The 40,938-nt window shown below is 69.5% G+C and carries 39 protein-coding genes; 12 read left to right on the top strand and 27 right to left on the bottom strand.

From position 1 onward, the window contains the following. The 4 genes from HUW62_RS17025 to HUW62_RS17010 form a co-directional block, all read left to right on the top strand. A partial coding sequence (locus tag HUW62_RS17025) for an ECF-type sigma factor (protein WP_255203473.1) occupies positions 1-248 on the top strand: 248 nt, incomplete at its 5' end. A 6-nt stretch (positions 249-254) separates the two neighbouring features. After that, positions 255-1,067, top strand: coding sequence for a hypothetical protein (locus HUW62_RS17020; RefSeq protein ID WP_176435045.1), 813 nt, complete (start codon positions 255-257; stop codon positions 1,065-1,067). A gap of 10 nt (positions 1,068-1,077) precedes the next feature. Beyond that, the gene (locus HUW62_RS17015) at positions 1,078-2,724 is read left to right on the top strand and encodes a caspase family protein (protein WP_176435044.1); all 1,647 of its coding nucleotides are present in this window, start codon (positions 1,078-1,080) and stop codon (positions 2,722-2,724) included. After that, a complete protein-coding gene (locus HUW62_RS17010; protein WP_163862417.1) occupies positions 2,724-3,821 on the top strand; it encodes a carboxypeptidase-like regulatory domain-containing protein in 1,098 nt (365 codons plus the stop codon). Before HUW62_RS17015 ends, HUW62_RS17010 begins: the two co-directional genes overlap by 1 nt. A gap of 24 nt (positions 3,822-3,845) precedes the next feature. Here the strand turns inward: HUW62_RS17010 and HUW62_RS17005 are convergent, their stop codons facing one another. The 7 genes from HUW62_RS17005 to HUW62_RS16975 all read right to left on the bottom strand — a co-directional run bounded on the left by HUW62_RS17005 (position 3,846) and on the right by HUW62_RS16975 (position 9,197). After that, entirely contained in the window at positions 3,846-4,577 is a 732-nt protein-coding gene (locus tag HUW62_RS17005; RefSeq protein WP_176435043.1) for a DUF2063 domain-containing protein, read from the bottom strand. Further along, positions 4,574-5,422: a DUF692 domain-containing protein gene (locus tag HUW62_RS17000; protein ID WP_163862788.1), complete on the bottom strand. Its 849-nt coding sequence runs from the start codon at positions 5,420-5,422 to the stop codon at positions 4,574-4,576. Before HUW62_RS17000 ends, HUW62_RS17005 begins: the two co-directional genes overlap by 4 nt. A 118-nt stretch (positions 5,423-5,540) precedes the next feature. Continuing rightward, positions 5,541-5,810, bottom strand: a complete 270-nt coding sequence (locus HUW62_RS16995; protein WP_163862412.1) for a hypothetical protein — start codon at positions 5,808-5,810, stop codon at positions 5,541-5,543. A gap of 36 nt (positions 5,811-5,846) precedes the next feature. Further along, positions 5,847-6,470 carry a YceI family protein gene (locus HUW62_RS16990; RefSeq protein WP_163862409.1) on the bottom strand — a complete coding sequence of 208 codons (624 nt, stop codon included), beginning with the start codon at positions 6,468-6,470 and terminating at the stop codon, positions 5,847-5,849. Positions 6,471-6,560: 90 nt separating this feature from the next. After that, a complete protein-coding gene (locus HUW62_RS16985) occupies positions 6,561-7,985 on the bottom strand; it encodes a hypothetical protein (protein ID WP_176435042.1) in 1,425 nt (474 codons plus the stop codon). Between the two features lie 76 nt (positions 7,986-8,061). Next, a complete protein-coding gene (locus tag HUW62_RS16980) occupies positions 8,062-8,661 on the bottom strand; it encodes a TetR/AcrR family transcriptional regulator (protein WP_176435041.1) in 600 nt (199 codons plus the stop codon). A gap of 11 nt (positions 8,662-8,672) precedes the next feature. Next, entirely contained in the window at positions 8,673-9,197 is a 525-nt protein-coding gene (locus tag HUW62_RS16975; protein ID WP_163862400.1) for a PaaI family thioesterase, read from the bottom strand. 196 nt (positions 9,198-9,393) lie between these two features. On the opposite strand from HUW62_RS16975, the gene fabF reads away from it, so the two are divergent. The 3 genes from fabF to HUW62_RS16960 all read left to right on the top strand — a co-directional run bounded on the left by fabF (position 9,394) and on the right by HUW62_RS16960 (position 13,487). Continuing rightward, complete coding sequence (gene fabF / locus HUW62_RS16970; protein ID WP_176435040.1) at positions 9,394-10,638, top strand: beta-ketoacyl-ACP synthase II; 1,245 nt, start codon at positions 9,394-9,396, stop codon at positions 10,636-10,638. 333 nt (positions 10,639-10,971) lie between these two features. Then, the gene (locus tag HUW62_RS16965) at positions 10,972-12,612 is read left to right on the top strand and encodes a short-chain fatty acyl-CoA regulator family protein (protein ID WP_163862394.1); all 1,641 of its coding nucleotides are present in this window, start codon (positions 10,972-10,974) and stop codon (positions 12,610-12,612) included. Further along, positions 12,609-13,487, top strand: a complete 879-nt coding sequence (locus HUW62_RS16960) for a tetratricopeptide repeat protein (protein WP_163862392.1) — start codon at positions 12,609-12,611, stop codon at positions 13,485-13,487. The genes HUW62_RS16965 and HUW62_RS16960 overlap by 4 nt, the downstream gene beginning before the upstream one ends. Positions 13,488-13,521: 34 nt before the next feature. Here HUW62_RS16960 and HUW62_RS16955 read toward each other — a convergent pair whose 3' ends face one another. The 3 genes from HUW62_RS16955 to HUW62_RS16945 all read right to left on the bottom strand — a co-directional run bounded on the left by HUW62_RS16955 (position 13,522) and on the right by HUW62_RS16945 (position 15,810). Next, positions 13,522-14,013 (bottom strand): hypothetical protein, encoded by a 492-nt coding sequence (locus HUW62_RS16955; RefSeq protein ID WP_368670429.1) that lies wholly within the window; start codon positions 14,011-14,013, stop codon positions 13,522-13,524. Further along, positions 14,010-14,792, bottom strand: coding sequence for a sulfite exporter TauE/SafE family protein (locus HUW62_RS16950; protein ID WP_163862389.1), 783 nt, complete (start codon positions 14,790-14,792; stop codon positions 14,010-14,012). Before HUW62_RS16950 ends, HUW62_RS16955 begins: the two co-directional genes overlap by 4 nt. 124 nt (positions 14,793-14,916) lie before the next feature. Beyond that, positions 14,917-15,810 (bottom strand): zinc dependent phospholipase C family protein, encoded by an 894-nt coding sequence (locus HUW62_RS16945; RefSeq protein ID WP_163862386.1) that lies wholly within the window; start codon positions 15,808-15,810, stop codon positions 14,917-14,919. Positions 15,811-15,944: 134 nt separating this feature from the next. On the opposite strand from HUW62_RS16945, the gene HUW62_RS16940 reads away from it, so the two are divergent. Further along, complete coding sequence (locus HUW62_RS16940; RefSeq protein WP_163862384.1) at positions 15,945-17,537, top strand: leucyl aminopeptidase; 1,593 nt, start codon at positions 15,945-15,947, stop codon at positions 17,535-17,537. Positions 17,538-17,616: 79 nt separating this feature from the next. Here the strand turns inward: HUW62_RS16940 and HUW62_RS16935 are convergent, their stop codons facing one another. The 6 genes from HUW62_RS16935 to ruvB all read right to left on the bottom strand — a co-directional run bounded on the left by HUW62_RS16935 (position 17,617) and on the right by ruvB (position 24,677). Further along, the gene (locus HUW62_RS16935; protein WP_163862381.1) at positions 17,617-18,243 is read right to left on the bottom strand and encodes a hypothetical protein; all 627 of its coding nucleotides are present in this window, start codon (positions 18,241-18,243) and stop codon (positions 17,617-17,619) included. A 57-nt stretch (positions 18,244-18,300) separates the two neighbouring features. Further along, a complete protein-coding gene (locus HUW62_RS16930; protein ID WP_176435039.1) occupies positions 18,301-19,536 on the bottom strand; it encodes a DUF4388 domain-containing protein in 1,236 nt (411 codons plus the stop codon). A 25-nt stretch (positions 19,537-19,561) separates the two neighbouring features. Beyond that, on the bottom strand, positions 19,562-20,653 hold the full coding sequence (locus HUW62_RS16925) for a thioredoxin domain-containing protein (RefSeq protein ID WP_163862376.1): 1,092 nt from the start codon (positions 20,651-20,653) through the stop codon (positions 19,562-19,564). A gap of 54 nt (positions 20,654-20,707) precedes the next feature. Next, positions 20,708-21,652: a UDP-3-O-acyl-N-acetylglucosamine deacetylase gene (gene lpxC, locus HUW62_RS16920; RefSeq protein WP_141643507.1), complete on the bottom strand. Its 945-nt coding sequence runs from the start codon at positions 21,650-21,652 to the stop codon at positions 20,708-20,710. 484 nt (positions 21,653-22,136) lie between these two features. Then, the gene (locus HUW62_RS16915; protein ID WP_176435038.1) at positions 22,137-23,633 is read right to left on the bottom strand and encodes a hypothetical protein; all 1,497 of its coding nucleotides are present in this window, start codon (positions 23,631-23,633) and stop codon (positions 22,137-22,139) included. A gap of 12 nt (positions 23,634-23,645) precedes the next feature. Further along, on the bottom strand, positions 23,646-24,677 hold the full coding sequence (gene ruvB / locus HUW62_RS16910) for a Holliday junction branch migration DNA helicase RuvB (protein ID WP_163862370.1): 1,032 nt from the start codon (positions 24,675-24,677) through the stop codon (positions 23,646-23,648). A gap of 341 nt (positions 24,678-25,018) precedes the next feature. Between ruvB and HUW62_RS16905 the strand changes: the two genes are divergently transcribed. Beyond that, positions 25,019-26,098 carry a hypothetical protein gene (locus tag HUW62_RS16905; RefSeq protein WP_176435037.1) on the top strand — a complete coding sequence of 360 codons (1,080 nt, stop codon included), beginning with the start codon at positions 25,019-25,021 and terminating at the stop codon, positions 26,096-26,098. 2 nt (positions 26,099-26,100) lie between these two features. Here HUW62_RS16905 and HUW62_RS16900 read toward each other — a convergent pair whose 3' ends face one another. From HUW62_RS16900 to HUW62_RS16880, 5 genes are all read right to left on the bottom strand, one after another. Further along, a complete protein-coding gene (locus HUW62_RS16900) occupies positions 26,101-27,591 on the bottom strand; it encodes an ELWxxDGT repeat protein (protein ID WP_176435036.1) in 1,491 nt (496 codons plus the stop codon). A gap of 277 nt (positions 27,592-27,868) precedes the next feature. Continuing rightward, positions 27,869-28,483: a Holliday junction branch migration protein RuvA gene (ruvA, locus tag HUW62_RS16895; protein WP_163862360.1), complete on the bottom strand. Its 615-nt coding sequence runs from the start codon at positions 28,481-28,483 to the stop codon at positions 27,869-27,871. After that, positions 28,480-29,055, bottom strand: coding sequence for a crossover junction endodeoxyribonuclease RuvC (ruvC, locus tag HUW62_RS16890; protein WP_163862357.1), 576 nt, complete (start codon positions 29,053-29,055; stop codon positions 28,480-28,482). The genes ruvA and ruvC overlap by 4 nt, the downstream gene beginning before the upstream one ends. A gap of 23 nt (positions 29,056-29,078) precedes the next feature. Then, positions 29,079-29,828 (bottom strand): YebC/PmpR family DNA-binding transcriptional regulator, encoded by a 750-nt coding sequence (locus HUW62_RS16885; protein WP_163862353.1) that lies wholly within the window; start codon positions 29,826-29,828, stop codon positions 29,079-29,081. Between the two features lie 56 nt (positions 29,829-29,884). Then, positions 29,885-30,997, bottom strand: a complete 1,113-nt coding sequence (locus HUW62_RS16880; RefSeq protein ID WP_217911374.1) for a PleD family two-component system response regulator — start codon at positions 30,995-30,997, stop codon at positions 29,885-29,887. Between the two features lie 105 nt (positions 30,998-31,102). On the opposite strand from HUW62_RS16880, the gene HUW62_RS16875 reads away from it, so the two are divergent. Then, on the top strand, positions 31,103-31,810 hold the full coding sequence (locus tag HUW62_RS16875; RefSeq protein WP_163862347.1) for a hypothetical protein: 708 nt from the start codon (positions 31,103-31,105) through the stop codon (positions 31,808-31,810). 1 nt (position 31,811) lies between these two features. On the opposite strand, the gene HUW62_RS16870 is transcribed toward HUW62_RS16875, so the two are convergent. The 5 genes from HUW62_RS16870 to HUW62_RS16850 all read right to left on the bottom strand — a co-directional run bounded on the left by HUW62_RS16870 (position 31,812) and on the right by HUW62_RS16850 (position 36,704). Next, entirely contained in the window at positions 31,812-33,185 is a 1,374-nt protein-coding gene (locus HUW62_RS16870; protein ID WP_163862345.1) for a sigma-54 dependent transcriptional regulator, read from the bottom strand. Positions 33,186-33,194: 9 nt separating this feature from the next. Then, the gene (locus tag HUW62_RS16865) at positions 33,195-33,437 is read right to left on the bottom strand and encodes a hypothetical protein (protein WP_163862342.1); all 243 of its coding nucleotides are present in this window, start codon (positions 33,435-33,437) and stop codon (positions 33,195-33,197) included. A 101-nt stretch (positions 33,438-33,538) separates the two neighbouring features. Beyond that, positions 33,539-34,237 (bottom strand): Fpg/Nei family DNA glycosylase, encoded by a 699-nt coding sequence (locus HUW62_RS16860; RefSeq protein WP_176435035.1) that lies wholly within the window; start codon positions 34,235-34,237, stop codon positions 33,539-33,541. Between the two features lie 30 nt (positions 34,238-34,267). Further along, positions 34,268-35,284, bottom strand: a complete 1,017-nt coding sequence (gene rtcA, locus HUW62_RS16855; RefSeq protein ID WP_163862339.1) for an RNA 3'-terminal phosphate cyclase — start codon at positions 35,282-35,284, stop codon at positions 34,268-34,270. Between the two features lie 184 nt (positions 35,285-35,468). Then, complete coding sequence (locus HUW62_RS16850) at positions 35,469-36,704, bottom strand: RtcB family protein (protein ID WP_163862336.1); 1,236 nt, start codon at positions 36,702-36,704, stop codon at positions 35,469-35,471. Between the two features lie 144 nt (positions 36,705-36,848). Here HUW62_RS16850 and rtcR point away from each other — a divergent pair, with 144 nt between their 5' ends. Together rtcR and HUW62_RS16840 are read left to right on the top strand one after the other, a co-directional pair. Further along, complete coding sequence (gene rtcR, locus HUW62_RS16845; RefSeq protein ID WP_176435034.1) at positions 36,849-38,495, top strand: RNA repair transcriptional activator RtcR; 1,647 nt, start codon at positions 36,849-36,851, stop codon at positions 38,493-38,495. 128 nt (positions 38,496-38,623) lie between these two features. Further along, positions 38,624-39,526 carry a hypothetical protein gene (locus HUW62_RS16840; RefSeq protein WP_176435033.1) on the top strand — a complete coding sequence of 301 codons (903 nt, stop codon included), beginning with the start codon at positions 38,624-38,626 and terminating at the stop codon, positions 39,524-39,526. A gap of 8 nt (positions 39,527-39,534) precedes the next feature. On the opposite strand, the gene HUW62_RS16835 is transcribed toward HUW62_RS16840, so the two are convergent. After that, positions 39,535-40,938, bottom strand: a 1,404-nt coding sequence (locus HUW62_RS16835) for a M24 family metallopeptidase (protein ID WP_368670427.1), incomplete at its 5' end; no start/stop codon positions are given.

Raw genomic sequence — 40,938 nt, 5'->3', positions numbered from 1 at the left:
GAGATTACTACGCGTCTCGTGGGCTCGGAGATGAGCTGGCGGACCACCTCGATGTCACGCTCGAGCTGCCAGATGGCGAAGAGAAGCGGACAGTCCAACTTTTCTATATCGAAGGAGAGCTCTCCGCGCGGGAGATTGCCGAGCAGTTGGGTGTGGGGAAAAGCGCGGTGACGATGAGACTCGAGCGCTTCCGGGGTCGTATCAAGAGAGAGTTGCTGCGGCGAGTGCTCGCCGGTCGGTGGGAGTGAGTGTTCATGAGACACCTGGATGACGAGGCGCTGAGCGCCCTTGCCCGTCGTGAGCCGGAGGCGGTGAAGTACTTCCGCGAGCACCTGGCCACCGCGTGCGAGGCGTGTGAAGGCTTCCTCGCCACCCACTCCGGCCCCGATGTCCTGGATGGACAAGTGGACGCAGTGCTCCTCGCCCTGGCCCCGCCCCGCATGGACGCCCCGCTGGACGAGGTGGGCTTCGCCCGGGTGCGCCGCGAGCTGCGAAAGCCCCACCTGGACACCCGACGGTGGGGCCTCATCGCCGGAGCGGTGGCCGCGGGCCTGCTCGCTATCATCGTCGTGCCCCGCTTGAGACAGGGCGGCAGCGGCGTGGAGCTGGGACCCGCGTCCCAGGAGTCGGGCGTGAAGGGCCAGGTGGGCCGAATCGCCCTGGAGCTGGCGGTGGTGGCCAAGGGCTCGGATGGCGCCCTGCGCCGGTTGGACCCGGACACCCTGGTGGATTCCGACGACGTGCTGCTCCTGCGCTACCACGCCACCGAGGCGGGCACCGCCCTGCTCTTCCAGCGGCGCGCGGACGAGGAGCCCCAGTTGCTCGGCACCTTCGAGTTGGAGGCGGGGACGCATGACCTGCGAGGCCCCCAGGGGCTCTCCGGGGTCAGCCTGGAGGGCGAGTCGGGCCCGCTGACGCTGTGGCTGGCCGCCTCTCCCGCCGGACTGGAGCCCTCGCCGGACGAGGTGAAGCGCGTGCTGGTGGGTGAAGGTGAGCGGTGGGAACAAGGCACGTTGGCGGTGACGAGGTTCGACGTCCGCGTCCGAAGCGGCCAGAATCCCCGCTAATCAGGCAAGCGTGAGGAACCTTCTTCCCATCCTGCTGGTGGCGCTGACTGCGTGCGCGACTCCTTCGTCCCAGGGGATGGAGAAGGGCGGACTGGTGCCGCTGCGGCTCGACGAGGAGGCACTGTCGAGCGCGTACACGCCCCGGCGCATGGCGCTGCTGGTGGGCATCTCCGAGTTCGACGACCCCCACTGGCGCGGCCTGCGCTACCCCGCCAAGGACGCCACGGACCTGGCGGCGGCGATGTTGGACCCGGCGCGCGGGCGGTTCGACCAGGTGCGCGTGCTCACTCGGACCGAGGACACGACGCGCGCGGCCATCCTCGCGGCGCTGCGGGAGTTGCGGAAGCAGGCCCACCGTCCGGACGACGTCGTCGTCGTCTACTTCTCCGCGCACGGCACCCTGGCCCGGGACGCCACGGGCGAATTGCGCCGCTTCCTGGTGACTCGGGACGCTTCTTATCGCGCCATCGCCCAGACGGCGTTGTCCATGGACATGCTGAAGGCGGAATTCGACGCGCTCTCCAGTCGCCGCAGGCTCCTGGTGCTGGCCTCCTGTCACAGCGGCAACGGCAAGTCGCTGTTGCCCAAGGAGCTGGAGAAGGAGCTGGCGGGCGTCAAGTCGGGCTTCTACGCGCGCCCCCTGGAGGAGTCCTCGCGAGCGTCCATGGTCTTCGCCGCCTGTGACTGGGGCGAGACGGCGCGCGAGGACGAGGGGCTGCGCAACGACATCTACACCCACTTCCTCGTCGAGGGCCTGGGCGGAGGCGCGGACCGCAACACGGACGGCGCCGTCACCGCGACGGAGGCGCATGACTACGCGCGCAGGCGCACCTTCGCCTTCACCGAGGGCCGCCAGCGCCCGTCGGCGGAGATTCTCGAAGTGGGCGCCGACCCGGTGGTGCTGTCGGGCAACATCGCCCGGACGGGCCGGCCGGAGCTGTTCTCCTACAACCCCCGGCTGGACGGCTTCACGCTGAAGGTGGACGGGGAGGCGCGCACGGAGCTGCCAGGAGGCGCGGCGGTGACGCCCGGCAAGCGCACGGTGGAGCTGACCAAGGGCGACGCGGTGCTGCTGCGACGCGACGTGGAGGTCAGCGCCGGAGAGCGGCTGCCGCTGGAGCAGCTCCTGTCGGAGGCCTTCCCCCGGCGCTCGCTGTCGCTGCTCGGGGGCATGTTCACCTTCGCCGATGAGCGCAGCCGCAAGGAGCTGTTGCCGCTGGCGCCGGAGGTCGCCGTGTCGCTGCGGCTGGAGGACCGGCCGCTGCCCGACTTCGGGCTCTTGTTCGACGTGAGCTTCAGCACGGGACGGCGCGCGCTCCAGCTCCAACCCGACGACGAAATCCCTTTCCGCTACACCACGTTTTCGGCGGGCATGGCCCTGCCTTACCTGTGGCGGTGGGAACGATTGACACTGTTCGCCGGTCCTCGTGTGGCCGCCCTGTACCTGGGACGGTCCTTCGAGGTGGACACCCTGGCCAGCGGGCAGAGCTTCTTCACCGTCAGCCCTGGCGTGGTGGGAGGAATGGTGCTGCGAGTGGGTGAACGTCTGGAATTGATGACCCAGGCGCAGCTCATGCTGACGTACGTGGTGGTGGATGGAGAGGGACAGGCCGTGGGATTCACCGGCGGCTGGGCCGGTGTGGGGTATCGATTCTGATGGGTTCGAGACAACACATCGCGTTGGGAGTCGTCCTGCTGCTGGGAGCGGTGGCGTGCGGCAATCTGGAGAACGCGCCGCTGCGAGTGGGGACCATCGAAGGGCAGCTCACGGAGTTCGACCCGGCGGTGGCGCTGGTGTCCCTGGTGGGGGCGCATGACGTGCGCTCCTCGGTGGACGCGGAGGGCCGGTTCAAGCTGGAGGGCGTGCCCACGGGGCCCGCGGAGCTGTTCGTGGTCGCCACGGCGGAGAAGGCGACGCGGGTGTCCGTGAAGGTGTCGGGCGGCCAGTCGGTGAAGCTTTCGCGCGTGGCGCCCCGGGACGCGGGCTTCTTCGAGATGCGGGTGAAGGCCTCGCATGGCGAGCGGGTGGCCGGCGTGGAGGTGTCCGTGCTGGACACGCCCTTCGAGCGGCTCGTCCTGGATGGCGCGGGGCGGCTGCGCGTGGGGCCCCTGCCGGATGGGTGCTACGGGCTGAGCATCGCCGGCGTGGGCTTTCCCAGCGTCCAGGCCGAGGCGTGCGTGGGCTCGGGCGAGAAGAAGGAGCTGCGCGTCGAGCTGGAGCCCAACGCGGAGCTCGTCAACCGCTGCGGCCTGACGGGCTGCGCGGACGGCCTGGTGTGCAACCCGGGCGGCAGCTGCGTCGAGTGCCTGCTGGACGCGCAGTGCGGCGCGGGGATGATCTGCAAGGGCTTCCGCTGCGGAGCGGTGGGCCCGCGCTGCGGCGCGTGTGATGTCAACGGGGGCTGCGCGGAGGGCGCCGCGTGCCAGCTCCTCGCCGAGGGCGGGGCCACCTGCGTGAAGCAGTGCAGCGAGTCCATCAACGAGGAAGACCGCGTGGCGAACCGGTGCGAGGCGGGCTTCACCTGCCAGCAGGGAAGCTGCCTCCCGGACCCGGCGCGCTTCGAGGGCTGCCGCGCCCTGCTCCAGCTCGGCGCTGAGTGCGCGGACGACACGCGCTGCCAGAAGCTCGGCCTGCCGGATGGGGTGTGCCTGGAGAAACAGTGCACGGTGTCCTGCACCCAGGACGTGGAGTGCCCGGGCACGTCGCGCTGCGAGGACTCCGCCGTCGGCCAGGTGTGCTCACTGCGCCACTGAGGCGTCGGGAGCCCTTCGTCCGAATCACGCGAGGGGCGCCAGCACCAGGCCCTCGCGAGACAATCGCGCCACGGAGTCCAGGATGTCGGCCTCGGGCATTCCCGTGGCCGTCGCCACGTCCGACGCGGACAGTCCCTCCACCGCCATCTTCAGCACCAGCAGCGCGGCCGGCGTGGCCTCCTGGTAGTACGTCACCAGGCGCTCCGGATGACGCCAGAGCAGCGCCAGCTCGTCTCCTGCTTCGGGCCCCCGCGCCGCGCCCTGGCCCCGAGCGCGCACCCAGGCGCAGATTCGGAACGGCTGCTCCAGCACCACCAACGTGGGATTCGGCGTCAGGCGCTCCACCGGCGCGGGCGCCTCCGCTTGGGAGACGAACACCGCGAAATCGGACCACTCGAAGCGCGCCAGCGCGGGCGCGTACGGAGTCAGCCCTCGCGACGACACCGCGTCCGCGACGAAGGCCGGGAAGCCCTCGCCCACGCGGTTCACCTCATGGTGCCGCGCGGGCCGCGTCAGCGTGAAGTCCTCCACCAGCGCAAGCCACGCCTCCGCGCCCACCGCGCCTCGCAGCAACGGGAAGAGCTTCTCCAGCGCGGTGCGGACATGGCCTCGCACGAAGTCGCCGTAGATGGACACGCGCGAAGAGGGCGCGCGCCACTCCGGATGCGCGGTGTAGAGCCGCTCCAACGACTCGCCGCCCGGCCGCGCCAGGTAGCTCCCCATGCTGTCGAAGAAGTGTTTCAGCGAAGGCTTCATCGCCCCGCCCCTTCTCGCAGCGCCGCGCGCGCCAGGTCCGCCTCGTCGAGCACCGCCGCCATCGACGGGATGTCCTGGTCCCACTCGATGAGCGTCGACACCGGCCCGGTGCGCGCAAGCACGTAGCGGTACAGCGACCACACGTCGTCGCAGACGCGGTCGCCGTGCGTGTCGATGATGACGTCCGGATAGGTGGTGTGCCCCGCGAGGTGGATCTGAACCACGCGCTCCAGCGGCAGCGCATCCACGAAGGAGCGGGCGTCATAGCCATGGTTGCGCGCGTTGACGTAGACGTTGTTCACGTCCAGCAGCAGCCCGCAGTCGGCCTCCTCCACCACGTGCCGCAGGAAGTCCGCCTCCGACAGCGTGCCGCCGGGCATGTTCGCGTAGTAGCTCGGGTTCTCCAGCAGGAACGGCCGGCCCACGCGCGCCACGACTTCGCGCACGCGAGGCACCACGTGTTCGACGACGGCCTCGGTGAAGGGCAGCGGCAGCAGGTCATGCAGGTACACGCCGCCCAGCCGCGAGTAGCACAGGTGGTCCGAGAAGAACGGCGCGTCCACGCGCTTCACGAGCGCCGCGAGCCCCGTGACGTAGTCCTCGTCCAGCGCGTCCGGCCCGCCGATATCCAGCCCCACTCCGTGAGGCAACACCGGCCAGCGCTCGGCACACGCGTCCAGCGCGCGCTGGGAACGGCCTCCGAGCGAGAGGAAGTTCTCCGGGATGATCTCCACCCAGTCGAGCGTCCGCTGGGTGCGGGGCAGCTCCTCGTAGAAGCTCCGGCGCAGCCCGATGCCCACGCCCAGGGGCGAAAGGCCGTGTCTTCGCGCGTACGTCGTCGCCACCACGGTCAGCCACCTCCCCGAGAGACAAATGAACCGGGCGGCGGGAGGTGCTCTTCCCACCGCCCGGAGGTCGGCGCGAGGGGGCCGGTGCCTTCACCCGCCCCCGGTGCGCCGCGGACTACTCCTTCTTCTGGCCGTTGCAGCCGCCAGCGCCGCAGCCGTGCTCGGCGCCCTTCTCCGGAGTCGCCGCGGGGGCGCCTTCCTGCTTCTGCGCGCCGCAGCCGGCCTCGGCGCCCTTGCCGTCCGTCTTCGCGGCGCCACAGGAGCCCTCGGCGCCCTTCTCCGCGGCGGCCGGCGTGGCCTCCGCCGACTTGGTGGACGCACAGCCGGTGGCGAGGGAGGCCAGGGACAGGGTGCCGACAATCGCCGCAAGAGCCTTCGCGTTCATGGTGTTGCTTCCTTTCGGTACTGCGTTGAGGGGGAACTACGGTTTGAACTGCGTGGAGCCCCAGGCGTCGACGGAGACCTCCGCGGTCTCCCCCACCTTGAGCACCAGCGCTTCCGTCCGCTGGATGCCATAGGCCTCGAGCGGAAGCTGGAACTTCGCGCGCACGCGCAGCAGGTCACCTGGCGCGCGGTGCTTCGTCTCGGCCGACTCCTTGAGGGCCGTCGCCGTCACCTCCACCACCTCCTCGCGCGTGACACCGCGCAGGGTGAAGCGGCCCTTGCCCTTGAGCTTCACGGGCTTGCCCGGCTCCAGGGGCGCGGGCACCGCCAGGTTTGCGAACTCGAAGACGATATCGGGCGACTTCGCCGCGTCCAGCCAGCGATCATTCTGGAGATGCCCGTCGCGCGTCTCGTTGCCCGTCTTGAGGGACTTCACGGGCACGTGGAAGCGGCCACTCACCATGCCGCCCTTGAGCTCCACCCGCCCCTTCACCTCGTTGGACAGGCCGTTGATGACCTCGAGCGGAGCGTCCAGCATGAAGGCGACCGTGTCCCGCTGGTTCGGGTCATTGAAGATGTAGACCTGGGAAGCGGCGGCGGGCTCGGCCGCGAACGCGGGCACTCCCAGGAGCACGACGAGCGCCAACAGGGTTCTGGACATGGCGGACCTCATTTACGGATGTCGGGTGGCTTGCGGATGCATCCGATACGCAATTGCCCGCCCGCCGGTTACGCCCTTCCGCCTCGTCACTCATCGCGAGGCCTCGCGGGTACGCCCGACCTCCATCGCCTCGCGCAATGAGCTGTTCCGGGCCGGTATCAGCTCGATGCCCTCCGCTCCCGCCGACACACCCAGCGCTTCTAGCAGACCTTCCTGCTCCACAAAAGCCGGGCGCCGGAGGTGTCGCGCGAGCAAGCCATCGAACAGCGGCCGCCCCGCGACGGCATCCACCGCCACGCCGAATGCACCGAACGTGGAGGTGCTCCCGCGCTCCGCGAGCAACTCCAACACGTCCTCCAGTTGTCGCTGGTTTCCAGTGACACGGCGGATTTCCACATCGAGATGCAACGCGAAGAGCGCGCCCGTCCAATACGTCCCGAGCGCGAAGTCTCCGTCGGTGATGACCTCTTCCATCGTGCGGGCTCCCGCCGCGCGGCGTCCGCGCGCGAAGCCATCCACCAGCTCCTCCCAGGCGCGCTCGGCGCTCTGCCTCCCCGAGCGCGCGCGGGCCAGCTCCGTGAAGTAGGTGGCCAACCCCTCCGACAACCACGGCACGCGCGGCAGGAACGCCGGATGCGTCAGGTGGAGCAGCTCGTGCAACACCACCCAGTCGCGCGCGAAGGAGTCCGCGCTCGCCTCCTGTCCCACGAGCACGGAGATGCTCGGCGGGGAGCTCCAGAGCACCATGCCGAAGAGGCTCGGGCCCTCGCGTCCGGGCACGGGGATGACGCGCACGGTGGCGCGCGGATACGGAAACGCGCGGCGCACGGTGCGCACCTCATCCGCCGCCTGCTTCAACCAGCCACAGACCTGGGTGTCATCGACCGAGGTGAAGTGGCCGAGCACCGCCACGTCCAGCACCGCGTCCGGCAACACCACCTGACAGCGGCGCCCTCCGAAGCCATGGAAGCCCGAGTCCACCAGGTCCTCGGCGCGGAGCCGATACAGGCCGGTGTCATCCGGCTGCCAGGGCAGCAGCGCGTCCGTGCCCTCGACGACCAGCTCCACGCGCAGGTCGGGCGGCGCCTGATTGGGGCGGATGAGGTACACGCGGCCCGCGACGTTCCGTGCGTCGCCTTCGCCTCCACCCGCGAACAGGTTCGCGCCGCGCGAGCCGTGGCGCGCATCCAGGTCATAGCGGTAGCGCAGGAAGCGGATGTCCGTGGGGAGCAGGACCAGGCCCTCATCGCTCACGCGCAATTCGAGCCGCTCGCCGTCCTCGCGAAACGCGCTCACGGCGTGCACCCCACCCGGCTGCGTGAAGCGGAACGCGCGCGGAGTGCCCCGCACCAGCACCACCTCCACGTCGAGCGCATGCGTGGGCTCGCGCACGTAGGTGATGTTGTAGCGCAGCGCCGCCGGGTCCTTCGCGGCGCGCGCCCTCGGCACGCCCAGACAGGACAGCCCCAGGAGGACGAGCACCCCCAGCACCCAACGGCCGCGCGCGAAGGACATCACCACCTCCAACGACATCCCGGCCCGGAGGCGAGGTGTCGGAGAGGCGAGCACCACGCTCGGGCCTCCCTGTCCCTCAGTGTCGCTTTTTCGGAGGCGGCGCGCCGCCCGCGAGCAGGAACGCGCGCGCCGCTTCCAGGATTTCGTCCGAGAGCGGAAGGTGCTTCGTCGCCCGCGCGAGCGTCATCGCGCCGAAGAGCAGCGCCACCGTGGCCAGCGCCCGCTGTCGTCCGGTGACGCCCCCTTCACCCGGGACATGAGCCCGCAGCTCCTCCGCCAAGGTCTCCAGTCCCTGCGCGAGCGCCTCGCGGGCCTCGGGCGTCCCGCGCGTCAGGTCCGACAACACCGACGGCATGACGCAGCCCGTCTCCATGTTGTCGCGGATGTGGTGGTTGAGGTAGCGCCGCACGAAAGGGTCCAGGAAGTCCGCGCCGCGCAGCTCCTCCAGTCCTCCGAACCAGCGCACCTGCTGCTGCTGGAAGAACGCGCGCACGGACTCCGCGAGCAAAGTCTCTTTCGAGGCGAAGTGGGCGTAGAAGCCGCCCACCGTCAGCCCCGCGGCTTTCATGACGCGCTCCACGCTCGCGCCCGCGAAGCCCTCCTTCCGGAAGAGCGTCTGCGCCGCCGAGAGGATTCGCTCGCGGGTGGCCTGCTTGTGCTCGGGTGCGTAGCGCATCGTCGCGCCCTCTACTCCCGGCCGCCCGGGCCCGGGGGCCGGAACACCATGCACGTGGTGGTGCCGTGCGCGTACAGCTTGCCGTCCGCGTCCGTCAGCCGCGCCTGCGCCGTCGCCACGCGGCCTCCCACGTGGATGACTTCTCCCGTACACGTCAGCTTCCCGGTGTCCTGGGAGATGGCGCGCACCATGTTCACGTGCAGCTCCAGCGTGGTGTAGCCCGCGCCCACCGGCAGCGTGCTGTGCACCGCGCACCCGAGCGCCGAGTCCAGCAGCGTGGCCGCCAGGCCCCCGTGCACCGTGCCAATCGGGTTGTAGTGGTACTCCGCCGGCTCCACCACGAACACCGCGCGCCCCTCCGACACCTCCACCGGAGCGAAGCCCATCAGCGCCGCGATGGGTGCCCCGGGCACCTCACCCCGGACGATGGCGCGCAGGTACTCCAACCCCGACAGCGACTTCGCCGCCGCCACGCCCTCGCGAAAGTCTCCCCACGTCACCGTCCTCGTGCGCGTCCCGGCCGTCCCGTCGCTCATGGGCCCCTTCTCCTTCCTCATGGAATGATGGACACCATCATCCGGATTCCGGATATTCCACATCACCGACAATCAAAGTTGCCAGATGGGATGATGGTCATAATACAAAGAGCCATGCAGCGCACGCCACGAAAAGGAAGGCGCACGAGCGGCCGGGCCGTTCGTCTTCCTGGCGTGTCATCCAAGGGAGCGGCGGATGCAGAAGCGGCGCGTGGTGGTGACGGGAGTGGGGCTCATCAGCCCCGTGGGCACGGGCGTGGAGAAGAGCTGGGAGGCGCTGGTGCGAGGCCAGAGCGGCGTGGGGCCCATCACCCTGTTCGACGCCAGCGCGCTCGACTGTCAAATCGCGGGCGAGGTGAAGGACTTCAAGGTCGACGACTACATCGAGCGGCGTGAGTCGCGACGGATGGACCGCTTCGCCCACTTCGCCGTGGTGGCGGCGGACATGGCGCTGGCGGACTCGGGCCTGAAAGTCACGCCGGAGAACGCCGAGCGCATCGCCACCATCATCGGCTCCGGCATCGGCGGCATCTCCAGCCTGGAGGAAACGCACCGCCGCACGCTGGAGAAGGGGGCGGACCGCATCAGCCCCTTCTTCATCCTCCAGATGATCATCAACATGGCGCCCGGCTACGTGAGCCTGCGCCACGGCCTCAAGGGCCCCTCCTGGGCCCCCAACTCCGCGTGCTCCACCAGCGCGCACGCCATCGGCGAGGCGCTGCGCGGAATCCAGCGCGGGGAGTTCGACGTGGCGGTGGCCGGAGGCTCCGAGGCGCCCATCTCCCTGCTCGGTGTCGGTGGCTTCGCGGCCATGCGCGCCCTGTCCCTGCGCAACGACGCGCCCCAGGCCGCCAGCCGTCCCTTCGACAAGGACCGCGACGGCTTCGTGCTCGCCGAGGGCGCGGGCATGCTCATCCTCGAGGAGATGGAGCACGCGAAGGCCCGAGGCGCGCGCATCCTCGCGGAGCTGACCGGCTATGGCGCGAGCTCCGACGCGCACCACATCACCACGCCCGCACCCGAGAGCGAAGGCGCCCAGCGCAGCATGCGCGCCGCCCTCAAGGACGCGGCCCTCTCGCCGTCGGACATCGGCTACGTGAACGCCCACGGCACCTCCACGGACGTCGGCGACCTGATGGAGACGCAGGGCATCGCCCGCGTGTTCGGCGACGCCGCCAGCACCGTGGCCGTCTCCTCCACCAAGTCCATGACGGGCCACATGAACGGCGCGGCCGGCGCCGCCGAGGCCGTCATCAGCGTGCTCGCCCTCACCCGAGGCGTGCTGCCGCCCACCATCAACCTCCAGAACCAGGACCCGCTCATCACCCTGGACTGCGTCCCCAACGTCGCGCGCGAAGCCCGCGTCGACGCCGTCATGAGCAACTCCTTCGGCTTCGGCGGCACCAACGTCTCCCTCATCTTCCACCGGCTGATGGCTTGAGCCCCAAGCTCGGAAACGGCTCTGTAAACCGTGAATCCTGGTTTACCAATACGCAAAACCGGCTTGGCGCGCTGCGGCGGTAAACTTTTGACAACGTGCGTCGAACTCCGCCTGAAACGCACATCCGCGCGCGGATAAAGCGCAGCGATTACATGTGGTTGCGCATACTCAGGGGCCAATCGCCATGTGGACGACGACCGTTCCGTCGCCCGCCACACAGGGAGCGGCCTCAAGAAAAACGTTGATTGCAAATCGGTAAATCGATTTGCAGAGTGGTTCAGAGGGGCGAGGGCGCGAGAGGCCACGCGCACTCCGACGGGACCCGACTCAGCCATGAACGACAACGCACTGAACGCCAACGTGGGCCTGAAGCTCCGGGGCCTGCGACTCGCCCGCAATATCAAGCAGGCGGACGCGGCGAAGGATTTGGGGGTCTCCCCCGCGTATTTGAACCTCATCGAGAAGGGCAAGCGGGTGATGCCCTTCCCGCTGCTCTGGAAGGCGCTGCGGTATTTCGATCAGGACCCCGAGCAGTTCATGTCCACGCTGGGCGAGGGGCGCGTGGACGAAGCGCTCGCGAAGCTCCTGGACGAGCCGCTGCTCAAGAGCCTGGACATCGACCCGGAGTCGCTCCAGTCGCTGTCCGCGGAGCCGAAGCTCGCGGGCACCGTGGCCGCGCTCTTCAACCTCTACAAGAACACGCGCACCCAGTTGGAGAACGTGCTCGCGCAGCTCAACGTGGAGGAGCGCACGCGGACGCAGGGCGGCAGCGCGGGCAACGGCACCGTGCCGGGCGTGCGCTTCGACTACTCACCCTTCGACGAGGTGAGCGACTTCCTGGAGACGCACCGCAACTACTTCCCGGAGCTTGAAGAACAGGCCGAGGAGCTGCGGCGGGACATCAGCCTGGAGCGCCAGCTCACCAGCGGCCAGCTGATGCAGTTGCTGGAGAAGCGCTTCGGCTACCGCGTGCTCATCGACGCCTCGCCCAGCGGCTCGTCCGTGGTGCGGCGGTTGGACCCGGAGGAGCAGACGCTCACCCTGTCCCCGGACCTCACCGAGCAGCCGCTGAAGTTCCAGATCGCCGCGTCCATCGGCCTGTTGATGCTGGACAAGGAGAAGCTGGTGGAGCGCATCCTCGGCGCGGGGCGCACCCGGCACGGGGAGACGACGCGGCTCATCAAGGTGAACCTGGCCAACTACTTCGCCGGCGCGCTGATGCTGCCTTACGGGGACTTCTTCAAGGAAGTGCAGCGCACGCGCTACGACGTGGAGCTGTTGTCGAGCATCTTCGGCTCCACCTACGAGACGGTGGCCCACCGGCTGTGCAACCTGTCGGACCCCAAGCGCCCGGGCATCCCCTTCCACTTCCTGCGCTCGGACATCGCCGGCAACATCTCCAAGCGCTACAGCGGCACCGGCATCCGCTTCGCCAGCGGCGGCGGCAGCTGCGGCAAGTGGGCCGTGCACCTGGCCTTCCTCAACCCGTCGCAGCTCACCCGGCAGTACTCGATGATGCCGGACGGCACGACGTACTTCTGCTTCGCCAAGGTGCAGCTCCAGCCCACCGAGGGCTCCATCGTCAAGGGCACCGCGTACTCCATTGGCCTGGGCACCCACGCGGAGAACGCCAAGTACCTGGCCTACGGCCTGCCCACCAACGACTTGCGCAAGGATGCCATCCCCTCCGGCATCTCCTGCCGCTTCTGCGAGCGCACCGACTGCAACCAGCGCGCGGCGGCCAGCTACCGCTTCGCCTTCTCCTTCGACGAGTACACGAAGAAGGACTGCTTCTTCTCCCCGCTGCTTGGCTACGAGCAGGCCGACAAGGTGGAGAAGGAGAAGGACCGGCACCACGCCCCGCCGCCCCCCGCGGGCGCGTCCGTTCCCCCGGACGTCAATGGCACTGACCGGAGCGAGAAGCACGATTCGTTGGACAAGGCGGCCCGGCGCCGCAAGGGTGGCGACGCGTGAGCACCCACCCGCCCGACGACACCGAACGCGCCCACTTCCTCGAGGCGCTCCAGAAGCAGAAGAACGAGCTGGCCACCCTGCGCATCACCGGCTCGCCCACCCAGGTGGGCCAGGGGCTGGTGAGCCTGGCGGAGCTGCACGGCATGCTGGAAGACCATGCCGCCAGCCGCCAGTGCTACGAGGAGGCCTTCGCGATGTTCAAGGAGGCCGGCTACAAGCCGGGCCAGGCCCAGGCCTGCTTCGGACTGGGCGTGGTGAAGGCGAACTTCGAGGACCACCGAGGCGCGGTGGAGCTCATCGCCCAGGCCGCGAAGCTCTTCAACGAGACGAAGGACCGCGAGGGCGAGGCCCTGTCCCGTGCCTGCATCGGCGAGTCCCTGCGCGCGCTGGGCCAGCCGGAGGCCGCCGAGGAGAAGTACCAGGAGGCCCTCATCCTCTACCGCCAGACGCGCAACACCGAGCGCACCGCGCGGCTGCTGCTCGACATCGGCGACATCCGCATGGAGAAGGCCGAGTACGAGCCGGCTCGCAAGCGCTTCCTCGAAGCCATTCCCATGCTGGAGCAGGGAGACGACGCGGAGGCGCTCGCGCTGGGCCACCTGCTCCTGGGTGAGTCCGAGGGACTCCTGGGCAACCACGAGGGCGCGCGCACCCACCTCCTGCGCGCGGTGGAGCTGTACCAGGAGCTGCACGACCACGTGTACGAGGCCCGCGCCCGGTGGGATTTGGGCCTGTCCTGCTACTACTCACAGGACCTCCCGGCGGCGCGCAGCCACCTGGAGGCGGTGATTCCGCTCTACGAGGAGCAGAACCGCGCGGACGAGGTCGCCAAGGTGCGCAACATCCTCGCCCACTTCGCCGCGCGCGGCGCCTGAGGCGCCCACCCACCGCCCTGCTCCGGGCGCCGCATCACGCTTGGATGCCGGCGCCCACCGCCAGGGCCAACAGCCCCAGCACTCCCGCGGCGATGACGGCGTAGCGCCACTCACCGCGCAGGCCCAGCAGCGTGCCCGCCACGCCCAGCCGCGCCACCGGCGTCACCAGCAGCAGGGACGCCGCCGCCTTGCGCAATTGGTCGATGGCCACGTGCGTCGCCTCGGTGCCTGGCAGCGCCTCCAGGCCCAGCGACAGCACGAACATGCCGCCGCTCAGCACCGCGCCCACGCGCAACACCCGGGCAATCCACCGGTCTCCCGCGAGCGTCCTGTCCCGGACGCGCGTGACGCGTTGGGACGGTGCCTCGGCGAGCCCCTCGGTGATGGGCTCCGCGTCCAGCTCCGGCGCCTCGCCTTGCGCCGGGGTCGCCACCATCGCGTTCTGCCCCATCACCGCCGGGTCCGACATCGACATCGCCGCGGAGACCCGCGGCGGTTCAGCACCGTCCGGGTCGCCTTCACTCACTCCCACACGCTCGGCCACAGTCCCGCCCCTCCCTTCCACAACATCTGCCCCGCCACCGACAGCAGCACCAGTGCGAAGAGCTTCTTGAGCACCGCCGTGGGCACCTTCGGCATCAGCCGACTGCCCACATACGCGCCGGCCAGCACGCCCACCACCAGCGGAGACACCAGGGCCAGCTTCAGGTGTCCGCGCAGCGCGTAGGCGGCCACGCTCGCCGCGCCCGTCACGCCAATCATCAGGTTGCTGGTGGCGCTGGCCACCTTGAACGGCACCCGCATGCCGTAGCTCATCAGCGGCACCTTCAGCGGCCCGCCGCCCACACCCAGGAGCGCGGAGAGCCCGCCCGCCACGAACGAGCCGGAGATGCCCAGCGGGTAGTTCGTCGGCTGGTAGTCGTCCAGCGTGGCCGGCTCCCCGCGAGGTGAGCGCAGGAGGATCATCTGCAGCGCGACGTAGAGGGTGAACAGGCCGAACACCACCGCCACCATCGCCGGGGCGATGAGCGCCGCGACCAGTCCACCCGCGATGGCGCCGAGCACCGTGGCCAGTTCCAGCGTCAACCCCAGTCGGATGTCACTCAAGTGGTTGTCCACATACCCGGCCGCGGCGGCACACGAGTTGGCGACCACGCACATCAAGCTGGCCGGCACCGCCTCCTCGAGCGGCAGCCCGAAGCCGAGCACCAGCGCGGGCACCAGCACGATGCCACCTCCGATGCCCAGCATCGCGCCCAGTGCCCCCGCGAGCCCGCCCACCACCATGAGGAGAAGAACCGTCATTCGTCACGAGGATAGGAGCGTGCCAACGCCGCGCCCAGAGCCATTCCCTGGTAGGGAACAAGCTCGCCAGGACGGTTGCTCTGCATGCGAAACGACCCTGCACCCGGGGGCGATGCGCGGCGCGCTATGCGGCACGTACGCCCAGGTTTCCCTCGGGAAACGCCTCCAGGAAGCGGGCGCGCGTACGAGGTGTGAAGGTGCCCCTCGCCATGTAGCCGTGCAACCTCCGAAGGACTCCACGTGCCGACTCCAGCGCACCTTCTACCTCCTGCGCGAAGTCGAACGTGTCGTTGCGATACAGCTCCTGGAAGGACAGATGCGCGAAGGCGGGCAGCGCGCGCGTGCGGCCCATGGGGCTGGAGAGGAAGAGGCCGGAGACGTAGAGGCCGCGCACCCAGCCATCCACCTCCGCCTTGGTCGGCGCCTGCCCCACGCGTTCCTGGGACGACAGCCGCACCAGTTCGTAGATGCCCCGGCCGATGCCGCGCCATGGGAAGCCGGGACTCTTCACCACCTGACACTTCTCGCGCAGCCGGGGCGTGCCCAGGAGCTCCACGCCGTGCAGTTCGCGCAGATAGAAGAGCGTCTGGGCCCATTCGATGTCGCGGTGGGCCGCCAGGGCCCGCTCGCCGCGACGGCGGTGGCGCACCACCAGGTCGTCCACCACCGGGTGCAGCCGCCGGTCCAGGCACAGGTGCGTGAAGTAGCCGGCCAGCAGGGCCAGCCCCGGCTCGGTGCCCACCAGCGCGCCAGTGGCCACCAGCTCCGCCATCTTCAGCCCGAAGCCCACCGGCGCGCGCTCGTGATACAGCCGCGAGAACAGGGGAAGCTCCCGCTCGGGCAGGAACGCGGCGAGGCCCCCTCGGACGCCCTCGCACAGCGGCAGGTCCGGCAGCGCCACGCCGAAGCGCGCATAGGGCAGGTCCTCGGAGAGCGCGCGCACCCATTCCGCCGGCAGCTCTCCGGGGTTGGCGGCCAACCGTTCGATGGCGGTCAGATGCATCAGCAAGGTGGGCATTGCCTGACTGCTACCCAGGCCCCTGCTGCAATGCAACGCTCGAATGATATCCAGCGCTTTGCGTGCAACAAGGTGGGCGTTACAGTCCGCGCCCTCCCCTGCATCCCCACTCCCGTTCAGGAGCTCATCGGCCCATGAATTTCACCTTCGTCTCCGGCGACGCCACCCTCGCGAATGGCGACCTGCTCGTCATCCCGCTCTTCGAGGGCGAGCTGGGTGAGGGCGCCCCGGCCAGTCTGGCTTCGGCGGACAAGTCGTTGGAAGGCCGCCTGCGCGGCGCCGCCACCCAGGAGGGCTTCAAGGCGAAGGCCGACCAGTCCCTGGTGATGCACACCCTTGGCCGCACGACGGCGGGCCGCGTGCTGCTGTTGGGCCTGGGCAGCCGCGCGCGCTTCCACCCGGAAGTCCTGCGGCTGGCGTCGGGACGCGCGGCGAAGACGGCCCAGCGGCTCAAGGTGACGTCGCTCGTCGTCGCGCTGCCGACGACTCAGTCGCCCGCTGACGCGGTGCGCGCGGTGGTGGAGGGCCTGGAGCTTGGGGCGTACCGCTTCGACAAGTACAAGTCCTCCGCGCGCGAGGAGAAGGGCACGCCCAAGCCCATCAAGGTCTCTCTCGCGCTGCCCGAGGGCACCGAGAAGTCGCGCGACGTGGAGGACGCCCTGGCGCTGGCGAAGCGCGTGGCGGAGGCCTCCAACTGGGCGCGCGATTTGGTGAACGAGCCGCCCAACGCGGTGACGCCCACGGTGCTGGCCGAGGCCGCCCGCAAGTCCGCGCGCGAGCACGGGCTGAAGATCACCATCGGTGGCAAGCGCGAGATTGAAAAGCTGGAGATGGGCATGTTCCTGGGCGTCACGGCCGGGAGCACGGAGGAGCCGCGGCTCATCCACATCGTCTACACGCCGAAGAACGCGCGCGACGCGAAGCGACCGCCGCTGGCGCTGGTGGGCAAGGCCATCACCTTCGACTCCGGCGGCCTGTCGCTCAAGCCCACCGAGGGCATGGTGGACATGAAGACGGACATGGCGGGCTCGGCGGCCGTGCTGGGCGCCATGCAGGTCATCGCCTCCATCAAACCGCCCTTCCCCGTGCATGCCTTCATCGGCGCGTGCGAGAACATGCCGTCGGGCAACGCGTACAAGCCGGGCGACATCCTCACGTCGCGGCTGGGCAAGACGGTGGAGATCACCAATACGGACGCCGAGGGCCGGCTCGTCCTGGGTGACATCCTCACCTGGGCCTGCGAGCACCAGCCGTCCGCCGTCATCGACCTGGCGACGCTCACGGGCGCGTGCATCGTCGCGCTGGGCAACTACATCGTCGGCGCCTTTGGCGACAACGACGGCACCGTCAACGAGGTCCTCCAGGCCGCGCGCACCGCGGGCGAGGAGATGTGGCGCCTGCCGGTGAGCGAGCTGCAGAAGGACGCGCTGCGCTCCGAGGTCGCCGACATGAAGAACTCCGGCGAGCGCTGGGGCGGCTCCATCAACGCCGCCCTGTTCCTCAAGGAGTTCGTCGGCGAGACGCCGTGGGTGCACCTGGATATCGCGGGCCCATCCAACAGCCCCAAGGAGCGCGGCTACAACGCCAAGGGCGCCACCGGCGTGGGCGTCCGCACCCTGGTGGAGTGGGTGCGGCTGCGCGCCGAGACGCAGGCCACGCAGCCTCCCGAGGCCCCCGCGAAGCCGGCCCGCGCGGCGCGTGGCGCCAGGAAGTCCGCGCGGAGCTGAAAGCCGCGCCCCGCCTTCCGCGGCCCGTCTCTCAACGACGGGCCGCGCGCCAGACACGGTGAAGCGAGAGCCTTCCGACTCAGGGCGCCGCGGCCTGCGGCACCTTGCTGGGAGGGGGCTTGCGGTTCGGCAGCGGGCGGATGCCCTCGATGAGCGCATCCACGTTGAGGAGGTCTCCGGGCACCGCCTGCGCGGGCCAGGTGGCCAGCATCATCAGCACGCGGCCTTCCTGCCCGTCGCGCACGGCCACGCGGCCATGCACGTTGTCACCCACCTTGAAGCTGAAGCCCACCGCCGTGTCCGACAGCGACAGCGGCACCGGGTCCGTGGTGATGAAGCCCGGCTGTTGACGCAGGCCCTCCGCCAGTCGCTCGGCGAACTGGGTGGGCGTGGCCACCGCGGGCGCCACCTGGAGCACCACCTGCGCCCCGGACGACGCGTGACGCAGCACCACCGGAATCGCCAGGCCCTCCGGCGTGCGCTCGTTCGACACATCCAACTGCCATTCGTCGCTGGGACGGATGATTTCGAACCCCAGCTCCTCGTCCACGTACGGCCCGGACACGGAGGTCGTCAGCGCCTCCATCTTCCCCGAGCCACCCGTCCCAGGCTGCGCCGCGTCCGCCTTCACGGCCTGGCGCGAGCTGCTACAACCCACCGCGCCCAGCACCAGAAACCCCCACGCCAGCTTCCGCAACACACCCATGACCATCGTCCCCCGACCACGAACGCCGTGGCCGCGAACGTGGGCATGTGGCGCCTGCTAGGCCAGCCCTCCCTGGAGGGTGCGGTAGGTGTTGGACAAGCGCTCGGCCACGTCGGGAGGCAGCACGTTGCGCGCGGAGAACAGCGCGTACGAGACGATGGCGTCCAGCGCCTCCAGCGTCAGCGCGCGCGACACCGCCTCGCCCCCACTGGACAGGTTCGCTCGCAGCCGCGCCACGTCCACCCGCCCCTCCGCGCTCAGCACCACTCCCGCATACGCGTCCTCGAGCCCCGAGGGCGGTGAAACCAAGAAGCCCCGCAGCAGGTCCACGTCCTTGCCCGCGTCGCGCAGCGCGCGGTGGATGAGGGACAACAGCAGGTTGTAGCGCTCCTCCGCGGACAAGAGCTCCCAGGCCATGCCCTCCACCGCGGGCACGGGCGGCACGGGAGGCGTGGCGGAACGCACCGTCAGGTGGCCTGCCTGCACGCACTCCTCCAGCCACGTGAAGAACGCGTGGTGGCCGCTCTCGCGCACCGTGCGGAGGTCGCGCAGCGTGGTGCCCGCGCCCAGCTTCTGGAAGAAGCGCTCCTCGCCCGGACGAGGCCCCTTCGGCCCCGCTTCCGCGCGCATGTCCTCCGGATAGCGCCGCCGCCATCGCGACAGCTCCTCCGAGCGCTTGATGCCGGTGAGCACCAAATCCCGCGTGCGCTCCGGCAGCTTCACCACGTCCGCCATGGGCGCGGGGCCCTCGACGAAGAGGAAGCTGCCCTCCGTCAGCTCGAAGAGGCTCAGCACCACCTCCCGCACCACGTACGTCATGGCGCTGTAGAGGTGGGCCTCGGACACCAGGCCCTCGGAGGTGAGCACCTGGCCGATGCGCCGCGACGGCATCACGCGCGACAGCGCCTGCGTGAGCTGCGCCTGCGTCACCAGCCCCAGCCGCACCAGCACCGCGCCCAGGCGCTCCCAGCGCTCCGTGGACGTGGCGAAGACCACCTGCCCGTCCCGGAAGGACACCGTGCGGCGGACGGCGCCGTGCTGCACGGCGAGCAACCCGCTGCGAATGCCCGTCAGGACGTGGGCAAACACTTCCTCGACAGAGAGCGTCCCGAGCGTGCCAGCCAGGAAGCCGGCGAAGCCGGTGGGCTCATGGAGGAGCACCATCCCCTCCGGCCCGTGGAACCAGGCCGAGAGGGGACGGGAGGAGGACAGGCCAGCGGCGAGCGACTTCTCCAACTCCAGTGAAGTCGCCTCGCCACCGACACGGGGCGTGGCCTTGGGTTTCTGGGCCACCGCCCGTGCCCTCCGAACCGCGTGATTACTTCTGCGCCGTCGGCTTCAGCTCGGCGTCGATGATGCTCTTGAACTCTTCGACGGGCTGCGCGCCCGACAGCATGATGCCGTTGATGAAGAACGCCGGCGTGCCGCTGACGCCGACCTTCTGCGCGTCCGCCATGTCGCTCTTCACGGTGGCGGCCTTCTCACCGGAGTCCAGGCACTTGTCGAACTTGGCCTGGTCCAGCTTCAGCTCGCCCGCGTACTTCTTGAGGTTCTCCACCTGCAGCGCGGACTGGCTGGCGAACAGCTTGTCGTGCATCTCCCAGAACTTGCCCTGGTCATTGGCGCACAGCGACGCCTCGGCGGCCTTCTGCGCCTCCTTGTGGAAGTCCAGGGGGAACTGGCGGAACACCAGCTTCACCTTGCCGTCGTAGTCCTTCATCACCTGGTCCACGGCGCCGATGGCGCGGCTGCAGAACGGGCACTGGAAGTCGCTGAACTCGACGATGGTGATGGGCGCGTTGTCCGGGCCCTTCGACGGGCCGACGGCGGAGACCGTCTTGCGCTCGGCGGGCGGACGCGGCGGCTCCGGCAGCGTAATCGTGACGTTGGCGTTCTTGCGCAGCTCCGCGAAGAGGGCCTGCGCGCGCTCCTGCTTGGGCTGCTGCGTGAGGAACTCGAGGATCTGCGGCTTCATCTGCTCGAACGTCGAGCCCGGGGGCAGTTGGCCCGCGGCGCCGTCGTAGACTTCCTTGATCTTCTCCTCGGTGGGCGCGGGAACCTTGTCGTCGATCTCCGCCTTGAGGAACGCGTCCTGGGTGATGCCGCGCTTCTTGGCCTCGGCGTCGACCAGCTTCTCCGTCACCATGCCCTCGAGGCCGCGCTTGCGAATCTGGAACTGCTGCTTCTCCAGATTGGCCAGGGGCTCCTGAACGCGGTCGTTGAGTTCCTTGTAGGTGATCTTCTGGCCGTCCCCGAAGGTGGCGACCACGGTGTCCGGGGTGGGCTCACCAGCGGCGGCCTGGGTTGCGGGAGCCTGCGCGGTGACCGGCGCCTTCTCCTTGTTGCAACCGGCGGTGAACGAAGCCGCCAGCAGCGCGGCGAGGATGACGGTGGTTGGACGCATGGGCATGAGCCCGCGACTTAGTCGAGCCAGCCCCGACCTGCAAGGAAATGCCAAACCAACTCAGGCGACGAGCGGCTCCAGCTCCAGCGCGCCAGCCAACCCCGGCAGACCCAGCTCCAGGCCCTCCACGTCGCGGCGACGCGCGGGGACAATCTCATAGCAGCTCGGGTCCGAAAGGACCTTGCGAACCAGCTTGTGATTGAGCGCGTGGCCCGTCTTGTAGGCCGTGAGGTGGCCAATCACGGGGCGGCCGAACAGAGACACGTCACCGATGGCGTCGAGAATCTTGTGACGCACGAACTCGTCGGTGAAGCGCAGCCCCTCCGGATTCAGGATGGAGACCTCGTCCACGACGATGGCGTTGTCCAGCGAGCCGCCGCGCGCCAGGCCCAGCTTCTTCAGCTTCTCCACGTCGCGCAGGAAGCCAAACGTGCGCGCGCGGGAAATCTCCCGGGAGAAGTCCCGGTCGCTGAAATCCAAATCAAACGCCTGACCCTGGATGACCGGGTGTTCGAAGTCGATGGTGCAGCTGATGCGGAAGTGGCGCGACGGGGTGAGCGAGGCCTGCTTGTCGCCATCCACCACCGACACGGGCTTGCGGATGACGAGCAGCTCCTTGGGCGCGTCCAGCTCCCGGATGCCCGCGTCCTGGATGAGGGCCGCGAACGGGGCGGCGCTGCCATCCATGATGGGGACTTCGGGGCCGTCCAGCTCCACCCGGGCGTTGTCGATGCCCAGGCCCGCCATGGCGGACATGAAGTGCTCCACCGTCGCCACCTTCACGCCGTCGCGGCCCAGCGTCGTCGCCAGCGCCGTGTCCACCACGTACTCCGCCAGCGCGGGGATGCTCACCGGCCGAGGCAGGTCCGTGCGCACGAAGACGATGCCGTGCCCCGCGGGCGCCGGACGCAGCGTGAGCGTCACCTTCGCGCCCGAGTGGAGCCCGATGCCCTGGAGGCTGGCGGTCTTCGAGAGGGTGCGCTGGTTGTAGGAAGACGGGGGCATGTCGGTGTCGCCTCGTGGCTGCTCGTGCTGCGGGACTTCCGAACGGTCATCTGGCCAGATGGCGCCGGAATCGTTCAACAGTGGTCTGACGCGACGCGCAGATTCAGCAAATGGCATGCCACGACAGTGTGACAGCCTGCCTTCCGTGGTGGGGGGCTTGGATGCCGCGAACCCCTTGGAACGGCTGGCATTTTTCTGACATCGCGGTGGGTGCCCATCGTGGCCAGCCACCCTCCCCCCGTCCGAGGGTTGGTGAATTCACCCGGAACCGTGACATTGGTGTCCGGGAATTCTTCACCGCCTCACCCGCCGCCCTGCCCCAATGACGCGCTTCGCGATGAAGCGTGTCTTCCATGCAACACGGGGGCGTCCATAGCGCAAGGAACTGGCTGGAAGCAAACACGCCCCGTACGAGCACACCCCGTGGGGGGTTGCGTCATACGGGGCGCGTGGGCGTGGGTCGAAAAAGTCCCCGCTGGGAGCGTCAGCGCGAAGGGAGCGCGACAAAGCGGTCGCGGAGGGCCTCGGCGTCCTGGCGGTCGAACCCCCTGCCCTGGAGGAGGGTGCGGCGGCTGACGGAGTGGAAGGTGGACTCGAGCGTCTGGCTGAAGCGGCGCAGGTCCTCGGCGAGCCGCGTGCGGATGCCCGGGCCCTCCGGCGGCCAGGGCAGCTCCACCAGGAGCGCGGTGAAGCGGTCGAAGGCGTCGTAGTCCGCGTAGCGCAGGAGCTGGTAGCCGCCGTCGTGGAAGTACGCGAGGAAGCTCTTGAGCACGTCCAGGGCCCGCTCGGCGGAGGGGACGTCGTCGGCGCGCAGGTGGCTCTCGGCGGCGCGGCACAACTGGGCGTACACCCACAGGTCCTTGCGCAGCCGCAGCGCGGCGTCCTGGGGGCTCACCAGCGCGTCGAAGACGCCCTCGGACAGGCCGCCGTTCGGCGCCAGCGCCTCCACCAGCGCGACGACCTGGGTGCGCAGGAGCGACGTGAAGGCGGCGGCGGCGCGAGCGGGCGCGTCCGGCTCCTTGTCCACGTGGGCCAGCACCTCGCGGCCGATGCGCTCCGACTCCTTGGCCAGATCACGCGCGGTGCGCAGGGCCGCGGCCTGGAGCACCTTGGAGCCCGCCTTGGGCGACAGCTCCGCGTGGAGCCAGGTGGCCAAGGCATGCGTCTCGCTGCGGACCAGGGCGAGCACCACCCGCACCCTCCGGGGCACCGGTGGCGTCCCCTCCGCGTCCACGTACGTCAGGTAGTGCAGCAGGCGGAACAGGCCCAGGAACGCGGTGGTGAAGCCCGCGCGCTGCTCCTCTGGGAGCTGTGCCAGCAAATCCAGGAGGCGCACCGAGCGCAGCCGGTCGTACTCGACGCGGAACTCCAGCGGCCGGAAGGGCCGGAAGTAGCGGTTGAGGACGATTTCCTTCAGGGCCAGCTTGCCCAGGTCCTGGAAGAGGTTGAGGCGCGCGGTGGGCAGTTGGAGCAGGTGGTCCAGGAGGTTGCGCAGCGCGTCCAGGTCCTCGCGCAGCACGAAGAGGCTCTCCGGCGGCGTCTCCTGGTCCAGCTCTTCCTCGATGAGTGCGCGACGCACCCGGTCATCCGCGAGCTGGGTCTCCACGTACTTGCGGAAGACCATCTTCTGGTCGCTGTCCGGGTCCTGGAGGTGACGTGCGACACGGATGGCGCGGTCCATGGCGTCGCGCACGTCCACCAGCTCCTCGTGGAAGTCGCGGGTGACGAGCGGCCGGTCCTTGGCGTCCACCACGGTGGTGAGGTTGAGGTAGCGCTCCACCGCGCGCAGGAGCATCTCGAACTCGAAGAGCAGCTCCTCGCGGCCGTCCACGGGGACGTTGCGCAGCCAGCGCTCGCGCTCGGCGAGGAAGCCCGCGCGCGATGTCTGGGAGGCCCGCATCAGGTCCGCGTAGAAGTCACGCGCGACGCGGAGGGTGGTGAGTCCGGAAGCGGGAGACGCGGGAGTGGTGGCCTGGCTCATGGCTCGCGGGTTTCAGAAGAGACTGCCCTGGGGCGTGGGCGGTAGCGGCTTCTTGAAATACTGGTAGGTGCGGTGCGTGGCCATCCGGCCCCGGGGCGTGCGCTGCAGGAAGCCTTCCTGCATCAGGAAGGGCTCGTAAACGTCCTCGATGGTATCGCGTTGTTCGCCCACGCTGGCGGCGATGGTCTCCACACCCACCGGGCCGCCCCCGAACTTGTCCAGGATGGTGAGCAGGATTTTACGGTCCATGGAGTCCAGGCCGCTGGCGTCCACCCCCAGCCGGTCCAGGGACTTCTTGGCCAGGTCCAACGTGATGGTGCCGTTGCCTTCGACCTCCGCGAAGTCGCGAAGCCGGCGCAGGAGCCGGTTGACGATGCGGGGCGTGCCGCGCGAGCGGGTGGCCACCTCGTGGGCGGCCCCCTTCTCCAGGGGGATGCCGAGGATGCGCGCGGAGCGGTGGATGATGAGCTCCAGGTCCTTCGCGTCGTAGTACTCCAGCCGCTCCTGAATCTGGAACCTGTCGCGCAGGGGCGAGGTGAGCAGGCCCGTGCGCGTCGTCGCGCCGATGAGCGTGAAGGGCGGCAAGTCAATCTTCATCGCCCGGGCGGCCGGCCCCGTGTCGATGGTGATGTCCAGCCGGAAGTCCTCCATCGCCGGGTAGAGGTACTCCTCCACGGCCGCGTTGAGCCGGTGGATTTCGTCGATGAAGAGGACGTCGCGCGCGTCCAGGTTGGTGAGCAGGCCCGCCAGGTCGCCCTTGCGCTCCAGCGCGGGGCCGCTCGTCACGTGGATGCCCACGCCCAGTTCGTTGGCGATGATGTGCGCCAGCGACGTCTTGCCCAGGCCCGGGGGCCCGGAGAACAGACAGTGGTCCAGGGCCTCGCCCCGGCTGCGCGCCGCCTGCACGTACACCTTGAGCTTCTCGACGACGAGCCCCTGTCCCACGTACTCGTGGAACGAGCGCGGACGCAGGGAGGCCTCGAGCCGGACGTCCTCCGGGAGGACCTCTTCGGAGAGAGTGTCGGACTTCCTCGCCATGACCATGGGACCCTATACAGGAAGGCCGCGCGTGTCGCCCACATCCTCGGGCGCTGGACCCGGGGGCCCGGCAGGCCAGGGAGCTCTCACGGTCATGATGGGTTTGCACGCCACGCCCCGAGTCATCCATGAGCCAGCAGGCGACCTGCGCCGCCCCCATGTGCGAGCGGCTTCGCCGCCGGTGAGGAGGGGTGCGCACGGAGACTGGGGGAGCGTGTGGACTGGCGGACGCTCGGGTGAAACACGCGGCCGTTGCCTGGCTTCCGCGTGGCCGGCCCGGAGAACATGGCCCCCCCGAGTCCCGTTCGTCGCGCCGGTCTTCGACCTCTTGCTGTCACGGTGAAACCATGAGCCAGAGCCCCGCGTTCCGCCCCCTGCCCTTCCTCGCGGAGGCTCACGCCGAGCCCCTGCCGGGCCCGCGTCTCCAGAAGCTGCGCCGCGCGACACTGGAGGCACGGGAGCGCTTCGTCCAGGAGGGCCCCGTGGCGGCCGTGGCCACGTGCGAGCTCGTCACGTTTCCATACCCCTCGCTGTTCGCCTTCAGCGGGGCGGCGCTGTCACCGGCGCCATACGTGATGATGACCAACCGCATGCAGGTGGTGCAGTTCGTCGACGCCCGGGGCGAGCGGCGCACGCTGCTCTTCAATCCGTCCGACTACGAGCGAGGCGTGGCCGCGCCATTCTACCACGCGCTGCGCGAGCGCTACGGCGGCTTCGTCTCCGACAAGGTCATGTCGACGAAGCACGGCACGGTGCAGAGCCACCTGGCCTCGCTGGGGCTGACGCCCGCGGACGTGGACTACCTGGCCTTCGACCACCTCCACATCCAGGACCTGCGCGGGTGGCTGGGCGGTGAAGGCATCTCCGCGTACTTCCCCCGCGCGAAGCTGCTGGTGCAGCGCGCGGAGTGGGAGATGGTGAAGGAGCTGCACCCCATGCAGACGGTGTGGTTCGTCCCCGGAGGCACCGAGGTGCCGGCCGAGCGCGTGGTGCTGCTCGACGGGGACACCTGGCTGGGCGTGGGCGCGGCCTTCCTCAGCACGCCGGGACACACGCGCGGCAACATGTCGCTGGCGGTGGCGACGTCGCGCGAGGTGTTCGTCGTCAGCGAGAATGGCGTGGCCACGGAGAGCTACACGCCGCTGTTGTCCGCCATCCCCGGGGTGCGCCGCTTCGCCGAGCACATGGGCTGGGAGGTGGTGCTCAACGGCAACACGCGCGAGGACTCGCTTTCGCAGTACTCGTCCATGGTGGTGGAGAAGCTCTTCGCGGGGCACTCCGCGGTGGAGGGGGCGTTCATCAACTTCCACCCCTCCTCGCTGCTGACGTCACACCTGCTCTCGCCGGGCCTGTCGCCCACCATCGTCCTGCCCGCGCCCAACTTCGGCGACGTGCGGCCCACGCCCGCGAGCCGACGCGCGGCCTGAGCTCAGCAGCCCCGCCCGTCCGAAGCAGCCCCGCCGAGGCACTGCCCGAAGAGACGCAGGGGCGCCACCCACAGCGCCTCGTCCGTCAGCGTCTCGCCGGCGAGGAAGAACAGCTCCGAGCCCAGGCGCACGAACGAGTACGGGTCCGACGACGACGCCCCCGGGGCGATATCCGTCAGCCGGCGCGTGTTCCACAACCACCCGTCGCTCATCCACGCCTCGCGGCCGTGGAGGACGGTCTTCGCGGAGAAGAACAGGGAGCCGTCCTCCGCGACCAGACTCTCCGGCTCGCTGCCCTGCTCGCCCCACTGGAGGTCCCAGACCATCCACGTCCCCAGGAGCGTGCCGTCGCTGCGCCACAGTTCGCGCCCGCGCCAACCGTCCTCGGCCGCGAAGTAGAGCACGCCGTCCATCGCCACCAGGTTCGACGGCAGCGAGCCCTTGGGCCCCGGCCAGATGTCGCGCACCACGCGCGTGCCCGCCGCCGTGCCGTCGCTGCGCCACAGCTCTCCACCATGGCGCGTGTCGCCCTGCTCTCCGAAGACGCCGTCCGCGCCCGCCATGAAGAACACCTGGCCATTCATCGCCGTGAACGACGAGGGGAACTCGCCGGAGAAGTCCCGCACCCGCGTCGCGGAGCCCTGACGCTCCGACGCCACCCACAGCTCCGCGGTGTCCGTGCCCACGTCCCGCAGGAAGAACAGGCGACGGCCCGACGCCGTCAGCGAGGACAACACTCCCACCGCGGACTCGTGGAGAATGCGCGCCTGGCCCTTGGAGTCCACCGACCACAGCACCGCCGCCTCGGACGAGTACGTCACCAGCGCGAGCTGGTCCCCCCACGCCGTCAGCGATGTCAGAAGCAGCGAGCCCGGCCCCGGCGCGAACTCGCGCACCAGCCGCGTACCCGCCTCCGTGCCATCCGTGCGCCACAGCTCCTGGCCGTGCGCGAAGTCCGTCGCCGTGAAGTAGACCCAGTCGCCCACGCGGGTGAGTGCCCCGGGCGCCGAGCCGCGCTCGCCGGGCAGCACGTCCTTCACCATCACCGTGCCCGTATCCGTTCCATCCGTGCGCCACAGCTCGGGCCCGTGCTCGCCATCATCCGCGACGAAGAGCACCCACGACGCGAGCGGCGTCAGGAAGCGCGGCACCGAGCCCATGCCTCCCGGACGAAGGTCCTTCACCACGCTCGCGCAACCCGCGCGGCCCTTGCTGCTCCACAGCTCGCGCCCCAGGCCCTCCGCCTCCGCACTGAAGAACAGGCGCCCCGCGCCCCTCGACAGCCACTCCGGCTTGGAGCCCGGCACCTGCTCCGGTCCGCAGGCTCGGCGCGCCTTCTCCTCGTCGGTCTCTCCCGTCGCCGCATCCACCGAGGACCGGACCGACGCGATGGCCTCGCCACCCCCCACTTCAGCGGCCGGGCCACACCCCACCCCGATGAGACTTCCCACGAGAACGGACACGAGCACCGGGACGCCACGCCATGCCTTCATGTGAGCAACTCCTTGTCCTGGGTGGGGCTCCCGCCTCCACCGCTGTAGCTGGAAAGTGTCACTGCTGGCGGAACTGGCTACCCATGGTGGGAAGTGAGGGGCCCAGGCTGTCCGCCATCCTGCGACGCACGCCGACCCTTGCCGCCAGGCCGACAGAGGGCTCGTCGGACCCCCGACCGTTTCGGTTTCTTAGAGGAAAGAAGCTTGTGCGGGCTGGTCCGGGAGGTCCCGAATTGGCCACCCGGTCACAACCGCGTCGCTAAAGGTCCAGAACTCTTCAGGCACCTGCCCGGAGGGACTTGAGGGCCTCGCGGAAGAGCGTCTGGAAGGATGCGTCGGCGCCGAGCCTGGTGATGGCCAGCTCCGCGGCCTTCTCCGCCTGCGGGGGCTTGTAGCCAAGGTTGAGCAGGGCGGAGACAAGGTCGGATTGCGCCCCCTCCGACTGGGCCACCGGGGCCGTCGTCCCCCGGGAGACCGCCTCCAGGTGGACGTTCTTCATCTTGTCCTTGAGCTCCAGCACCAGCCGCTCGGCGGTCTTCTTCCCCACGCCGTGAATCTTGGCCAGGCGCGCCACCTCACCGCGCGACAGGGCCGCCACCAGCTCCGGCACCTCCATGCCCGACAGCACGCCCATCGCCATGCGGGGGCCCACGCGGGAGACACCGTTGAGCAGAAGGAAGACCTCTTCCTCGGCCCGGGTCAGGAAGCCGAACAGGTCGAAGGCGTCCTCGCGCACCACGGTGCGCACGCGCACGTCCACCGCCTGGCCCTCTGGAGGAAGCTTCCCCAGGGCCAGCGTGGAGAAGTTCACCAGGTAGCCCACGCCCTGCACGTCGATGACGGCGCTCTCGGCATCCTTCTCCAGCACCACGCCTCGCAGCCGAGCGATCATCCCGCCTCCGGGCGCCGGTAGGACGGCGCCAGTCTGTCCGCGAGCAGCGCCGCGGCGCCCTTGCGCTTCTTGCCAGCCGTGCTCGCCGAGGGGACGGCGGCGCGACCATGGTTGAGGTGACACAGCGCCACGGCCAGGGCATCGCTCGCGTCCGCGCGCCCCAGGTCCACGGCCTCCAGCTTGAGGAACGTCCGCACCATCCGAGCCACCGCGTCCTTGCCGTCCGCGCCACCGGCGCCCACCGACTTCTTCACCTTCGCGGGCGCGTACTCGAAGACGGGCAGCGACACCTGGGCCGCCGCCAGCAGCGCCACGCCGCGCGCATGTCCCAGCACCAGCGCGCTCCGGGCATTGCGGAACGTGAACAGACCCTCCACCGCCACCGCCTCCGGACGGAAGAGCGCGAGCTGCGCGCTCAGCGCGGCATGCAGCTCCTTCAGGCGGAAGGCCAGCGGCGCCTTTTCATCCACCTTGATGACGCCGTGGCCCACATGCACCAGTCGGCCTCGCTTCTCTTCCACCACCCCGTAGCCCATGAAGCGGCTGCCAGGGTCCACTCCGAGAACGCGCACCGTTCACTCCGTTCCACCGACCGCTATTGCGACAGGGACTCCATCAGCGACTCGTCTATCTCGAAGTTCGCGTGCACGTTCTGCACGTCGTCATTGTCCTCGAGCGCGTCCAACAGCTTGAGCATCTTCTTCGCATTATCACCGTCGAGCTGGACGGTATTCTGCGGCAGGTACGCCCACTTCTGCTCGCCCAGCGGCAGGCCTCCGGACTCCAGGCCCGTGGCCACCGTGTGCAGGTCCGCCGGCGCGGTGCGCACCTCGAAGCCGTCCGAGCCCTGGGGCACGACGTCCTCCGCGCCCGCCTCCAGCGCCTTCTCCAGCACCGCGTCCTCCTCGGGGCCGGGCTTGACGGTGACGATTCCCTTCTTCTGGAACATCCAGGCCACCGCGCCCTCGGCGCCCAGGTTGCCGCCGTGGTGGCCGAACGTCGAGCGCACGTCGGCCGAGGTGCGGTTGCGGTTGTCGGTGACGCACTCGACGAGGACGGCCACGCCGCCGGGGCCGTAGCCCTCGTACATCACCTCTTCGTAGCGCTCCCCTTCCAGCTCGCCGGTGCCCTTCTTGATGGCACGCTCGACGGTGTCCTTGGGGATGTTGGCTTCACGGGCCAGGCCCAGCGCCACACGCAGACGCGGATTGCCAGCGGGGTCTCCGCCTCCCAGTCGCGCGGAGACGGTGATCTCCTTCACGACCTTCGAGTAGAGCTTGCCCTTGGTCGCGCCCATCGCGGCCTTCTGGCGCTTGATCTTCGACCACCGATTGTGACCGGACATGAAGGTGTCGCCTCTGGGCGGCCTTGTCTCCCAGCCCGGGGCGCGGAGTCAAACCTTCAGTCCGGCTCCTCTCGCGGCGCCACCGGAGGGGGCTCGACGCAGGGCGTGGGCTCGAAGAACCCGAGCACTCCAGCCCCACCGCGTGCCCGCTCCCGTTCCTCGATGAAACACGCGGGCACCAGCACGCCCAGCGCGAACAGGCGAGTGGACGCTTCGTACGCCACCGCCTCCGGGTAGCGGCACTCCAGCAGCACCGCGCGCACCGTGCGTCGTCCATCGAACAGGCGCACCACTTCGCCCACGTCCTCGGGCAGCGCGGGCAGCTCCTCCGACAGCCGCGCGAAGTCCACCGTGAGCCGCGAGGCCAGCGGCAGGCCGCGCGCCCTCAGCGCATCGAAGCGCTCCAGCGCCGGCAGCACCGTCTCGCACAGGTGGGCCCGGTCCATGGAGAACGAGCCCTTGTGCAGCTCCGGCCCCAACGCCACCGCGTATGCGCCGCTGGCGAAGCCCAGCATCCGGCGGAACGCGAGGCTGCCGCGCTCGCCATGAAACATCGCGTCGACGACGAGGCCATGACGGAAGGAGAACCATCCCTCCCCCTCCGCCAGGACGAGCCGCCCGGAGCGCACGCCCGACAGCAGCGCCCGCGTCATCCGGGGAAGCGGCAGCCTCGCGGTGTGCGACTCGAAGGTCGCCGAGCCCGTCGCGTGCCCCGACTTGAGCCGCGCGAGCGACACCACGTCCTCCACGTCCACCGGACGCGTCAGGTAGTCATCCGCGCCCACGCCACCGGCCAGGTCACGGTGGAAGTCCTCCTCGTGCCGCGACAACAACAACACCGGCAGGTGCGCGGTGCGCGCGTCCGCGCGAATCTGTCCGCACAGGCCGAAGCCATCTCCGTCCGGCAGCTCCACCTCCGCGATGACCAGCCTGGGCAGCGGCCCCTCCGAAGCCAGCGCCTCCAGCGCGGCCTGCGCCCCACCCACCATCAGCGCCTCGAAGCCCGCCTCCACCAGCGCCGCCGCCAGCGCGGCCTGCGCGACCGCGTCCGAGTCCACCAGCAGCACCCGCGCCCGGCTCCGGCCTCCGCGACGACGCGCCCCCACCTCCGGCACCACCGGGGCTGTCGACGCATTGCGCTCGGGGAGCTGTGTAAGCGCGGCAGGCATGGATACCGAATTATTCCAGCGAAGCCTGATAGATTGGCAACCTGGACACAAGTCCTCGGAATCGTTGAGTTTCGGTAACAAACAGGTCGCGGTAGGGTGCGCCGCATGACGCGCTCAGTCTCCTCCTGGCTCCTGTTGTCCGCGATGTCGCTGGCCTCCGCCTCCGCCGCCCAGGAGGCGACGGCCGGGCAACCCGGGGCGGAGGGCCGCGTCGAGCAGCTGTCCGCCGCGTCCGAGGAGAATCCGCACGGGGCGGTGATTGCGCCGGTGACGCTGCCGGCCGGGACGACGTCGCTGTACGGCTACGCGGGCGCGCCGGAGATCGGCGTGGGCTTCCGGCAGGGCATCTCCAGCGTCGAGTTGGAGGCGCGCGCGCGGCTCAACTGGTTCCAGCTCTCCGCGGCGTTGGAGCTGGTGGGGCGACTGAAGGTGCTGGAGCGCGGCTCGGTGTCACTGGCGCCGACGCTGGGGGTGGGCGTGGTGTTCAACACCGGCGCCACGTACATGGACGACCAGAACGCCTCGGGCGTGCTGCTGCGACTGTCCCCGGGACTGGTGGCGGGCTGGAAGGTGGCCGACACGGTGACGGTGCTGGGGCTGGTGGACCTGCCCTTGGACATCGGCATCTCGAAGGGGGAGCAGCGGCGCTTCCAGGCGCTCGGCGGTGGCGGCGTCGAGGTGTACCTGGGCAGCAACGTGTCGGTGCTGCTCGCGGGGCAGCTCGGCACGGACACGTTCCGGGAGCGCGCGGGCCTCACCGACACACGGCTGGGCTGGGCGCTGAAGGCGGGCCTGGGCGCGCGCCTCTTCTGACTCACGTCAGGCCGAAGCGCTCCAGCTTCTTGAGCAGTCCCTGGCGAGACAATCCCAGGGCCTCCGCCGAGTGCGTGCGGTTGCCACCGAAGCGCTTCAGCGCGTCTTCGATTTCGCGACGCTCCAGCGCCTCCACTTTGGCGGCCAGCGTGGTGGCGCCCGGGGCGCTCGCGCGAGGTCGCTCGCTGCCGGTGAAGGACAGGTCCTCGGGCTGGAGCTCGCGGCGCTCTCCGGCCAGCACGGTGGCGCGTTGCATCTCGTGACGCAGCTCACGCAGGTTGCCCGGCCAGCCGTGTGACGCGAGCGACTCGGCCGCCGCATCCGACAGCAATCTCGCGCGGCCATCCGGGCACAGGTGCGCGCACTGGTTGAGGAAGTGCTTGGCCAGGAGCGGCAGGTCGGAGGCGCGCTCACGCAGGGGCGGCAGCCGAAGCTCCACGCCCTTCACGCGCCAGTAGAGGTCCTCGCGGAAGGTGCCATCCTGGAGCATGCGTCCCAGGTCCTGGTGCGTCGCGGAGATGAGGCGGATGTCCACGTGCACGGGCAGGTCCGCACCCACCGGCAGGATGTCGCCCGTCTCCAGCGCGCGCAGCACCTTGACCTGGAGCGACGGCGTCATGTCGCCCAGTTCGTCGAGGAACAGGGTGCCGCCGTCCGCTTCCGCGAAGAGGCCCCGGTGGTCTCTCGTCGCGCCGGTGAAGCTGCCCTTCACGTGGCCAAAGAGCGCGCTCTCCAGCAGCGTCTCCGGAAGCGCGCCGCAGTTGACGGGGATGAAGGGGCCCGCGTGGCGCCGGCTCTTCTGGTGTACCAGGCGCGCGAGCAGCTCCTTGCCGGTGCCGTTCTCCCCCGTGATGAGCACGGGCAAATCACTGGCGGCCACGCGCTCGGCCAGCGACAGGGCGGCGAGGAATGGAGCGCTCTGCCCCACCATGGCCGCGTCTCCCGCGGCCCGCTCCAGGGACGTGCGCAGCGCCTCCACCTGGCGCTCCAGCGCCACCCGGGCCAGCGCGCGCTGCACCACGACGAGCAACACGTCCGGGTCCACGGGCTTGGTGAGGAAGTCGTAGGCGCCGAGGCGAATCGCCTCCAGCGAGTGCCGCGTGTCACCCACCCCGGAGACGACGATGACCTTGGTGCCGGGCCGGGCGTCGAGCAGCGCGGCCAGTCCCGCGAGGCCCGCGGAGACGCTGCCATCCGGAGGCAACATCAAGTCCAGCAGGACGAGGGGAAAGGGGCGCGCGTCGAAGGCGGCGCGAGCGGAGGGACGGTCTCCCGCCTCCACCACCTCGTAGCCCGCGTCGCGTAGCAGGCCTCCGTAGACCTTGCGGAAGGCGGAGTCGTCGTCGACGAGCAGCAGTGGATGGGCGTGCGCCATGGAGTGGACTCAATCCGGCAGGGGGGCCTGGCGCGGCGTACCCAGAATCTCCAGGGTGCGCATGGCCACCTGGATGAGCGTCTGGGCGCACGGCTCGCAGCCACCGCCACAGCACCGGGGCCAGCGGCCCTCGGGGTTGCGCAGCAGCGGGCGCACACAGGACTGGTAGTAGCTGGGCAGGCCCAGCTCCTCACTGGCGCGGGCCAGCGCGGAGTCGAGCGGCGACGGTGTGGACTCGGTGACGTCGGACACACCCGCTTCATAACAGCGGAGCGGGAGGGAGCGCAGCGGGGAGGCACGTTCGTCCTGCTGCGAGGGACAAGAAGAGGCAATGGCCTCCTCCTGTCGGGGGCTTACAACAACAGCCCCTGTGTCGGTCCGGAGGGCGTCCCCGACTCGGGTTGGCACCGGGCGCACCAGTGCGTGTTGCGACCTCCGACACGCTCGTGGCGGATGGGCGTGGCGCAGCTCGGACACGGCGCGCCGGTGCGCTCGAAGACATTGCGCCGGTGCCTCGCCTGTCCCTTCACCCCGAACAAGTCCCGCTGGGTGCCTCGCAGCGACAGGCCCTCTTCGAGTACCTCGCGCATCGCTCGATGCAGCCGCGTCAGCTCTTCTCGCGTGAGCGACGTCGCCAGGCGACGGGGGTCCAACTCCGCCTTCCACAGGCTCTCATCCGCGTCTCGATTCCCCAGCCCCGCGATGACACGCTGGTTGAGCAGCACTGTCTTGAGTGGACTCCTGCGGCGCGACAGTCGCCTCGCCAGGTGGTGCACGGAGAAGTCCGCATCGAGTACCTCCGGCCCCAGCTCCTCCAGCTTCAGTCGCGTGCTCAGCTCGGTGGTACGGGCCACCGCCATGCGCGCGTAACCCAGGGTGTCCGTGAGCCAGAGTTCCTCATCCGCGTCGAGCTTCAGGACCACCAGACTCTCGGCTGGACGCTCACTGCCCACGGGCCGCAGCGACAGCGAGCCCCAGAGCATGAAGTGGACCGCGAGCGTCTGTCCGTCTTCCACATGGCCCCCGACATCGAGGGGACCTCCGCGCGCCATCCAGTCCTTGTTCCCCGGACAGTGACGTCTTCAGCCGCGCACCACCACCTCGCGCACCTCGCGAGACACCTCGCGCACGTCCACCTTCACATCGAGGAAGTGCGCCATCGTCTCCAACTGCGTCACCGAATGCCCATCCAGCGGTAGCGTGCGGAACTCTCCGCCTCGCGCCAGCGCGAACAGCAGGAGCAGCTGGTCGCACAGGTGCTCGCCCACCGGGACTTCCGCGTCCAGGTAGCGCTTCACCTCGCTGGCCACCTCCTCCGCGACGACTTCGGCGCGCTTGCCGCGTTCTCCGAAGCCCGTGAAGACCTCGGTGACGTGCTCACTCTCCACCTCCGCCACCAGCACGTTGCCCGGGCCCGTGGTGCGCTTGAGCTCCTCCACCCGCAGCTCATCCGGACGCCACTTGAGCAGCGCGCCCGCCGTCTCCATCTCCCGCTTCGCCACGTCGAAGGGAATCATCGCCACCACCGCCTTCACGTCGCGGCGCAGCACCCGCCCGCGCTCCAGCAACGAGAAGGGCTTCATCGACCCCGGCCGCACGTCCACGCGGAACTTCCCGCCACCCGCGGGGAAGAAGCCAGGACGCTCCAGCGTCGCCGCGACGTCCGGGCCCAGCTTGCGCAGAATCGGCAGATACGCGCGGGTGAGGAAGTCGAACGGCGGCGCCGCCGGGTTGTGCGTCCCACCCTCCAACATCAGCGTAGAAGGCTCCTTCGCGGCCAGCAGCGCGGGAAGCACCGTCTGCAACACCAGCGTCGCGCTGCCGGCCGTGCCCACCGCGAAGTGATAGTTGCCCGCCGTCAACGCGCGCGGACGGAACGTCAGCTCCTTCGAGCCCAGCTCCGCGCCGGAGACTTCCGCGGCGCCCACCGCCTCGGCGGCCTTCACGCCCGTCAGGTGCTGTCGCAACAGGCCCGGCTTCGCGCGGCCCGCGCGGATGTTCGTCATCGTGAAAGGCGTCCCCGTCACCAGCGACAACGCCAACGACGTGCGCAGCACCTGGCCGCCGCCCTCTCCCCTGGAACCATCGATGCGCAGCATGTGTCTCTCTCCCGCTTTTCCCACGCCTCACGGCCCCGCACTGGCATTCTGACACCCTTCCCAAAATAGCGGCGCCCGCTCCCCCACTCTGGCGGCCTTTCGGCCTCTTGGGGGGAACGGGCGCCTCGGTGTCGTCATCCCGGCATGGCCACCTCGCGTGTTGGGGGTTGTCGTTGTCCTTCGGCTACCCCTTCACACAGACGACCTGCTTCAACGTGTGGACCACTTCGACCAGGTCCGACTGCGCCGCCATCACCGCGTCGATGGGCTTGTACGCCGCCGGCGTCTCGTCAATCACGTCCACGTCCTTGCGGCACTCCACGCCCTCGGTCGCCTTCGCGTGGTCTTCCAACGTGAAGCGCTTCTTCGCCGCCTCACGCGACATCACCCGGCCCGCGCCGTGGCTGCAGGAATGGAAGCTGTCCGCGTTTCCCTTCCCTCGGACGATGTACGAACGCGCCCCCATGCTGCCGGGGATGATGCCGAGGTCACCCTCGCGCGCCCGCACCGCGCCCTTGCGCGTCACGAAGCAGTTCTTCCCGAAGTGATGCTCACGCGACACGTAGTTGTGGTGGCAGTTCACCGCCGACTCAGACAACGAGAACGGAGGCAGCTCACCACTCAACTGCAACGCATCCACCGCGCCTCGCAGCATCAGCTCGCGGTTCATCGCCGCGAAGTCCTGCGCCCAGCTCACCGCGAAGACGTAGTCATCGAAGTGCTCCGTCCCTTCCGGCAGGTACGCCAGGTCCGCGTCGGGGAGGTTGATATGCCACTGGCGCATGTCCTCCTTCGCCAGCTCGATGAAGTAGCTGCCGATACGGTTACCCACGCCACGCGAACCGGAGTGCAACATCAGCCACACGCCATCCGACTCGTCCAGGCACAGCTCGATGAAGTGGTTACCCGTCCCGAGCGTACCCAGGTGCGCCAGCTCCGGCCCACGGCCGATGCGAGGGTGCTTGGCGACGATGCGGTCATACCCCTCCATCAACCGCGACCACACCTGCTGATGCGAGGCCGGAGCCACGCGCCACGCGCCGACGTCATTGCGGCCCCCGTTGTCCGAGCGGCCATGCGGCACCGCCCGCTCGATGGCCGAGCGCACCCCACGCAGCGAGTCCGGGAGCTGGTCCGCGCGCAGCGTCGTGCGCACGGCGATCATCCCGCAGCCGATATCCACACCCACCGCCGCCGGCACCACCGCGCCCACCGTCGGGACGACGCTACCCACCGTCGCACCGTAACCGCGGTGCACGTCCGGCATCACCGCGACCCACTTGTGGATGAAGGGCAGGCCGCGCAGGTTCCGGAGCTGCTTCTTGGCCTCGTCCTCGAACGGCACACCCAACGTCCACGACTTGATGGGGCGACCCGCCTCGTCCGACAGCACCTCGTAGCTCACCTTGTTGCGCTCCATGGCCTTCACCTTTCGGTCGTTCGCCCGGGCTCTGTTTCCCGGGCACGGAGGGACGTAGAGCAGCCGGCGTGCCAACCCTCGCTCCGAGGGAAGCCCCTGGACATGGCTCGCCATCCCTATCTCCTGGGATAAAGTCCTATTCAAATGGCGAAGACGCGAGCGAAGCAGACGGTCGTCCTCGGGATGCTCGGGACGACGCTGGACACGGGGCAGGGCCCCGGGCGGTGGAGCAAGTGGCGCCCCACGGTGGCGCTGTGCCAGCAGGACGACCTCGTGGTTCACCGGCTGGAGCTGCTGCACCCATCGAACGCGGCGGGGCTCGCGTCCACGCTGGTGGGAGACATCCGGCAGGTGTCTCCGGAGACGTCCGTGCGCGCCACGCCACTGGACATCCGAAACCCGTGGGATTTGGAGGAGACGTACGGCGCGCTGCTCGACTACGTGCGCGCGTATCCCTTCAACCCGGAGGAGGAGGACTATCTCGTCCACATCACCACGGGCACGCACATCGCGCAGATCTGCATGTTCCTGCTGGTGGAGAGCCGGCTCATCCCAGGCCGGCTGGTGCAGCTCTCCCCCGCGGGCCGGGACAAGACGGGCACCGGCGCGGGGACCCACACGCTCATCGACCTGGACCTGTCGCGCTACGACACGCTGGCCACGCGCTTCCAACAGGAGCAGCGCGAGGGCCTGTCCTTCCTCAAGGCCGGCATCGACACGCGCAACGCCGCCTTCAACCGCATCATCGAGCGAATCGAGCAGGTGGCCACCCAATCGCGCGCGCCGCTGCTCATCACCGGCCCCACCGGCGCGGGCAAGTCGCAGCTCGCCCGGCGCATCTACACGTTGAAGAAGTCGCGAGGCACCGTCAGCGGACCGTTCGTGGACCTCAACTGCGCCACGCTGCGCGGCGACGGCGCCATGTCCGCGCTGTTCGGCCACGTGAAGGGCTCGTTCACCGGAGCGCTCCAGGACCGGCCGGGACTGCTGAGACAGGCCCACGGCGGCGTGCTGTTCCTGGATGAGATTGGGGAGCTGGGCGCGGACGAGCAGGCCATGCTGCTGCGGGCGCTGGAGGACAAGCGCTTCCTGCCTGTCGGCTCGGACCGGGAAGTCGAGAGCGACTTCCAGCTCATCGCCGGCACCAACCGGGACCTGCTGGTGGACGTCGAGCAGGGGCGCTTCCGGGAGGATTTGCTCGCGCGCATCAACCTGTGGACCTTCCGACTGCCCGCCCTGCGGGAGCGGCCGGAGGACATCCCGCCCAACCTCCTCTACGAGTTGGACAAGGCCTCGGAGGCGATGGGCGCGCGCATCACTTTCAACAAGGAGGCCCAGGAGCGATTCCTGCGCTTCGCCACCTCGCCCGATGCGCGCTGGTCGGGCAACTTCCGGGACCTCAACGCCGCGGTGCTGCGCATGGCCACGCTCGCGCCCGGAGGCCGCATCACCCGAGATGTCGTGGACGAGGAACTGGAGCGGCTGCGCGCGCAGTGGCGCACGGGCGGCTCGCGCCCCGGGCCGTTGCAATCCGTGGGGGCTGGAGACCGCGTCGCCGAGGTGCTGGGAGAGACGTTGGCCCAGGAGCTGGACCGGTTCGACCGCGTGCAGCTCGCGGACGTGCTGGGCGTCTGCCAGGGCGTGCGCTCCCTGTCCGAAGCCGGACGCGTGCTGTTCTCCCAGTCCCGTGCGAGGAAGGCGAGCGTCAATGATGCGGACCGCCTCAAGAAGTACCTCGCGCGCTTCGGCCTCACCTGGGCGGATGTCAGCGGGACGGTGAGCCCTGACTGACGAACCCGAGGGCGGCGCGGAAAAAAGCACGTCCACGCCTCAAGGGTGGTGACGTTCGGCGTCTTCATCGGTGTTCCACGAAGAAGGGGGGGCCGTGAGCCGGACGGGCCTTCGACGGGACCATCGCCATGCCTACGCCTCACCGCCCCCTCGTGCCTCGATGCAGGAGCGCCGCGTGGCTCATCGCCACCGCCCTGCTCCTGAGCGGGATGCGCGCCGGGGCGCAGGTGCGCGAGCCCGACAACTTCCTCGCCACGTCCGTCACGTTCTCCTCGGCGCCCCGACCGCGGCAAGTCTCCACCCGGCACGTCTCGCCCACCATCGCCGCCGGCTTGCGCGTCTCCGAGCATGGCCAGCTCCGACTCGACTGGGGACTGCCCTACACCGCGCTGAAACCCGATGGCGGAGTGGAAGGGTCCACGAGCCACCTGGGCTCGTCCAACCTGCTCGTGGGCCTGCACCATGTCCGCACCTTCGCGGACGACAGCCTGTTCGTCCGCATCGGCGCGGGAGTCGCCCTCCCGCTGGCCCGCCATGAGGACGCTGGCGTCGTCGGCGCGCGGACGGTTGAGACAGAGGGCGTCAACTACGCCACCGCCTCCGCCGTGCGTGGGCTCGCGGACCCGTGGCTGTGGGCGCTCGATACGACGTCCATCGTCCTGCCCATGGCGGTGGGTGTGGACCTGCCCGGCTTCCAGCTCCGCGCGGACGTGGCGCTCGGCATGCTCATGCCCGTGTCCCGCTCCGCGCGCGATACCCACTTCGTCGCACAGGCCAGCGCGGAGGCCTCGCTCGGGCTCGGCATGCTCGAGCCCGGCGTGCGCGCCCAGGTCGTCTCGCCCCGCCTCACCGAGGCGACGTGGGACGGAGAGGACTCCCAGCTCTCCCTGGAGCCTTTCGTCCGTGTGCGGCTCGGGCCCGCGTTCGCCCGGGCGGGCGTGCGCATCGACCTGGGCGTTCCCGAGTCGAGCCCCACACCCAGCACCTCACGCATGTGGGCACTGGGGCTGGGGCTGGGCGTGGCGTTCTGAAGGCTCCGCTACTTGATGAGGTAGAAGGCTTCCTGGCGCGGCACGAAGAACTTCCAGCCCTCCTGCGTGAGGTAGGCCGGGTCCTCCTCCATCACCGCCACCTTCTGCCCATCCCACTCCGGCACCGGCGTGGACGTGTTCAGTTCGATGGCGATGTATGAGCCTTCTCGTAGCGCCTTCGGTGAGTCCTTGCGCGTCGACGAGCGGAAGTCGATGGAGGCTCCCAGCGCGTGGCCCTGGTTCCCGAGGGGATGGCTGTACACCTGCGCCTCGATGCCCCGCTCCTTCATCTCCGCCATCGTCTCGTCATACACATCCGCGGACGAGCGGCCCGGTCGGGAGGTCTTCAACATCAGCACATCCTGGAGCGCGTTCGTGTTCGCCAGCGCCTTCTTCAGTCCCTCGGGCGCGTCCTTCTCACCGTCGCGCAGCACATAGGCCATCTTCTGCCAGTCGGTGTGCAGTCCCAGGTAGCTGATGCCGAAGTCCACGTGGATGAGGTCGCCGCGTTCGATGACCAGGTCCTCCTTCGCCACGGCGAGGAAGCCTCGGGACTTCGCGGGGACACCTCCCTTGCGCTGCACCCGCATGTCCGGCTGGAACCACGTGCCGACGCCCAGCGCGCCCAGCCTGTCGTAGAGCCAGCGGCGCACGTCCCCCACCGTCGTCTTCCCCGGCACGATGACCTTCGAGGAGAAGGCCTGCTTCACCACCGCGTCCGTCAATTCCACCAGCCCCCGGTAGGGCTCCCACTCCTCGGGCAGCCGCGTGTCCAGGTACTCCTCGATGAGCGGCGCCGCGCTCACGAAGCGCGCCTCCGCCTCCGCGCCGAACGCGTCCACCAGGAAGGCATGGCTGTCTTTCGTCAGGCTGCGTGTCACGCCCCGCTTGCCGCCAATGCCCAGCGCAATCGCCTTGGGTTGGTGGCGCGCGTCCAGCGACTTCAGGGCCTCAGCGGGGGACTGGCCCTCCTCGGGCACCTCGAAGAACCGGAGGATGGACTCCTCCGCGTAGCCCGTCAGCGCCACGCGCTTCAGGCCCTCTGCTCCCGCGTCCACGAAGACGAAGATGTCCCGGTTGCCCGCGTACGGACGCGGTGGCGCCACGAACTGCGTCAGCGGATCATCGTGGAACTCCTCGTTGACGATGATCCACATGCCCACGCCGTGCCTGCGCATCATCTCCAGCAGCAGGCCGTGGCGCTTGTCCAGCCAGTCCTCTCGCAGCGCAATCTGCTGGGACATGGGCAACAGCTTGGACGTTTCGTCGTTCCGCTCCGCGCTCCGGGCGCCAGTACAAGCGGACAAGAACAAGAGCGGCAAGGCCGCCCACTTCAGCAGGGTCATGAAGGACTCCGAGTCGAGTTGGAGCCCCACCCTAGCGCCGGCATGCCCTTCGCCGAAGTCCCCCAC

Origin of the sequence: Myxococcus sp. AM011 (assembly GCF_013372595.1) — a bacterium.
Lineage (GTDB): Bacteria > Myxococcota > Myxococcia > Myxococcales > Myxococcaceae > Myxococcus > Myxococcus eversor.
The sequence above is the reverse complement of the archived record's forward strand: the minus strand, read 5'-3'. Positions and strand labels throughout refer to the sequence as shown.

Excerpts from the sequence above, each read along its gene's own strand:
- HUW62_RS17020 (WP_176435045.1), top strand. The coding sequence starts at position 255 with ATGAGACACCTGGATGACGAGGCGCTGAGCGCCCTTGCCCGTCGTGAG.
- HUW62_RS17010 (WP_163862417.1), top strand. The coding sequence starts at position 2,724 with ATGGGTTCGAGACAACACATCGCGTTGGGAGTCGTCCTGCTGCTGGGA.
- HUW62_RS17005 (WP_176435043.1), bottom strand. The coding sequence starts at position 4,577 with ATGAAGCCTTCGCTGAAACACTTCTTCGACAGCATGGGGAGCTACCTG.
- HUW62_RS16995 (WP_163862412.1), bottom strand. The coding sequence starts at position 5,810 with ATGAACGCGAAGGCTCTTGCGGCGATTGTCGGCACCCTGTCCCTGGCC.
- HUW62_RS16990 (WP_163862409.1), bottom strand. The coding sequence starts at position 6,470 with ATGTCCAGAACCCTGTTGGCGCTCGTCGTGCTCCTGGGAGTGCCCGCG.
- HUW62_RS16985 (WP_176435042.1), bottom strand. The coding sequence starts at position 7,985 with ATGTCCTTCGCGCGCGGCCGTTGGGTGCTGGGGGTGCTCGTCCTCCTG.
- HUW62_RS16980 (WP_176435041.1), bottom strand. The coding sequence starts at position 8,661 with ATGCGCTACGCACCCGAGCACAAGCAGGCCACCCGCGAGCGAATCCTC.
- HUW62_RS16975 (WP_163862400.1), bottom strand. The coding sequence starts at position 9,197 with ATGAGCGACGGGACGGCCGGGACGCGCACGAGGACGGTGACGTGGGGA.
- fabF (WP_176435040.1), top strand. The coding sequence starts at position 9,394 with ATGCAGAAGCGGCGCGTGGTGGTGACGGGAGTGGGGCTCATCAGCCCC.
- HUW62_RS16965 (WP_163862394.1), top strand. The coding sequence starts at position 10,972 with ATGAACGACAACGCACTGAACGCCAACGTGGGCCTGAAGCTCCGGGGC.
- HUW62_RS16950 (WP_163862389.1), bottom strand. The coding sequence starts at position 14,792 with ATGACGGTTCTTCTCCTCATGGTGGTGGGCGGGCTCGCGGGGGCACTG.
- HUW62_RS16945 (WP_163862386.1), bottom strand. The coding sequence starts at position 15,810 with ATGCCCACCTTGCTGATGCATCTGACCGCCATCGAACGGTTGGCCGCC.
- HUW62_RS16940 (WP_163862384.1), top strand. The coding sequence starts at position 15,945 with ATGAATTTCACCTTCGTCTCCGGCGACGCCACCCTCGCGAATGGCGAC.
- HUW62_RS16935 (WP_163862381.1), bottom strand. The coding sequence starts at position 18,243 with ATGGGTGTGTTGCGGAAGCTGGCGTGGGGGTTTCTGGTGCTGGGCGCG.
- HUW62_RS16925 (WP_163862376.1), bottom strand. The coding sequence starts at position 20,653 with ATGCCCATGCGTCCAACCACCGTCATCCTCGCCGCGCTGCTGGCGGCT.
- lpxC (WP_141643507.1), bottom strand. The coding sequence starts at position 21,652 with ATGCCCCCGTCTTCCTACAACCAGCGCACCCTCTCGAAGACCGCCAGC.
- HUW62_RS16915 (WP_176435038.1), bottom strand. The coding sequence starts at position 23,633 with ATGAGCCAGGCCACCACTCCCGCGTCTCCCGCTTCCGGACTCACCACC.
- ruvB (WP_163862370.1), bottom strand. The coding sequence starts at position 24,677 with ATGGTCATGGCGAGGAAGTCCGACACTCTCTCCGAAGAGGTCCTCCCG.
- HUW62_RS16905 (WP_176435037.1), top strand. The coding sequence starts at position 25,019 with ATGAGCCAGAGCCCCGCGTTCCGCCCCCTGCCCTTCCTCGCGGAGGCT.
- HUW62_RS16900 (WP_176435036.1), bottom strand. The coding sequence starts at position 27,591 with ATGAAGGCATGGCGTGGCGTCCCGGTGCTCGTGTCCGTTCTCGTGGGA.
- ruvA (WP_163862360.1), bottom strand. The coding sequence starts at position 28,483 with ATGATCGCTCGGCTGCGAGGCGTGGTGCTGGAGAAGGATGCCGAGAGC.
- HUW62_RS16885 (WP_163862353.1), bottom strand. The coding sequence starts at position 29,828 with ATGTCCGGTCACAATCGGTGGTCGAAGATCAAGCGCCAGAAGGCCGCG.
- HUW62_RS16880 (WP_217911374.1), bottom strand. The coding sequence starts at position 30,997 with ATGCCTGCCGCGCTTACACAGCTCCCCGAGCGCAATGCGTCGACAGCC.
- HUW62_RS16875 (WP_163862347.1), top strand. The coding sequence starts at position 31,103 with ATGACGCGCTCAGTCTCCTCCTGGCTCCTGTTGTCCGCGATGTCGCTG.
- HUW62_RS16870 (WP_163862345.1), bottom strand. The coding sequence starts at position 33,185 with ATGGCGCACGCCCATCCACTGCTGCTCGTCGACGACGACTCCGCCTTC.
- HUW62_RS16860 (WP_176435035.1), bottom strand. The coding sequence starts at position 34,237 with ATGGCGCGCGGAGGTCCCCTCGATGTCGGGGGCCATGTGGAAGACGGA.
- rtcA (WP_163862339.1), bottom strand. The coding sequence starts at position 35,284 with ATGCTGCGCATCGATGGTTCCAGGGGAGAGGGCGGCGGCCAGGTGCTG.
- HUW62_RS16850 (WP_163862336.1), bottom strand. The coding sequence starts at position 36,704 with ATGGAGCGCAACAAGGTGAGCTACGAGGTGCTGTCGGACGAGGCGGGT.
- rtcR (WP_176435034.1), top strand. The coding sequence starts at position 36,849 with ATGGCGAAGACGCGAGCGAAGCAGACGGTCGTCCTCGGGATGCTCGGG.
- HUW62_RS16840 (WP_176435033.1), top strand. The coding sequence starts at position 38,624 with ATGCCTACGCCTCACCGCCCCCTCGTGCCTCGATGCAGGAGCGCCGCG.